Source organism: Kitasatospora sp. NPDC057965, from assembly GCF_042887135.1.
GTDB lineage: Bacteria > Actinomycetota > Actinomycetes > Streptomycetales > Streptomycetaceae > Kitasatospora.
In genome coordinates this window covers 57457-113436 of the sequence record NZ_JBHVPZ010000009.1, presented here as the reverse complement: position 1 = coordinate 113436, position 55980 = coordinate 57457, and the positions used below count along the sequence as shown (strand labels likewise).

Below are 55980 nucleotides of genomic sequence, written 5' to 3'. Positions count from 1 at the left end.
CGAGTCCGCCCTTCATGTCGACCACGCCGGGCCCGCTGAGGGTGCCGTCCTGTTCGGTGACCGGCCAGTCGGTGAGGGTGCCGGCGGGCCAGACGGTGTCGTGGTGGCCGACCACGAGCAGGTGCGGCAGGGTGTCGTCCCGGCCGTCCCACTGGAGGACCAGATGGTCGCCGGCCGGACCGGGTTCACGCTGGACGGTGGCCCCGGTGGCACGGAAGCCGGCGGCCAACTCCTCCGCGAGGGCGTCCAGTCGCGGCACGTCGCCGCTGGGTGACTCGATCCTGGCCAGGTCCGCGCAGCGTCTCCGGACGGCTCCGGCGAGGGTGCGGGCGCGAGTGGTGAGGGCCTGGGGCAGACCGGGAAGCGCGGCGGTCGGGCCGGGTTGGCCCTCGCTGTCGGGGACGGCCGAAACGTGGGGGGCCGCCGCGGTGGGTGGTGCGGCGGCGGGTGAGGAGGTGGCCGTGGCGAGGGCGGTTCGGGCGGTACCGGTTCCGGTCGTGCCGGGCTTGGCCGCGCCGGGTGCGGCGACGGTGGTCCTGGTCGGTTCGGCCGTGGTGACGGCGGAGGCGGTGACGACGGAGGCGGAGGCGGAGGCGGCGGGGGTGGCGCCTTGGGCAGTGGTGCTTTGCACGGCGGTGCTCTGGGCAGTGGCGCCTTGGACGGTGGTGCCTTGGGTGGCGACGGCAACAGCGGTGGGAGCGACGGCGGTCGTGGGGGCCGCCGACGCGGTGGACGGGCGGACTGCTTGAGGACTCAACGCTCGCCTCCGCGGCCGCCGCCGGTATACAGCGGCCGGGCGGGGCGGCCGGACCGGGTCACCGGGCGGACGGGCCCGGTCACAATGGCGGGACAGCGGCAGGGGCCCTCCGGTCCAAGTGCGCTGGAACGGCTGGGCGGCGTGTGTGGCATGTGCGTCCTCCTCGCTCGATCCGGTGGCCCCGATCGTCCCGGGGCCTCCGTGGACGGCGGCTTCCCTTGCGGCGGGGCGCAGAACGGCGCATCACCGCAGGGAAGCCGAGATGTGAGCCTAGAAGAACCGTTCGGTTTCCTGCGAGGTGGCCCTGCTCCCAGCGTGCCGGAACCGGGATCCGCCCCGGCGCGCGGCCGCGGGAGACGGTCGGCGCACGGCGTACGAATCCAGCCCGGCGCGCGGGCGCGGTCGCCGGATCGCGCCCACCTCCACCATGGACCCGGGGCGGGGGTTCGGCAGCGCGGGACGCCAAGGCGCGCCTTTTCCAAGCCAGATGGGTGATGGCGGATCGGTGGCGAGTACCGCGTGGCGCTGACCGGAGATGGTCGGGACGGGACGATTCGCCTTGAGCCGGGGCGAATGCGCAACAGTCGGGACGGAACGAATCGCGCGGTGTCGTTCGCGGGCGCCGGCAGGACGAGCCGTCGGTCGGACGGGCGGGGCGCGGACGCAAGGGCGGAAAAGCGGGCGGAACGCGGGCGAAAAGTGGGCGCAAAGCGGCGGCGGGTTCGGGACGGGCGACGGTCGGTCAGGCGGAGTCGTCGACCACGCCCGCGTCCCGGGCGAGCAACGCGGCCTGGACGCGGTTGCCGACGCCCAGTCCGGTGAGGATCCGGCTGACATGTGCCTTGACGGTGCTCTCGCGCATGCCGAGGACAAGCGCGATCTCGGCGTTGGAGCGGCCGACGGCGAGCTCGCGCAGCACGTCGCCCTCGCGCGGGGTGAGTGCGGCCAGCCGGCTCCGGGCGGCGACCGCGCGCGGCTCGCCGGTCCGGTGGTAGCGGTCGATGAGCCGGCGGGCGGCGGCCGGGTGGAGCATGCCCTGGCCGCCCGCGACGACATGGACGGCGCGGGCGATCTCGGCGGGCGGGGTGTCCTTGAGCAGGAAGCCGTCGGCACCGGCGGCGAGTGCCCGGTAGACGTACTCGTCGAGGTCGAAGGTGGTGAGCGCGATGACGCGCGGGCCGTCGGGCAGCTCGCGCAGCCGGCGGGTTGCGGCGATGCCGTCGAGCCGGGGCATCCGGATGTCCATGAGGGCGACGTCGATCCGCTGCCGTCCGGCGAGTTCGACGGCCTCAAGACCGTCGGCGGCCTCGGCGACGACGGTGAGCTCCGGGTCCTGGGCGAGCAGGTCGACGAGCCCGAGCCGGACCAGCGCGTCGTCGTCGACGACCATCGTGCGGATCACGTCGCCTCATTCGGTGGGTTCGGGGTCAGGGCCGGCCCCTGGGTCGGGCCCGGGGCCGGTGTCGGTGTCGGTGTCGGGAGCGGATGCGGGCGCGGTGGGAGCGACGTCAGGAGGGGGGTCGCATCCGCCGGGCCGGGGCGGGGTCCCGTCCCGACCGACGGCTGTGCGGGCGGTCGCGCGGGCGGGCGGACCGGCGGCCGCTGCGGAGCGGGCAGGCGGGCGGAGAGCCGGAAGCCCCCGCCGCCGTCGGGACCGGCGTCGAAGTGGCCACCGAGCGCGCCGATCCGCTCACCGAGCCCGACCAGACCGTAGCCGCCGCCCGTACAGGCACCGGACGGCGCCGGGTCGCCCGGGCCGTTGCGCACCTCGACGGTCGTCGTGGGCGCCCCGTACTGGACGCGGACGGTGACCGCCGCGGTGTGCGCGTACTTGCGCGCGTTGGTCAGCGCCTCCTGGACGACCCGGTGCACGGCCAGCCGGTGGGTGGTCGGGATGCTCTCCGGGTCACCGGCAAGGGCGAGTTCGACGTTCTGGCCCGCGCCGGTGGCCTCGCCGACGAGTTCGGCGAGGTCGCGCAGGGCGGGGGCGGCCACGGGCCTGGGATCCGGACCGCGCCGGGCTGGTGGCGTGCCGTCGCCGACGGCGATCCGCTCGGCGTCCGACGGGGCCGCCGCCGCACGGTCGGCGGTGCCGTCGGACGGCGGTGGGGACTGGGCGTCCTGGGCGGCGCGGTCCGGTGGGCCCGGTGGGGCCGGTGGGGCCGGTGGGGCCGGTGGCTCGGGCTGGTCCGGCGGGTCGGCGCGCAGGGCGCCGAGGACGTCCCGCAGGTCGTCGAGCGATCGTGCGGCCGTCGCCCGGAGCAGTTCGAGGCGGTGGGCGAGGCGGTCGAGGTCGTCGGCCACGGTGCCGGCGCGGGCCTGGTCGCGCAGCACTCCGGTGTGCAGCACGAGCAGGCTCAGCCGGTGGGCGAGGACGTCGTGCATCTCGCGGGCGATCCGGGCGCGTTCGGCAGCGCGGGCCTGCTCGGCACGGAGTTCGCGCTCGCGGCGCAGCGCTTCGACCTTGGCGTTCAGGGTGCGGATCAGCGCGCGGCGGCCGTGCAGCCACAGGCCGACGGCGACGGCGGCGGCCTCGACGAGGAGTTGCGACCCGGTGATGCCGACCCCGGCGACGACGGAGTCGGCTCGGATCGCGCTGAGCAGCGCGATCGCGGCCCCGAAGACGAAGGCCGGGCCGACACGGCCCGTCGAGGCCAGGTGGAAGACGCTGAACAGTCCGGGGAACGCGCGGTTGAGCAACCCGCTGAACAGGGCGGGCAGCACCGCGGCGGCGATCGGGTGGCGGCGGGTGAGGAGGAGGGAGAGCGTGGTGAGGGCGGCTCCGGCGATCCGCAGCGGGCGCAGCGGCAGGCCGTGGTCGAGCCACTGGGACGCGGTCTCCTCGGCGAGGAGTATCAGGACGGTGACGAGCAGGAGCGTCTCGGTCAGCCGGCTCCGGTCGGGGCCGTACCAGCCGAGCAGCGCGGTGGGGCCGGGGGGCGGGGTCTCCGGTCGGCGCGCCGGACGAGATGGACGGGACGGCCGGGGTGGACGGGACGGAAGGCCCGGAAGGCGTGGAAGGCGCGGGCGTGGTGTGCGTGTCAGGTGATCGGCGGCCATCCGTTCCTCCCTCCCTTCGCGGTTCAGGGCCCTGATGCTACGACGTGGGGGCGGGTCATGGCCCCTGACGATCGACCAGCAGCACCCTCGACTTTCGTCGGGGGTGCTGGCGGTCGGTCGGCCGATTCGGGGAGGCGGAGGCTTCTCTAGTTTCGGTGATATGACGACCGATCACCTCCGGCCCGATCCCGCTCCCGGTCCCGACCCCGTCTCCGGTCCTGTCTCCCGTCCAGTCCCCGATCCCGTTTCCGGTCCCGGTGCCGGCGTCGGCGCCGGCGCCGGCGCCGGCGCCGGCGCCGGCGCCGGCGCCGGCGTCGCTGCCGCCCTGCCGCAGGCCCTGCCCGTTCCCGCCGAGCCCCGTCCGGGTGGCGGCGAGGGCTGGTTCTTCCTCTCCGAGGCCCTGCGCACCTTCCGGCTGACCGGCGCGGTGGCGCCGAGCGGGGCGGATCTGGTGAACGCGCTGGTGGTCCCGGCGACCAGCCGTCCGGACCGGCCGATCTCGGTGCTGGAGGTGGGGGCCGGGACGGGGGCGGTGACACGTCGGCTGGTGCGGGTGCTGCGGGCGGGCGACCGGTTGCACGCGGTGGAGTCCAATCCGCGGTTCGTCCAACGGCTCTGGGCGGATCCGGAGTTGGCCCGGCGCGGTCAGGAGCTGGGGCTGCGGGTGTCGGAGTGCCGGGTGCAGGACCTCCCGGAGGCCCGCGCGGCGGAGGCGGGTGCGGGCCGCGACGACGGCGGGGGTCTCGGAGCCGGGCCGGTCGCCGAGCGGTACGACGTGATCGTCTCGGGCCTGCCGTTCACCAACTTCGAACCGGTGGAGGTCCAGCGCATCCTCGACCTCTATCTGCGGCTGCTGGTGCCCGGCGGCGAGCTGACGTACTTCTCGTATCTGGGGACGTCGGCGGCGCGACTGCTGACGTCCGGGCCGCGCCGCGGGGCGAAGCACCGGGCGGTGGTGCGGCTGCTGCGTCGGTTCGAGGCGGAGTACGGGCTGGGGAGCCGGACGGCGTGGCGGAACGTTCCGCCGGCACGGGCGCACCTGCTGCGCGCACCGGGCGGCCAGCGGGACTCGGCCGCGGGCCGCAGCGGGCCTGCGGGCGACGGCCCGGCGGGCGGGACGGCGGCTGCCGCTCGATGATGGACCGGGGCCGCCGGCCGCGGCTCCGTGGCGAGCAGCGAGGAGCCCACGATGACAGTCACGATCCGTGACGCCGAGGAGGCCGGCCGGTTCGAGGCGCGGGTGGGCGACACCCTGGCCGGGTTCGCGGAGTACCTGCGCGGCGACGGGCTGGTGGTGTACCCGCACACGGTCGTCGAGCCGGCGTACGAGGGCCAGGGCATCGGGGGGACGCTGGCGCGGGCGGCGCTGGACGATGCGCGGGCGCGGGGGCTGGCGGTGCTGGCGACGTGCCCGTTCATCAAGGCGTGGATGCTGCGGCACCCCGAGTACCTCGATCTCGCGTACGAGAACCGGAGCCGGGTGACCGACTGACGGACGGGGGCCCGCCGCAAGCTGACAAATGACAGCTGACAGATTTCAGATGACAGATAACAGATGACAGACTTTGAAATCTGTCAGCGCCAGGTGCACCCTGGCCCCATGTCCACCACATCCCCCCTCCCCCGCCTTCCCCGGCGCACGCTCGGCGCCACCGGCCCGAGCGTCTCGGCCCTCGGCCTCGGCTGCATGGGCATGTCCGACCTCTACGGCCCCGCCGACGAGGCCGAGAGCATCGCCACCATCCACGCCGCCCTCGACGCGGGCATCACCCTGCTCGACACCGGCGACTTCTACGGCATGGGCCACAACGAGCTGCTGATCCACGACGCCCTGCGCGGCCGCGACCGCGAGAACGTCCTCCTCAGTGTGAAGTTCGGCGCCCAGCGCGGCCCGGACGGCCAGTGGCTCGGATACGACGCCCGCCCGGCCGCCGTGAAGACCGCCCTCGCCTACACGCTGCGCCGCCTGCGCACCCACCACGTGGACGTCTACCGCCCGGCCCGGCTGGACCCGGCCGTGCCGGTCGAGGACACCATCGGCGCGATCGCCGAGCTGGTCCAGGCCGGCCACGTCCGCCACATCGGCCTGTCCGAGGTCGGCGCCGACACCCTGCGCCGAGCCGCCGCCGTCCACCCGATCAGCGACCTCCAGCTCGAGTACTCGCTGCTCTCGCGCTCCGCCGAGGCCGAGATCCTGCCCACCGCCCGCGAACTGGGCATCGGCGTCACCGCCTACGGCGTCCTCTCCCGCGGCCTGCTCAGCGGCCACTGGCAGGGCGACCGCGAGCTGGCCGGGACCGACTTCCGCAGCCACAGCCCCCGCTTCCAGGGCGACAACCTCGCCCACAACCTCCAGCTGGTCGAGGCCCTGCGCGCGGTCGCCGCCGAACGGGACGCCACCGTCGCGCAGGTCGCCGTCGCCTGGGTCGCCTCGCGCGGCGAGGACGTCGTCCCACTGGTCGGCGCCCGGCGCCGCGACCGGCTCGCCGAGGCGCTCGGCGCGCTCGACGTGACGCTCACCGCGGCCGACCTGGCGGCCGTCGAGGCGGCGGTCCCCGCCGGGTCGGCGGCCGGGGACCGGTACGCTGCCGCCCAGATGGCCCATCTCGACAGCGAGCGCTGAGCCGCGGCCCGGCCCGCGGCGGGCGCCCACCGTAGGAAGGGCCGTCCGCACCCGCACCACCCGCCGGCGGCCGCCACCCGGCCGGTCGCCCGTCCGCCGCACCCGGCGGGCGTCACGCCTCACCCGTTAGGACGAACCTCCCCGTGGCCACGGACAGCGCACTCACCACCGAACAGATCCTGAGCGCGACCGAGGACGTCCTCCGCCGGTTCGGCCCCGTCAAGGCCACCGTCGTCGACGTCGCCCGCACCCTCGGCGTCAGCCACGGCAGCGTCTACCGCTTCTTCCCGAGCAAGGCGGCGCTGCGCGAGGCCGTCACCCAGCGCTGGCTCTCCCAGGCCCGCCACGACCTGCAGCTCGTCGCCATCGAGCCCGGCCCGGCCGGCGAGCGCCTGCACCGGTGGCTGGCCACGCTGTTCGCCGCCAAGCGCGAGAAGGCCCTCGACGACCCCCAGCTCTTCGCGACGTACACGACGCTGGTCGGCGAGGCGAGCCGCATCGTCGACGCCCACCTGGCGACGCTGATCGACCAGATCGGCCAGATCCTCCAGGACGGCATCGACAAGGGGGAGTTCCGGCACACCCCCGTCGTCCCGACCGCCCGCGCGGTGTTCGAGGCGACCGCCCACTTCCACGACCCCGCCCACGCCTCCGGCTGGTCCGACCCGGCGATCGGGGACCGGTTCGAGGCCGTCTGGAAGCTCGTCCTGCGCGGCCTGGCCGCCCACGCCTGACGGCCGCCCCCGCCCCGCCCCGAACAGGCCGGACCCGGACACGCCCGGCCGGCCCCGCCGGGCGAAAACCGCTGGCACGCCGCGCCCCCCGACCAGCAGACTGACGCGCGACGAACCCGTCCGAAGTCCCCTCCCGGAGAAGCGCCGTGCGCACCGCCAGCCCGAATCCCGCCCCCCGCCCCGCCCTCGACAGCCTGCACGGCCTCGCCCTCGGCGACGCGTTCGGCGACCGCTGGTTCGCCGTCCCCGTCGACGAGGCCCCCGCCGCGCTCGCGGCCCGGCTGCCCCGGCCCGCACCCTGGCACTGGACCGACGACACCGCCATGGCGATCGTCCTGGTCCGCCACCTGCGCGCCCACGGCGAGGTCCACCAGGACGCGCTGGCCCGGGAGTTCGCGGCCGAGTACACCCGCGAGTACGGGCGCAAGTACGGGCCGTCGATGCACCGCGTGCTGCGCGAGATCCAGGCCGGCGCCGACTGGCGCGAGGTCACGTCGAGCCAGTTCGGCGGCCAGGGCTCGTACGGGAACGGCGCGGCGATGCGGGTGGCGCCGCTGGGCGCCTGGTTCGCCGACGACCTCGACACCGTTGCCCGCCAGGCCGAACTCCAGGCCCGCACCACGCACTTCCACCCGGAGGCGGTCGCCGGAGCGGTGGCCGTCGCGCTGGCGGCCGGGCTCGCCGCCCGCAGCCGGGGACAGGGCGCGCCCGCGCGCGCCGAGCTGCTCGACGAGGTCGCGGGCCGACTGCCGGACAGCGACGTGCGCTCCGGGCTGCGGATCGCCGCCCGGTTCCCCGAGGGCACCTCCGTCCGCCACGCGGCGCAGGTCCTCGGCTCCGGGCTGCTGATCTCCGCGCCGGACACCGTGCCGTTCGCCCTGTGGTCCGCCGCCGGTCACCCGGACTCCCTGCCCGACGCCCTCTGGCACACCCTGGAGGGCTGGGGCGACATGGACACCACCACCGCCATCGCGGGCGGCGTGGTCGCCGCCCGCACCGGGCCGGCCGCCGTGCCCGCCGGCTGGCTGGCCGCCCGCGAAGCCCTGCCGGCCGACCTACCGGCCGTCTGACCGGCGCGGCGCCCTCCTCAGCTCCGGGAGTTGCCGAAGACGATCCGGTAGATGATCAGCAGCACGAGGGCGCCGCCGATCGCGGACGCCCAGGTCGCCAGGTCGAAGAAGTGCGCCGTCACCTCACGGTGCAGGAACTTCGAGGAGATCCAGCCGCCGACGAACGAGCCGGCGACACCGATCAGCGTGGTCACCACCAGGCCGCCCGGGTCCCGGCCCGGCAGCAGCAGCTTGGCCAGGGCCCCGGCCACCAGGCCCAGCACGATCCATGCGACGAAGCTCATCCGTGTCCTCCCGCCCTCCGAACCGTACGACGGCCCCGTGCACGCCGTACTGCCCGCAAGGACGCCGCACCACCGCCCGCCGGTTCCCGCCCCTGGCGCGGCCGGCGACTCGGCCACGCCACAGCGACGAAAGAACCGGGCCGCTCCCACCGCCGTCGTCCGGCTCCCCGGACAGATCAAGTATCCCGACATCCGGACGTGTCCGTCACCGTTCTCCGGGAGGATATTTGTGGGGAATTGCCTCCTTAGGGTTGCGGATGACCAGCGAGAACTTCAATGCGCATTGGAGCAGGGATGGCACCCGACGTCGAGACAGTGACCGCCGAACTCACCGCCATGGCCGCGGCCGATCACCAGGGCGCGCGCCGGGCGAACAGCGACGACCCGGCGGAGCAGTTGGCTTGGCGCCACTTGACCGCACAGCACGCGGATCGCCTCAGCGAGATCATGGACGCGCACGGCTGGCCGACCGCGGACCTGTTCGGCGAGGACGCGGCTCGGGCCGCGTGGCTGATCGCGCAACACGCTGACCGGCAACTCGACGTCCAGCGGCGCGCGCTGCTTCTGATGGAGCAAGCGGTGGCCAACGGCACCGCCAGCCCGCGCGATCTCGCCTTCCTGCGTGATCGCACGCTCGTGAACGAAGGCCGGAAGCAGATCTACGGCACACAGATCGCCGGTGTGAAGGACGGCACGCCGATCCCGTGGCCCTGCGAGGACCCCGAGCGCATGGACGAGCGCCGCAAGGAGGTCGGCATCCCACCGTTCACCGAGTACGTCGCCCAGTTCTCCCCCGCCTGAGCACTCCGGGCACCGGAGGATCAGCTCTCGCCCGACCCGCCGGACAGGCGCCGGCCAGGGTCAAGCAGTGGCCCCGATGCAGGCCAGGATCGCAGCAACGGCCCCAAGAGGAGGAGACACCGATGGGATTGCGACCCGGTCGACGTCGATTCCTTGGCGGGGCTTTCGCAACTACGCTCGCCGCCGTACTCCCCTCTGAGGCACGGGCGTTCGCACGGGGCGCGGACGAACCTCTCCTCACCGGTCGACTTCGGGAGCTTGAGTGGGCGCATTCGGCGCGGTTGGGGGTCTTCGCGCATGACGCGTTCACCGGCAGGACGGTGGAGTACCGCGCGGACGAACTGTTCCCGATGTGTTCGACGTTCAAGACGATCGCAGTAGGAGCCGTTCTGAGCAACGGCACGCTGCTCACCAAGCGCATCCGCTTTACGGACAAGGACGTCACGGACGCCGGCTACGCACCCATCACGGGCCAATCTGCCAACCTCGAAAGTGGCATGACCGTCGAAGAGTTGTGCGCGGCTGCGATCGCACACAGCGACAACGCGGCCGCCAACCTCCTGCTGCGCGAGCTCGGCGGCCCCGCCGCAGTCACCCGCTTCTGCCGCTCCGTCGGCGACCACGTGACCCGTCTCGACCGCTGGGAGCCCGCACTCAACTCCGCAGAACCCGAGCGAGTCACCGACACTACGAGCCCTCGCGCCATCGGCCGCACCTACACCCGCATCACGGTCGGGAATGCCCTCGACCCCGATGACCGCCGACGACTGACCGGCTGGCTCCTCGGCAACACGACGGGCGCCAACCGCTTGCGCGCAGGGCTGCCGAAGGACTGGGCCGTTGCAGAAAAGACCGGCACCGGCAACTACGGCACCACCAACGACGTCGGCATCACCTGGCCACCCGGCCGAGGGCCGATCACGGTGGCAGTCCTGTCGACCAAGCAGGCGCCTGCCGCTCCCGCCGACGAACCGCTGCTCGCAGAGACGGCAGCACTGATCGCAGCGACACTGGCCTGATCAGGCCGCAAGAACAGGGCGCAAGTGTGGCCGCCGGCGCCTCACCCGACGGCCAACGGCTCTACGCACCGCAGGGCCCGAGATCAGCGACCGTCGGAGCCCCGTCTTGCTCCGGCCGCTGATTTCACACCAGCAACGTTCGAAGGCGGTCCAGTCCAGTTCCACCCCGCATAACCACCTGCCCCGGAGAGCCTGGCACCATCACACTGACCCGCCCAGATTGCGAAGAATGTCCGACTCACTCCCGGGGCCGGGCCGGCGGGGTCAGGCGCCGGCCGTGCGCAGGTGGGGGATGACGTCGGTGCCGTAGGCGTCGATGGTGGGTTCGACGGCGTCGTGCATGGCGTAGACGGCGAACTGGTCGACGCCGAGGTCGCGGAGCTGGTCGAGGCGGGCCAGGTGGGTGGCGGTGGGGCCGATGATGCAGAAGCGGTCGACGATCTCGTCGGGGACGAAGGCGGTGTCGGGGTTCCCGGCACGGCCGTGGTGGCTGTAGTCGTAACCCTGGCGGTCCTTGATGTAGGCGGTGAGGGCCTCGGGGACGAGGCCGGAGTGTTCGCCGTAGTGGCGCACGAGGTCGGCGACGTGGTTGCCGACCATGCCGCCGAACCAGCGGCACTGCTCGCGGGCGTGGGCGAGGGCGGCCGGGGAGTCGTCGGCGGTGACGTAGGCCGGGGCGGCGACGCAGACGGTGAGCGCGTCGGGGTCGCGGCCGGCTTCGGCGGCGGCCCGGCGGACGGCCTTGACCATGTACTCGGTGAGGAAGGGGTCGGCGAGCTGGAGGATGAAGCCGTCGGCCTGGCGGCCGGTCAGGGCGAGGGCCTTGGGGCCGTAGGCGCCCATCCAGATCGGCAGGGTGGCGCCCTCGCCGACCCAGGGCAGGTGCAGCTCGGTGCCGTCGACCTCGGCGGTGCGGCCCTCGGCCAGTTCCTTGATGGCGTGCATGGCCCGGGAGAGCCGCTCCAGGGTGGCGGGCGGGCGCCCGGCGACCCGCATGGCGGAGTCGCCGCGGCCGATGCCGCAGACGGTGCGGTTGCCGTACATGTCGTTGAGGGTGGCGAACAGGGAGGCGGTCACCTCCCAGGTGCGGGTGGAGGGGTTGGTGACCATGGGGCCGACGGTGAGGGTGCCGGTCTCGGCGAGGATGCGGCTGTGGATGACGAAGGGCTCCTGCCACAGCACGCAGGAGTCGAAGGTCCAGCCGTGGCTGAAGCCGGCCCGCTCGGCGCGGATCATGCGGTCGATGAGCAGGCGCGCGGGCGGGTCGGTCTGCAGGACGAGGCCGATGTCCATGGTGGGCTCCGGGGGAGGGAGGGACGGGAGAGGGAGGGACGGGAGGGGGAGGGGCGGGAGAGGGACGGGGCGCGGGGGACGGGGTCAGCCCAGGTACTGGCAGGTGCCGCGGCGCAGGAAGGTGCCGTGGCCGGCCCGGCCGAGCCAGGTGCCCTGGTCGAGGACGACGGTGCCGCGGGAGAGGACGGTGCGGGCGCGGCCGGTGAGGGTGCGCCCCTCGTACGCCGAGTAGTCGACGTTCATGTGGTGGGTGGCGGCGGAGACGGTCTGCACGGCGGTGGGGTCGTAGACGACGACGTCGGCGTCGGCGCCGGGGGCGAGGGTGCCCTTGCGGGGGTGCAGGCCGAACATCCGGGCCGGGGTGGTGCAGGCGATCTCGATCCAGCGGCGGCGGCTGAGGTGCCCGTCGACGACGGCCTGGTGCAGGAGGTCCATCCGGTTCTCCACGCCGGGCAGGCCGTTGGGGATCTTCGAGAAGTCGCCCCGGCCGAGTTCCTTCTGGCCGGTGTAGCAGAACGGGCAGTGGTCGGTGGAGACCACCTGGAGGTCGTTGGTGCGCAGGCCGCGCCAGAGGGCCGCCTGGTGCTCGCGGGGCCGCAGCGGGGTGCTGCACACGTACTTGGCGCCCTCGAAACCGTCGGCGCCCTCCTCGGCGAGGTTGTCGGTGGAGAGGAAGAGGTACTGCGGGCAGGTCTCGCCGAAGACGGGGTGGCCGTCGTCGCGGGCGCGGGCGAGTTCGGCGAGCGCCGAGGCGGCGGAGACGTGGACGACGTAGAGCGGGCTGCCTGCGACCTGGGCGAGTTTGACGGCGCGGTGGGTGGCCTCGGCCTCCAGCAGTTCGCGGCGGACCTCGCCGTGGTGGCGGGGCGCGGTGCGGCCGGCCGCGAGGGCCTGTTCGACGAGGACGTCGATGGCGATGCCGTTCTCGGCATGCATCATGATCAGCCCGCCGTTGGCGGCGCCGCGCTGCATGGCGCGCAGGATGCGGCCGTCGTCGCTGTAGAAGACGCCGGGGTAGGCCATGAACAGCTTGAAGGAGGTGGACTCGCCGGAGTCGACGAGGGTGTCCATCTCCTTGAGGACGGCGTCGGTGACGTCGGAGACGATGGTGTGGAAGGCGTAGTCGATCGCGCAGTTGCCCTCCGCCTTGGCGTGCCAGGCGTCCAGGCCCTGGCGCAGGCTGCCGCCGACGGGCTGGACGGCGAAGTCGACGATGGTGGTGGTACCGCCCCAGGCGGCGGCGCGGGTTCCGGTCTCGAAGGTGTCGGAGGCGTGGGTGCCGCCGAACGGGAGCTCCATGTGGGTGTGGACGTCGACGCCGCCCGGGATGACGTAGTGACCGGCCGCGTCGATGACGGTGTCGGCGGTCCAGGAGAGGGCGGCCTCGCTGCCGGTGGCGGCGAGGGCGGCGATCCGCTCGCCCTCGATGAGGACGTCGGCGCGCAGCTCCTCGGTGGCGGTGATCACGAGCCCGCCGCGGACGGCGGTGCGGCGGGGCGCGGCGGCGCTCGCGGGGGTGGTGGACGAGGGGGTCACGGGGTTGGTGGTCACCGGTTTCGCCTCCGTCAGGCCTCGGTCAGCGGGCCGTAGGCCTCGGGGCGGCGGTCGCGGTAGAACGCCCACTGTTGGCGGACCTGTTCGATCAGTCCGAGGTCGAGGTCGCGGACGACCAGTTCCTCCTCCTTGTCGGAGGCGACCTCGCCGACGAAGCGGCCGCGCGGGTCGACGAAGTAGGACGAGCCGTAGAAGTCGTTGTCGCCGTACTCCTCGGTGCCGACGCGGTTGATGGCGGCCACGTAGTAGGCGTTGGCGACGGCGGCGGCCGGTTGTTCGAGCTGCCAGAGGTAGGCGGAAAGGCTGCGGCTGGTCGCGGAGGGGTTGTAGACGATCTGCGCGCCGCCCAGGCCCAGCGCGCGCCAGCCCTCGGGGAAGTGCCGGTCGTAGCAGATGTAGACGCCGACCTTGCCGACGGCGGTGTCGAAGACCGGCCAGCCGAGGTTGCCGGGCTTGAAGTAGTACTTCTCCCAGAAGCCCTTGACCTGCGGGATGTGGTGCTTGCGGTACTTGCCGAGGTAGCTGCCGTCGGCGTCGATCACGGCGGCGGTGTTGTAGTAGACGCCGGGCTGCTCCTCCTCGTAGACGGGGACGACGAGGACCAGGCCGAGTTCGCGGGCGAGGTCGCGCATCCGGCGCACGGTGGGGCCGTCGGGGACGGGCTCGGCCCAGCGGTAGTGCTCGGGTTCCTGGACCTGGCAGAAGTACGGGGAGTTGAAGACCTCCTGGAAGCCGAGGATCTTCGCGCCCCGGGCGGCGGCCTCGCGGGCGTAGCCCTCGTGGAGGGCGATCATGCTCTCCTGGTCGCCGGTCCAGCGGGTCTGGACGAGGGCGGCACGGACGATCTGCGACATGGGTACCTCCGCAACTCCGCGGCCCGTCCCGGGGGCGGGCCCGCGGTTCGAGGGTCGGCGGGCGGTGCAGCCTGCGGTGGATGTCTACGTGCGTAGAGGGTGGGTGCCTCGACCGTAGGCCCGGCCCCGGTCGCCTGACAATACGTCGAACGCCAGGCGGCCGACGCGATCTTGATGTGCGGACACGCGGGGTCCCGTAGGTGGGATGAAACGCTCATCTACCCCGGGAGCGCACTCCTTACTCATTCGGGTGAATCCGGGAGGTGCACGGCCCAGTTCGGGGCAAGAAGCCGGTGACGCTCCTCCGGTCCGCCGCCGGAGGAGCCCGTCGACCGACGGTGGCGGCCGACCGATGGTGGCGGCGCGCAGCGGCTGGAGGGGGTGGTGGCGGGTGGCGACGAGCGAGGGAGCGCGGGGCGCGGGGCGGGTGCCCGCCTGGGGCGGGGTGCTGCTCGGGTTCGGGGTGCCGGTGCCGGCGGTGCTCGGGTGGCTGCTGTTCGTCCACCGCACGCCCGCCGGCCAGGGCGCGCTGGACGTCCGGCTCCAGCTGGCCGGATCGCGGGCCGCCGCCGAGGCCGTGCTCGCCGGGCGGGCCCCGGTCTTCCGCGCCTCGCTGGACGCCGACCTCTGGCTGGTCGGCGGGCTCGCGGTGACGCTGGCGGCGGCCGGGATGCTCGGGGCGTACGTGTTCACCCGGGCGCACTGGCGGCTGACCGCGCTCGTCGCGGGCCTGGCCGGGGTGCTGGCCGGCGGCTGCGACCTCGCCGAGGACGTCCTGCTGGCCGCCGGGCTCGGCTGCGCCGGCCCCGGACCGTCGGGCGGGGACGCCCCGTTCGCCGCGGCCGCCGCGTTCGCCACCCTCAAGTGGCTGCTGCTCCCGCCCGCGGGCGCGGTCGCGGTGGTCGTCTGCAGCGCCACCGTGCACCGGGCGGTGCGGGCGCTGCTGCCCCGGCCGCCGGAGGAGGAGCGCGCGGACGCCGGGGCGGGGCCTGCGCTGATCCCGCCGTGGCCGGTGGCGACCGCGCGCGGCGGGCGCTGGCCGCCCGGCCCCAGGGCCCACGCGCCGCTCGCCCGGCACGCCCGCTGGCGCAACGCCGCCCGGGTGCCGCCCGGGCGCGAGCACGCCCGGCTCGGCTTCTGCGTCTCCGGCGGCGGCATCCGCGCCGCTTGCGTCACCCTCGGCGCGCTGCAGGCGCTGCGCCCCTGGCTGAAACAGGCCCGCTACCTGGTCTCGGTCTCCGGCGGCGGGTACACCGTCGGCGCGATGCAGCTGGCGCTCAGCGACTCCGCGCCCGGCGGACCGGTCCGGGCCCGCTCCGGGCTGGACTCCGACACGGTGCTCGAACCGGGCTCGCCCGAGGAGGACCACCTGCGGCGCCACTCCAAGTACCTGGCCGACGGCGCGGGCGAGTGGCTGGTGGCGCTCGGCACCCTGCTGCGCGGCACGGTCGCGGCGCTCTCCCTGCTGCTCGCCACCGTCCTGGTGCTGGGCCTGGCGCTGAGCCGGTTCTACCACCTGGTCCCGCTCGCCGACCTGGACGGCCCGCCGTCGGTGGTCTCCCCCGCCGCGTTCGCCCTCGCCGGGCTGCTGGCGGCCGCCGCCACCGGGTGGCTGCTGTGGCTGCTCACCTTCTCCTGGCTCGGCTGGAACACCCCGCTGCCCCGCGTGCTGCGCCGCTTCTCGCACGGCGCGCTCGCGCTGGCCGCGCTGACCGCCGTCGGCGTGCTGGCCGTTCCCGGTCTGGCCTGGGGCGCGGTCGCGCTGCAGCGGGCGCTCGCGGTCGGTGCCCGGCAGACCGGGGCCGGCATCAGCCTCACCGTGCTGCTCAGCTACCTGGCGCTGCTGCTGGGCATCCTCTGGCGCGGCCGGCGCGCCATCGAGCAGGGCGCGGCGGTGCTCGGCGGCGTGCTGCGCGGGGTGCGGCGCGGCGGCGCGCGGCGGCGGACCGGCGGCCTCACCGGGCGGATCACCGAGTACCTGGTGCTCTGGTCGGCGCTGATCGCGCTCACCTTCGGCACGCTGCTGACCTTCGGCTGGGCGGTGGCCACCGGGCACGGCTGGCCGCGCGCGATCCAGGTCCTGCTGCCGCTGGTCCTGGTCACGGTGGGGCTCAACCTCGACCAGACCTGGATGGGCCTGCACCCCTTCTACCGGCGCCGGCTCGCCTCGGCCTTCGCCGTCCGGCGGGTGGTCGAGGACGAGGACGGGGACGGGGGCGAGGGCGGGAGCGGGGGCGCGGACGCCGGGGCGGACCGGGGCGGGGAGGTGCTGGCCCGGCCGTACCACTTCTTCCGCGAGCAGACCCGGCTCAGCCACTACGGCGCCCGGCGGCCGGACTTCCCCCAGGTGATCTTCGCGGCCGCGGCGAACCTCTCCGGCAGCGCGCGCACGCCACCGGGCCGGCGGGCGGTCTCGTTCACCTTCTCGCACGACTACGTGGGCGGGCCGGACGTCGGGTACGCGCGCACCGACCTGCTGGAGCGGCGCACCCGGCGGCACATCGCCCGGGACCTCACCGTGCAGTCCGCGATGGCGGTCTCCGGTGCGGCGTTCTCCTCCGCGATGGGCCGCCGCTCCCGCGCCTACCAGGGGCTGTTCGCGGTGACCAACGCGCGGCTGGGCACCTGGCTGCCCAATCCGGCGGCGCTGGCCCCGCTCTGGGCCGCCGACCGGGACTGGCGGTACGCGCCGCAGCCCGCCGTCCGGCGGCTCTCCTACCAGCTGCGGGAGGCCTGCGGCCGGTACCCGATGGACGCGCGGTTCCTGCTCACCACCGACGGCGGGCACTACGAGAACCTCGGCCTGGTCGAGCTGCTGCGGCACGGCGTGCGGACGGCGGTGTGCATCGACGCGAGCGGTGACTCCGCCTTCGCGGGCGCGCTCGCGGCGGCGATCACCCTGGCGCGTGAGGAGTTGGGCATCGCGATCACGCTGCGCGAGCCGGAGCTGCTGGTCCCGGGCAGTGCCGGGGGCGGCGGCGGGCGCGGGGGGAGCGGCCAGCCGCCGTTGCGCGGTCTGGCGGCGCGGCTGGCCGAGCGGCTCTCGGCCCGGGCGGTGGTGGTCGGCGACATCACCTACCCGTGGCCGCTGGAGCTCGGGGAGGCCGGCGCCCCGCCGGACGCGGCGGCCCGGCACGGCACGCTGATCGTCGCTCAGGCCGTGCTCACCCCGGGCATGCCGTACGAGCTGCACGCGTACGCGGTGGCCGATCCGGCGTTCCCGGACGACGGCGCCGGCGACCAGTGGTTCGACCACCGGCAGTTCGACGCGTACCAGACGCTCGGCCGGTACCTGGGCGAGCAGGCCGCGCCGGCGGTCGCGGCGGCACTGGCGGAGGCCGAGGCGGCGGGGTCGGGGGCGCGGGCGGGGTCGGCCTCCGGGTCGGGGGCGGCGGGCTCGGCGACCACGGGAGCCGCCGGTCCGGCGCCGGCACCAGCCTCGACAGCGGCGCCGATGCCGGCGCCGGACCGCAAGACCAACGGCCGGGGTCCGGACCGGACGGGGAGCGTGCCGGGGCCCGGCCGGGCGCCCGGCGCGGAGCGCGGCGCCACCGCGCCCGACCAGGGGCGCAACGGGCAGCTGTGACGGTGCTCGCTTGACTCCTGCCGCTTCCGTCGGGAAGGATCCGGCACATGGACTCCGGCACCACTCTGGTCTGCCGCCTGCACGTCGACCTCCGACGCCAGGCGAGTTCCATCTGTGCCTGTTGTTGATCTTTCCCTTCCCCCTCGGCTCCGCCCTGTGACGTCCCCCAGGGTTCGCGCCGCACAGCCACACCCGTCTTCCTGACGCGCCTTCGCCCGGCGTGAGCGTGCCGTCCACCGGTGTCCCACCCGTGCGGTCCGGTGCGTGCGCCACCACGTCTCCGTTTCCCTCCCGCCTTTCCCGAGGACGCCCGCATGAGCCTGAACCTCGCCCCCGAGACGCCCACGACCGCACCCGACACACCCGCCCCGGCCTCGGCGCCGGCTCCGGCCTGCGCACCCGCCGGGGACACCCGCGCGCCGCTCACCCCGAACACGCTGCGGACGATCGTCCGCGAGCTGGCCGAACAGCCCGAGCAGTGGATCCACCACGTGCGGCTCTCCACCGAGGAGCGCTGGTACCGCCGGCTCGCCGCCGACGAGGACCACGAGGTCTGGCTGATCAGCTGGCTGCCCGGCCAGTCCACCGGCTTCCACGACCACGGCGGCTCGCGCGGCGCGTTCACCGTCGCGCTGGGAGAGTTGGAGGAGCTGTCGCTGGGCGGCCCCGAGCAGGGCCTGCTGATCCGGCGCATCCAGTCCGGCACCGCCCGCGCGTTCGGCCCCGACTACGTGCACGACGTCCGCAACACCGCGTCCGGCCCCGCCGTGACGCTGCACGCCTACTCGCCGCCGCTCCACTCCATGGCGCACTACGAACTGCGGGCCGGCGGCCTGGTCCGCACCTCCGAGGAAGGACCCGACCAGTGGTGACCACGATCGACGACCTGCTCGCCCGCTCCCGCGAGGGCGTCCACCGGCCCGGCGCCGAGGAGGCCTACCGCGCGCACCGCGACGGCGCGCTGCTGGTGGACATCCGCCCGGCGGCGCAGCGCGCGGCCGAGGGCGAGATCCCCGACGCGCTGGTCATCGAGCGCAATGTCCTGGAGTGGCGGCTGGATCCGACGGGCGGTCACCGGATCCCGGAGGCCACCGGGTACGACCTGGAGGTGATCCTGGTCTGCTCGGAGGGGTACGCCTCCAGCCTGGCGGCGGCGTCGCTGCGCGAGCTGGGCCTGCACCGCGCGACCGACCTGGACGGCGGGTTCGTCGGCTGGGCGGCGGCCGGGCTGCCGACCCGTCAGGGAGGGTGAGCGAGCCGGGAGCGGAACCCCGGCCGGTGGTCGGATCCGCACGGGCCACGACACCCGGCGGATCCGACCACGGCTGGTAAATCAGGGACACCAGGGTCGTCAGGTCATAGGCTGATCAGAGTTTCCACCGCCGCCATGGCGGGCAGTCACGCGACCGACAGGCACACCGACCGAGACCGACAGACCGACAGACGACACCATCGGCGCCGCCGCCGGGGACCGCCGAGACGAGGAACACCCCCGTGATCAGATTCGACGGCGCGGGCAAGCGCCACCCCGACGGCACGGTCGCCGTCGAGGGCCTCGACCTCGACGTTCCCACCGGTCGCACGACCGTGCTGGTCGGACCGTCCGGCTGCGGGAAGACCACCCTGCTGCGGATGGTCAACCGCATGGTCGAGCCAACCTCGGGCCGGGTGCTGCTGGACGGCACCGATGTGGCGGCACTGGATCCGGCCAAGCTGCGGCGCGGGATCGGGTACGTCATCCAGCAGGCAGGGCTGTTCCCGCACCGCCGGGTGATCGACAACGTGGCGACCGTCCCGTACCTGCTCGGCTGGGACCGCAAGAAGGCCCGGGCACGGGCGGCCGAGCTCCTCGACCTGGTCGGACTCGCCCCGGAGACCGCCAAGCGCTACCCGTTCCAGCTCTCCGGCGGCCAGCAGCAGCGCGTCGGCGTGGCGAGGGCTCTGGCCGCCGACCCGCCGGTGCTGCTGATGGACGAGCCGTTCAGCGCCGTCGACCCGGTGGTGCGGGCCGGGCTCCAGGAGGAGCTGCTGCGCCTGCAGTCCGAGCTGCACAAGACAGTGCTGTTCGTGACGCACGACATCGAGGAGGCCGTCCGGCTCGGCGACCAGGTGGTGGTGCTGCGCGAGCACGGCCGGATCGCCCAGCTGGCGGACCCGCACACGCTGCTGACGGCGCCCGCCGACGCGGACGTCGCCGCCTTCCTCGGCCGTGACCGGGGCCTGCGCGGGCTCGGGCTGCGCCCCGCCACGGCCGTGGCGGTCCGGCCGATACCGGGCGGACCGGGTGGACCGGGTGGCCGCGCGAACGGCGGGGCAGGCGGGGCAGGCAGCGGGGCGCGCTTCGGCGGGTGGGAGCTCGTGCTGGACGACGGGCGCCGCCCGATCGGGTGGATCGACCGGGACACCGCGGGAGCCGCCCTCCATTCGGCGCCCGGGTTCCGGCCCGAGGCCGACACGATGCGCGCCGCGCTGGACGCCGCCGTGCTCTCCCCCGCCGGGATCGCCGTCGCCCTGGACGCCGACGGCCGGGTGACCGGCACGGCCGACCGCGAGGCGGTGCTGGCCGCGCTCGCGGCCCGCCCGGCCCCGTCCCCGGCCCTGATCCCGGCCACTGTCGCCGACGGCACGGACGCCGACACCGCTGCCACTGCCGCTGGCGACGCCGCCCTCACGGCGGACCGGGCCGCGGCGGCCGGGGCCGAGGCAGAAGCCGGGGCCGAAAAGGACGGAGCCACCGGTGGACGATGAACCGATCATCCGCTGGTACTGGATCGGGGACCACCTCGGCTACCTCGGCGACCTGCTCGCCGACCACGCCGCCATCGCGCTGCTCCCGGTACTGATCGGCCTGCTGCTGGCGATCCCGCTCGGACTGGCCTGCACCCGCTACCCACGGCTCTACCAGCCGCTCGCCGCCGTCTTCAACATCGTCTACGCGCTGCCCTCGCTGGCCGTCTTCGTGGTGCTCATCCCCTACACCGGGCTGGCCACCCAGGCGACCGTGATGATCCCGCTCACCTTCTACGCGCTCGCCGTGCTGCTGCCCACCACGGTGGACGGGCTGCGCGCCGTGCCCGACCCGGTGCGGCAGGCCGCGACCGCGATGGGGTACGGGCCGTGGCACCGGCTGGCCGCCGTCGAACTGCCCGCCGCCGTCCCCTACCTGGTGGCCGGTCTGCGGGTGGCGGCCGTCTCCAGCATCTCGCTGGCCTCGGTGGGCGCGCTGGTCGGACGCGGCGGGCTCGGCTACCTGTTCGTCGACGGCTTCCAGCGCACCTTCCCGACCCCGATCGTGGCCGGGATCGTCCTGATCGCCGCGCTCGCGCTGGCCGTGGACCTGCTGCTGGTCGGCGCCCGCCGGCTGCTGGCACCCTGGGCCGTGCGGGAGAAGGGAGCGGGCCGGTGAACTGGCTCACCTGGCTCGGGGACTTCTTCTCCGACCCGGACCGCCGCAGCGGTCCGAACTCGATCGCGCACCGGATCGCCGAGCACCTGCTGTTCTCCGGCGAGGCGCTGCTCTTCGCCGCGCTGCTGGCCGTCCCGCTCGGGCTGCTGATCGGCTACACCGGGCGCGGCGTCACCGTGGTGACCGCGCTGGCCGGCGCCGCCCGCGCCCTGCCCACGCTCGGGCTGGTGACACTGGCGGTGCTGCTCGCCGGGGTCGGCGACACCGCCGTGCTGGTGCCGCTGGTCGCGCTGGCCGCGCCGCCCCTGCTGGTCGCCGCCGTCGAGGGGGTGCGCGGCACCGACCCGGACGTGCGGGACGCGGCGCGCGGCGTCGGGCTGACGCACCCGCAGGTGCTCTGGCAGGTCTGCGTGCCGTCGTCGCTGCCGACCCTGCTGGCCGGCTTCCGGACCGCGACCGTACAGGTCATCGCGACGGCGACGGTGGCCGCGTACGTCGGGCTCGGCGGTCTCGGCCGGTACGTCGTCGACGGCCTGGCCACCCGGGACTACGCGATGACGATCGGCGGCGCGCTGCTGGTCGTGCTGCTCGCCGTCGGGGCCCAGGCGTTCTTCGCCCTGCTCGCCCGGTACGCGCTCCCGCCCGGACTGCGCGCCCAGCAGCTGGCCGCGGCCCGGCAGCCGACATGACCGTGCCGGCCGCCCGGCGTGTCGCCGCCACTCTGTCCCCTTCGCCGGCTTCCTCACCGTCCCCTTCGCCCTCTCCATGCCGTCTTCGTGCCGTCTCCATCGCCATTTCCTCCGCCCGACCGTGACGTCCACCTCGAAAGGACACCAATCACCATGTCGACATCCGCATCCGCGCCGCTGAGAGCGGTGACGGCCGGCCGTCGCACTGCCGCCCTGGCCGCCCTCGCCGCGCTCGCGCTGACCGCGACGGCCTGCTCCTCCTCCGGCGACGACCCGCTGGGCGGCAAGGGCTCGGCGGCACCGGCGCCCGCCGGCAGCACCTCCGCGGGTGCCGCGGCCGGCGGGACGGTCGTGGTCGGCTCGGCCAACTTCCCCGAGAACGTGCTGCTCGGCTCGATCTACTCGCAGGCGCTCAAGGCCAAGGGCGTGAAGGTCGAGGAGAAGTTCAACATCGGCAGCCGCGAGGTGCTCTACGACCAGGTGCAGAGCGGAAGCCTGTCCGTGCTGCCCGAGTACAACGGCTCGCTGCTCGCCTACCTGGGCAACAAGTCGTCCGACCCGAGCACCGCCGCCGTGAACGCCGCACTGACCAAGTCGCTGCCGGCCGCGCTCGCGATCCTGGACTCCTCCCCCGCCGAGGACAAGGACACCCTGAGCGTCAGCCAGGAGACGGCCGACAAGTACGGGCTGAAGTCGATCGCCGACCTGGCCGGCAAGGCGGGCGAGTTCACCATCGGAGGTCCGCCGGAGTTCAAGTCGCGCCAGGAGCAGCCGCTCAAGGACGTCTACGGCGTGACGTTCAAGGAGTGGAAGTCGACCGGCGACACCACGGCCAACGCGGTCAAGGACGGCTCGGTGCAGGTCGGCAACGTCTTCTCCACCGACCCGAAGATCACACAGCTGAAGCTCGTCCCGCTGACCGACCCGAAGAACCTGTTCGCCGCCCAGAACGTGACGCCGCTGGTCAACAAGGCCAAGGTGGACACGACGGCGACCGCCGCGCTCAACGCGGTGTCCGCCAAGCTGGACACGCCGGGGCTGCTGGCCCTGATGAAGAAGGTCGCGGTCGACAAGGAGGACCCGTCGGCGGTCGCCAAGGACTGGCTGAAGAGCAACGGGCTGTCCTGACCCAGCCGGATGCCGGGTCCGGGAGCCGATCCCGGGCCCGGCAGATCTTCCCTTGACCGGCGCGAACATGACAGTGTGACGACATGCGCACTCGTCTCCTCGCCGCCACCCTCACGGCCTGCGCCGCGGTGAGCCTCGCCGCGTGCTCCAGCTCCGGCTCGGACTCCGGCGCCACCGCGGCCGGTACCACCGCGACCGGCAACCCGACCGGCACAGCGACCGCGACCGCATCCGGCACAGCGACCGCCACGGCGACCGGTACCGCCGCGTCCGACGCCCCCTCGGCGGCCCCGGCTCCGCCCACAACGACCGCGCAGCCGTCCGCCGGTCCGCCCTCCCCGGGGACCACGGGCTCCGCACCGGCCCCCGGCTCCCCGACCGGATCCGCGACGGGTTCCCCCGCCGACCCCCCGGCCGCCCCGAAGCCGGCGCCGCCCTCCGACGCCGGACTACCGGCCGAGCCGGCCGCCGACGTCACCGCACAGCTGGTCGCCGCCCTGCGGGCGATCGACCCGGCGATCGTCGGCGGACAGCCCGAGCAGGCCGTCGAACGGGCCCGCGAGCAGTGCCAGTCGATATATCAGTTCCCTAAGGACCGGGCCAAGTTGATGGAGCTGGTCAACCAACGCTTCACGGATCCCACCCACCCCCAGGGTTTCGGACCGGAGAAGGCGGACAAGATCCTGGACGCGCTGCGCACCACCCTCTGCCCGCCGGCCTGAACCGCCCGGCGAGCCCCCGAACGGCCCGGTGTCCTGAGCTCCGGGCCACCGTGGCCGCGCGCGACGACCACCGCGCGGCCACGGCACAAACCCCGACTCAGACGAGGCTCCAGGCGGTGTCCTTGTCATCGGACGCGATGTACTGGTCCACGGGTTCCTCCTTTCCAGGGGTCGGCAAACATGAGACGCGTGAGCACGGGGCGCACGTCGCGCGGCGGCGGGTGTTCGGCCGCACGGGCGCGGCGGTACGCGGGCGGGCGCCCGGCGGCGGGCGCTTCGGAGTGAGGGGCGTTCCGCGTGGACGCGCGCCCGGGAGAGTCGCCGGGCCGGCGGGCGGAACGCGGGAGAGTGGCAGAACGGATGAACAGGCGCGGAAGCGAACGGACTTGGTCCGGCCGTCGCCCGCCGATGGCGGCGGGTCGCGACCCGGGGGCCGGGGGCTCACCCGTGCGGGCGGCAGGCGCCCTCTCTGTCGAACTTCCAGTCGAGGTCTCGCATACCCCGATGATGTCGGAGCGGGCGGCCGGGCCACAACCGGTTTGTTGGCGGTTGACCATCCGTCGGCCAACCTCCGCACCACGCTGCTTCGCTGACGAACTGTAAAGACTCTTGACAGACGACTGGTCTAGTCCAACCATAGGCATGTCGATCCGACCGGGATGCACTGTGGGGGTGTGACCACCGGCGGCTGAGGCACTGCCCTGCCCTGCTCCGCTCCGCCCCCAGGCCCCGCCACGGCGTACGCGCGTCCGCGCACGCCGCCCGTCCGTGCGCGTGCCTGCGGGATTTCGCACACCCCCGCGCCACCGTTCCGCCGCACGGCCCCCTCCCCTACGAGGGTTCCGCACGCCCCCGCATTCCCCCGCAGGTCCGCAGCGCAGTTCCGCACGCTTCACCAACGCCCTGCCCCACCACGTCTGTTGGAGAATCCATGCGTCTACACCGAACAGTTCAGGCCGCCCTGGCGGCCTGCGCCACGCTCGTCGCCTCGGCCGGCCTGGTCGCCGGCGCGACGACGGCCGGCGCGGCCCCCACGAGCCCGGCGACCGTCGCGGCCGGTACCTCGGTCACCGCCGCGGCCCCGCTGCCCACCCGGGTCTTCGCCCCGTACTTCGAGTCCTGGACCGGGGAGAGCCCCGCCGCGCTGTCCGCCCAGTCCGGTGCCAAGCACCTGACGATGGCGTTCCTGCAGACCGCCACCAAGGGCTCCTGCACCCCGTACTGGAACGGCAACACCGCGCTGCCGATCGCACAGTCGTCCTTCGGCGCCGACTTCGCCACCATCCGGGCCAACGGCGGCGACGTGATCCCGTCCTTCGGCGGCTACACCGCCGACACCACCGGCACCGAACTGGCCGACAGCTGCACCGACGTCAACCAGATCGCCGCCGCGTACCAGAAGCTCATCACCACGTACGACATCAGCCGGATCGACCTCGACATCGAGGCCGACTCGCTGGACAACTCCGCGGGCGTCGACCGCCGCAACAAGGCGATCAAGCTGACGCAGGACTGGGCCGCCGTCAACGGCCGGCAGATCCAGTTCGCCTACACGCTGCCCACGACGACCAGCGGCCCCGCCGCCAACGGCATCGCGCTGCTGAAGAACGCCGTCGCCAACAACGCGCGGATCGACGTCGTCAACCTGATGACCTTCGACTACTACGACAACGCCACGCACGACATGGCCGTCGACACCCAGACCGCGGTGACGGGCCTGTACAACCAGCTGGCCAAGCTGTACCCGACCCGGACGCCCTCGCAGCTCTGGAACTCCATCGGCATCATCGAGATGCCCGGCATCGACGACTTCGGTGCGGCGGAGACCTTCACGCTGGCCAACGCGACCTCGGTCTACAACTGGGCCCTCTCCAAGGGCATCAACACGCTGTCGTTCTGGGCGCTGCAGCGCGACACCGGCAAGTGCCCCGGTGTCGGCGGACGCGACGACTGCTCCGGGATCCAGCAGAACAACTGGGACTTCAGCAAGATCTTCGCGCCGTTCACCAGCAACTACCCGCCGAACAGCGACTTCTCGATCACCGTGAACCCCGGAGCGGGCACCGTGGCGGCCGGTTCGTCGACCACCGCCACCGTCGCCACCGCCGAGATCACCACGCCCGGTTCGCCCTCCGGCACCGCGCCGAGCCTGACCCTCAGCGTGAGCGGCGCGCCCGCCGGCGTCACCGCCACGGTCAACCCCGGCAGCGTCACCGCCGGCACGCCGGCGACGCTGACCGTCAACACTGCGGCCACCACCGCCCCCGGTACCTACCCGCTCACCGTCACCGGCAAGGCCACCGCCACCGGCAGCGTCCACACCGCCACCTACACGCTGACCGTGTCGGGCACCCAGCCGGGCAACGACTTCTCGGTCGGCGTGAACCCGGCCGCCGGTTCGGTCGCGGCGGGCTCGTCCGCCAGCGCCACCGTCAACACCGGGGTCGTCTCCGGCTCCGCGCAGAGCGTGGCCCTCAGCGTGAGCGGCGCGCCCGCCGGCGTCACCGCCGCGGTCAACCCCGGTAGCGTCACCGCCGGTTCGCCCGCGACGCTGACCGTCAACACCGCGGCCACCACCGTCCCCGGCACCTACCCGCTCACCGTCACCGGCACCGCCGCCTCGGGCAGCCACACCGCCACCTACACGCTGACCGTCACCGGGGTCACCCCGCCCGGCGGTCTGGCCAACGGCGGTCTGGAGACCGGCAGCCTGGGTCCGTGGACCTGCCAGGCCGGCGGCTCCGTGGTGAGCACCCCGGTCCACTCCGGCTCCTACGCGCTGCAGGCCGCGGCCACCGCGTCGCAGAGCGGCGAGTGCGCCCAGACCGTCACGCTGGCGCCCAACAAGGCGTACACGCTCACCGGTTGGGTCCAGGGCAACTACTCCTACATCGGCGTGAGCGGCGGCGCCACTGGTTCCGCCTGGACCAGCGGCTCCGGCTGGACCAAGCTCAGCGTCCCGTTCACCACCGGCGCCTCCGGCACGGTGACCGTGTACCTGCACGGCTGGTACGGCCAGGGCAACGTCTACGGCGACGACTTCTCGATCGCCTGAGGACCGCAGGACGACGAACGGACGACGGGCGACGGGCGGCTGACAGTTGACAGCTAACAGATGACAACTGACAGATAACAGCTGACAGATAGCGTCAACTGTCAATTGTCAGCCTCGCCCCCGCTCCACTCCCCCGCCGGGTCAGGCGGCGGCCGGCTCCGGGGCGGGCCGCCCCGGGCGCAGGAGCAGCAGGTAGGACGCCGCCGCGAGCACCGCGCAGCTGAGCACGACGACCGCGAGCAGTACCGCCGAGGGGTTGCCGCCCAGGCTGCTGAGCGGGGCGACGACCGCGCCGCACAGGAAGTTGGCGGTACCGAGGAGCGCGGAGGCGGAGCCGGCGGCCTGCGGTGGGACCAGACTGAGCGCCCGGGCGGCCGAGTTCGGCAGGACGACGCCGAGCCCGGCCATCATCACGAACAGCGAGCCGCAGACGGCGATCAGCCCGCCGTCCCAGACGGCGGTGACCAGGAACAGGACCACCCCGGCGGCGATCAGCGTCATCAGGCCCGCCCGCATCAGCGTGGCGGCGGCGAACCGGGGCGCCAGGATCCGCCCGTTCACCTGGGTGGACGCGACGATGGCCACCGAGTTGAGGCCGAACAGCAGGCTGTAGGTCTGCGGCGAGACGTGGTAGACGTGCTGCAGCACCACCGACGAGCCGCTGATGTAGCCGAACAGCGCACCGAACGCGAAGGTGCTGGTGAGCAGCAGCCCGAGGAACGGCACGTCGCGCAGCAGCCCACCCATCGTGCGCAGGGTGGCGGCCAGGCCGCCGCCGCGTCGGGCGGACGCCGGGAGGGTTTCGCGCAGTGCGCCGAACGCCACCAGGGCGAGCAGCAGGCCGAGGGCGACCAGGGCCCCGAAGGTGCCGCGCCAGGAGGTGACGCGCAGCAGTTGCGCGCCGAACAGCGGGGCGAGGATCGGGGCGAGGCCGGATATCAGGGTGATGGAGGCGAGGAAGCGGATCATCGCGACGCCCTCGAAGCGGTCGCGGGCGACGGCGCGGCCGATGACCAGTCCGGCGGCGCCCGCGGCGCCCTGGACGAAGCGGGCGGCGATCAGCACCGGCAGGTTGGGCGCGACGACGCAGACGAGGCTGGCGAGGGTGTAGAGGACGAGCCCGACGAGCAGGGGCGGGCGGCGGCCGAAGCGGTCGCTGAGCGGGCCGAAGATCAGCTGGCCGGCCGCGACACCGAACATCGAGAAGGTGAGGGTGAGCTGGACGGCGGCCGGTTCGGCGCCGAAGTCGTCGGCGATCGCGGGCAGGCCCGGCAGATAGAGGTCGGTGGTGAGGGGGCCGAGGGCGACCAGGCCGCCGAGGACGCCGATGGTGGCGCGGCCGCTCGCGCCGCCGGCCGTCCGGGCCTTGGCGGTCACGGCGTCGGTGGGTGCGGTGCCGGCCTCGGCGACGACGGCTGCCGCGGCGTCGGTGGGGGTGGAGGTGGAGGCCGAGGTGGCGGCGGCGGTCGAGGCGGCGGAGGCGGAGGCGGAGGCGGTCGACGTGTCACCGGCGGAACCGGCGGTCGGACCAGGCATGGGGCTCCTCTCGGAACGGGCACGGCATTCGTGCTCGCTCCGTCCTACCGCAGCCCCCCGGACCGCCGACAGTCGGGGGTCGGCCGCCCTGCCGCCGCCCGGCGGAGCGGCCCGACCCCGGTGACGGCGTCTCAGCGTGCGAGCCGTTCGGCCCGCAGGGCGGCCTGGACGGCGGCGCCGTCCTGCCAGGCGAAGATCTGGTTGCCGGTCAGGGCGACGGTGTAGTGGCCGCAGGAGCCGGTGGCCCTGGCCGTGATCCCCTCCGGGAACCAGCCCGCCCTGAGCGAGGCCGGCGCCGGGTGGCCGCCCTTGCCGGGTTCGCCCGTGCGGCAGCCGACGGGCAGGCGCCCCTCCGGGAGGGTGGCGGTCAGCAGGCGGTCGTCGCCGGTGGTGGACATCAGGTAGCGGACGGACGAGGCGTTGTCGGGCAGCCAGCCCGGTACGGCGCGCCGGTCGGCCTTGGCCGCGCTGCCGCTGCTGTAGCTGGACTGCTCCTGGTGCCGGCCGTCGTACCACTCGGCCACCCTCGGCCCGACCGCCACGGCCGCGACGGCGACGGCCATGCCGGTGCCCGCCACTCCGAGTGCGATCTTGCCCGCGATGCCGTTCATGCCCGCCCGTCCTTTTTCCTCGTGGTGCTGCTGTGGTGCTGTGGTGCCGTTCCGCCGCGTTGTGCGGCGTTCGCCTCACCGGCTCCGGGACCCGCCCCCCGGTCGTCTTCCATCCTGGTGCCCGCCGGGGTGCCGGAGCGTCACCGGAAGGTCGCGACCTTCCGCCGCCCTTGGGGGGTAGCTCCTCCACCTTGAGGCGTACGCGCGCCCGGCCGGTCTCGGGGTTTCCCCCGGTCGAGCCTGGCCCGTCGCGGCCGGCGGCGCAGCCCGGCCGCACCCGCCCGGGTGTCGGCGGGTGCGTCGGCCACCCGGTTGCCGGATACTGCCGGACCCGGCCGCGACGGACGGCGGCGGGCGTCGCCGGCGATCAGGACGCCGCCACGGGGACGGCGAGCGGGAAGGGCCGCCCGTCCAGGGTCCAGTGCGGGTCGATCGGGCGGCCGAGCGCGGCGTACACCTGGGCGGCGACGTCGGGGTGTCGGATCTCGCCGACGGGCGGGGCGGCCGGAATGCCGGGGCCGGCGCAGGCGACCCAGGCGGTGCGCTCCTCGGGCGTGCGCCCGCCGTGGCCGCCGGCGTCGACGTGGCCGTGGTCGGTGACGACGATGACCGTCCAGGCCTCCTCGGCGTACCCGGGCCGGGCGCGCAGCGCGTCCAGCAGCCGGCCGAGGCGCTCGTCGGCGGCCCGCATCCCGGCGCGGTACTCCTCGCCGCAGCCGAGGAAGTGGGCGGTCTCGTCGACGGCGCCGAGGTAGACGAAGGAGGCCTCGGGGTCGGCGTCGCGCAGCACGTCGACGGCCTCCCGGGTGACCTCCTCGTCCACGGCCTCCCACGCCTCGGGGGTGTCGTCGGCGGGGGCCACGTAGCAGAGCCGGCCGGGGGCGCGGAACAGCGGACCGCCGGACACGCCGATGACCAGCGGGTCCCAGCCGGCGGCGACGAAGGTGCTGCGGTGGTCGCCGCGGGCCAGCCGGGTGGTGAAGTCGGGGAAGACGTCGAGCCGGTTGCCGCCCAGGTGGTTGCCCCACACGCCGTGCTTGGCGGGCTCGACGCCGGTGACGATGGTGGCCCAGCACGGGCCGGACATGGTGGGCGTGGTGTCCGCCACCGTCACGGGCACGAGGAACCCGGCGTCGGCGACCTCCGCGAGCCTCGGCATCGGCACCTGCTCCAGCAGGTCGTACCGGACGCCGTCGATCCCGACGACGAGGACCCGGGGGCGCGGCAGCGGCGGTGTGGACATGAGGGGCGGTTCCTTTCACGGTGCGGGTGCCGACCGCACCCGCGGCGGGGCGGGTGCCGGCGACCGCGCCATGCTTCACTCCCCGCCGGACCGCCGGGTGTCCTGCAAGGGACGGCCGGGTGGACGGGCGGCGTCCGGAATCCCCCGGTCCGCAATGCCCCCGTCCGCGGACGGCCCGCGGCGGAGCTCACGCGTGCCGGTCGGCGCGGCGTACGAAGCGCCGGTCGGCGGCCCGCACCGCTCCGGCCGGGCCCGCCGCGCGGAGCACGACGTCCAGGACGCTCGCCGGGTCGGCGGCGTAGCAGTGGGCGAACCACGGCAGGTTGGCCTCGACCACGGCCCACCGCTCGGCCGGGTCGTAGGGGTCGAGCAGCGTCCCGACGTCGAGGGCGACGGCGCTGGGCAGGCTCGGCCCGACGGCGGCGAGCAGCCGCCGGGCGAACGCGACGGCCGGCCCGGTGAGCGGGCCGGGGTCGAGCCGGCCGAAGCGGGCGTAGCGGCTGCCGGTGCGCACGGCGCCGTCGAGGACGAAGAGCCGGTACTCCGCGCCGAACGTCACCGGGTCGCTGACCAGGACGGGCGTGTCGGGGCCGATCCGCTCGCCGGTGCGCGGCAGGCGGCCGCCGTCGGCGTAGACGGCGGGCGGCAGCGACTTGTCGGCGGGCGGTTTGACGAAGGCCGGGCGGCGCAGCGTCCAGGCCTCGGCGAGCGTGGTCAGTTCGATCCGGCGGCCGGTGAACTCCTCGGGCAGGGCGGCGAGCCAGTCGTCGGCCGGTTCGAGCGGGGCGAGATCGAGACGGTCGGCGATCCGGTCGGCGGCGAACGGTCCGCCGTACCAGTGGACCGGCCGGCCGGCCAGTCGGTCGACGGTGCCGTCGCCGGTCAGAACGGCGGTGGCCAGCCCGCGGGCGGCGGCGGCCTCGGTGAGCAGCGCCGTCGTGCTGGTGGCCTGGGCCGAGGTCAGGAGGACCGGAGCCGTCGTGCCCGGCGCCGTCATGAGCGGGGCCGTCACGACCGGGGCCGGAACTCGTGGACCACCTCGATGCGTCCGACCAGGTGGCGGTTGAACTCGGGCAGCTCCTCGGCGGGGACCCAGAGTTCGAGGATGGTGCGGCCGCCGGCCTGGCGGACGGGGTAGCGGGCGAGGAAGGCGGTGTCGACCTCGAAGCGGGTGACGTAGCCGACGCCGGAGGCGGGCACGTTCCAGTCACGGGCGATGCGGATCGCGTAGTCCTCGTTCAGCACCGGGTAGAAGATCGGCTGATCGGGCAGGCGCGGCGGCCAGGCGCGCCAGTCCGCCGCTTCGACCAGGGCCAGCTCCTGAGGGCCGGTCGGGCGCCAGAGCGTGGTCGTCGCGGTGGTGGTGCTGGTGCTGGTGCTGGTGGGCGGGGTCGTCGGGCCGTTCATGGGCAGGACGTTAGCCATGAACGGCCCCGGACCGGTACCGGTTTTCGTGCCGGGAGAGGTCCGCGATCAGGGATCAGCGGTCAGCTGTCAGCGGTAGGCGGACTCGCCGGTGATGGCCTCGCCGAGGACGAGGGTGTGGATCTCGCTGGTGCCCTCGTAGGTGAGCACCGACTCCAGGTTGTTGGCGTGCCGCAGGACCGGGTAGGCGGTGGTGATGCCGTTGGCGCCGAGCACGGTGCGGGCGCTGCGGGCGATCTCCAGGGCGGCGCGCACGTTGTTGAGCTTGCCGAAGCTGATGTGCGCCGCCCGGGCCGCTCCCTCGTCCTTGAGGCGGCCGATCCGCAGCGCGACCAGGTAGGCCTTCTCGACCTCCAGCATCATCTCGACGAGCTTCTGCTGGGTGAGCTGGAACCCGGCGATCGGGCGGTCGAACTGGACGCGGCTCTTGGCGTAGTCGAGGGCGGAGGTGTAGCAGTCGCGGGCCGCGCCGACGGTGCCCCAGAGGATCCCGTAGCGGGCCTCGTTGAGGGAGGAGAGCGGTCCGCGCAGGCCGGTGACGCCGGGCAGCGCGGCGTCGGCGGGCAGGACGACGTCGTCGAAGGCGAGGGCGCTGGTCACCGAGGCGCGCAGGGACAGCTTGCCGGACACGTCGGTGGTGGTGAAGCCGGGCGTGCCGGGTTCGACCAGGAAGCCGCGCACGCCGTCCTCGGTCTGCGCCCAGACGACCGCGACGTCGGAGATGCCGCCGTTGGTGATCCACATCTTGGAGCCGGAGAGCACCCAGTCCGCGCCCTCGCCGGCGCCCTTGCGACGGGCCCGGGTGCGCATGTTGGCGGGGTCGGAGCCGAAGTCCGGTTCGGTGAGGGCGAAGCAGCCGATCAGCTCACCGGCGGCGAGGCCGGGCAGCCAGCGCTGCTTCTGCTCCTCGGAGCCGAAGGCGTGGATGGAGCGCATGGCCAGCGAGCCCTGGACGGACACGAAGCTGCGCAGACCGGAGTCGGCGGCCTCCAGTTCCATGCAGGCCACGCCGTACGCGACGGCGCTGGAGCCGGTGCAGCCGTAGCCGTCGAGGTGCATGCCGAGCACGCCGAGGGCGCCGAGTTCGGGGGCGAGTTCACGGGCGGGGAAGACGCCGCGCTCGAACCAGTCGCCGATGTGGGGGCGGATCCGGTCGTCGGCGAACCTGCGCACGGTGTCGCGGACGAGGCGCTCCTCGTCGGTGAGCAGGTCACCGACGGCGAGCAGGTCGGCGGGGTCGATCCTGGGCGGCTTCGCCACGGGGGCTCCTTGTACTCTCGGCGGGGTGCACGACCGGGCGCGGACGACCGGGCGCGGACGGTCATGCGCGGACGACCATGCGCGGACTCCAGGCGGACGGCGGGGTGCGGATGCCGGGCCCGGAGACCCGGCGCGGCGCCGGGTACCGGCGAGTATGGCGCACCGGGCCGCTCGCGGACCGGCCGCGGACGAAGGAGTGAGCATGTACACAATCCGGCTGCTGACGGCGGAGGAGTTGCACGGCTCGGCGGAGCAGTTGGGCGGGTTGCTGGCGGACACCGTCGACGGCGGCGCCTCGGTCGGCTTCCTCGCCCCGCTCGACCGGGCCGCGGCGGCCGACTGGTGGCGGGCACTGGCTCCGGACGTGGCCGAAGAGCGGCTGCTGCTCTGGGTCGCCGAGGCGGACGGGGCCGCGGGCACCGGCGGGACGGACGAGCCGGGGAAGGCGGACGGCGCGGGGCGCGGCCGGATCGCCGGGACGGTGCAGCTGCGTCCGGCGGCCACGGCCAACGGCCGGCACCGGGCGGACGTCGCCAAGCTGATGGTGCACCGGGCGGACCGGGGGCAAGGGCTGGCCGGCCGGCTGCTCGCGGCACTGGAGGCGGCGGCCGTCGAGCGTGGGCTGCGGACGCTGGTGCTGGACACCGAGACCGGCAGCCCCGCCGAGCGGATGTACGCGGCGGCGGGCTGGAGCAGGGTCGGCACGGTGCCGGACTTCGCAACCGATCCGGCGGGGGTGCCGTGCGCGACGACCATCTTCTACAAGCCTGTGCAGGGTGCCGACGGCCGGCCGGCAGGCAGGGCCCGGACGGCCGCGTCGCTAGGATGACGCCTCCGCGTACGGGCGGACGACGAGGCGTGAGGGGTGGACCGTGGGGCGTTGGGCCGTGGTCGTGCAGGAGACCGAGGGCATCGGGGAGAACCGGATCTGGGGCCCCAAAGTGCTCGCCGAGGTCGAGGGCGACCGGGAGGACGCGCTCGCCGAGCTGCGGCGGATCGTTCCGACGTACACCCCGCAGCACCCGTTCAACGCCCGTAGGCGCCGGCTGTTGCGGGACGGCGACGACTACCTGTTGATCACCCAGGGGACGATGCGGGACTACCACTGCGTCTTCAAGGTGTGGGAGCTGCTGTGGGACAGCGAGCGGCCCGAGGTGCAGCGGGAGCGGCTCGCGGCGGCGGCCGAGGACGACGCGGGCTGACCGGCGGTACCGGTCGTCCGGCCGGTCGGCCAACCGGCCGGACGACCCGGCGGGCGCCTCCGCGGACTCCCCCGCCGATGCCCCGACGGACGGGCGCCCCGGCGGGCCGTCAGGAGACGCCGCAGAGGCGGAGCACCGCCGTGGTCGCGGCAGCCGCGACCACCACCAGCGGGAACGGCGCGCGCCGCAGGGCGAGGACGCCGGCGACCAGCACGCCGGCCGGCCGGGCCCACCCGGCGAAGCCGTGGTCCTGGGTGAACGCGCCGGTGGCCACCAGGGCGACCAGCAGCACGGCGGCGGCGACGGCGAGCAGGTGGCGCAGGCGCTCGGAGACGGTGAGCCGGTCGCCGAGCAGGGGCCCGGCGAGCCGGAAGGCGTAGGTGCCGGCGGCCAGCAGCAGGATGGCGGTCAGGGGCATCAGCGGACCTCCTTGGTGAGCGGCACGGCCTGCGGCGCGGTGCCGGCTGCCGCCTCCGGTTCCGCCGGTTCCGCCGGTGCGGCCGGGCGCCCGGCGAACAGCAGTCCGGCCAGCGCCAGCAGGACCGGCAGGCCCGCCGGGACGTACGGCGTGGCGGCCACGGCGACGACCGCGCCGACCAGGGCGGCGGTGCGGGTGCGGCGGTCGCCGAGCGCGGGCAGGACGAGGGCGAGCAGCACGGCGGGGAAGGCGGCGTCCAGGCCCAGGGCGTCGGTGTCGCCGATCAGCCCGCCGGCCACCCCGCCGATCACCACGGAGACGTTCCATATGACGAACAGCGCGAGGCCGCAGACCCAGTACGCCGCCCGGCGCCGTCGCGGGTCGGACTCCAGCAGGGTGAACGCGGCGGACTCGTCGGTCAGCAGCTGGGCGCCGAGCAGCCTGCGCCACCGGGGGCCGCCCAGCGCGTCGGCGACGGTGAACCCGAAGGGCAGCAGGCGGGCGTTGAGGACGAGGCCGGTGACGACGGCGGCCGGCGCGCCACCGCCGGCGAGCACGATGCCGACGGCGGCGAACTGCGCGCCGCCGGCGAAGACCAGCACGGACATCGCGACGGGCACCCAGAGCGGGAGGCCTCCGGAGACGGAGATCGCCCCGAAGGAGGCACCGACCAGGGCGTCCGCGACGCAGACCAGGGCGATGTCCCGGAGGGTGGCACGTTCGAGGGTTCGGAGGAGCGAACGCATGTCCAGTAGAGTGAACGCAACCGGGGTCGTTCGTCAAGGCGAACGCCTGAACGTGTGGAGCGAACGCGGATGAGTGGAAACAGTGGCGGCGGCCCCACCGGGAGCGAGCTGATCGAGCTGATCGCGGCCTCGATCCGGCGCGAGCGCGAGCGTGCCGGGCTGTCGATGGCCGAGCTGGCCCGCCGGGCGGGGATCGCCAAGTCGACGCTCTCGCAACTGGAATCGGGCGCCGGCAACCCGAGCGTCGAGACGCTCTGGGCGCTCGGCGTCGCCCTGGACGTGCCGTTCAGCCGGTTGGTCGACCCGCCGCGACCGGTGGTCCGGGTGGTGCGGGCCGGCGAGGGCCCGGTCACCCATTCGGAGCGGGCCGACTACGCCGCGACCCTGCTCGCCTCCTGCCCGCCGGGGGCCCGGCGCGACGTCTACCGGATCGACGCCGAGCCGGGCGAGACCCGGGCCTCCGACCCGCACATGCCGGGCACCGTCGAGCACGTGCTGCTGGGCGCCGGTCGGGCGCTGGCCGGGCCGACGCAGGCACCCGTCGAACTGGGCCCGGGCGACTACGTCAGTTACCCCGGTGACGCCCCGCACGTGTTCCGGGCCCTGGCGCCGGGCACCCTCGCGGTGATCGTGATGGAGCACGTCTGACCTGCCCGACGCACCGTCGGCGACCGCAGCGGTGGCGGTAGCGGAGGCGGTGTCGGTAGCGATGTCGGTAGCGGTGTCGGTGTCGGTGGTGCCGGCGACCTCGGCGGCGACCTCGGTCGGAGCTTCGGGAGTCGGCCGGCAAGGGCGTTGCCGAGAATGTTCACTCGAAGGAATGAACCTTGCCGGATTTCTCGGTGCGCTCATAGGTTGATCGTGATCGCCGTCCCCGATCAGTCTCCGGAGGCCCCACCGTGCCCGCGCCCGCTCCCCTGACCGTTGCCGTCGCCCAGCCCGCCTGCCACTCGTCGGGGCTACCCGACACCGTCGCGGCCAACGTCGAGCGGCACGCCGCCGCCGTGCGCGCGGCCGGCAGGGCGCGCCTGGTGGCGTTCCCGGAGCTCTCGCTCACCGGCTACGACCTGGCCGCACCCGCCCTCGACCCGTCCGACGAGCGCCTGGCGCCGCTGGTCGCGGCCTGCGCCGAAACCGGCGCCACGGCCCTGGTCGGCGCGCCGGTCGCCGGGGAGGACGGCCGCGAGTACATCGCCACGATCGCCGTCACCGGCGCGGGCGCTTCGGTGGTCTGCCGCAAGACGAACCTCTACGGGAGCGAGGGCGAGCGCTTCGCCTCCGCCGACCGGCCCTCCGTCCTGGAGCTGGACGGCTGGCGGCTGGGCCTGGCGATCTGCGCGGACGCCGCCGACCCCGGCCACGCGAAGCAGCTGGTCGAGCTCGGCGCCGACGCCTACGTCGCCTCGACGCTGTACGGGGCGGGCGCCGAGGCGCTGGCCACCAAGGAGGCCCGGTACCCGGCGCGCGCGGCGGACAATGGCGTCTGGGTGGTGCTGGCCACCGCCGCCGGGCCGAGCGGCGAGTTCGCGGCGAGTTCGGGCGGCTCGGGCGTCTGGGCGCCGGACGGCACCGAGGTCGTCAAGGCGGGCACGGCACCGGGCGAGGTCGTAACGGCCGTGCTGGGGTAGTCCCGGGCGCCCGCAGTCTCCTGTGGGCGCACGTGCCTGCGTGACCGCCGGGGAGCACGTGCCCGCCTGAGCGCGGGGGGCGCGGAAATACCCGGGGCCCGCGCGCGGCTGTGGTGTGCGGAAACCGAACCCGGCGGACCGGGGCCCCCGACCCGAAGGGGGCCCGGTCCCGCCGGGACCGTTCAGGAGGTGCAGCGCACGATGGGTGACGAGCAGATGCCCGGCGGCTACCGGATCGAGCACGACTCGATGGGCGAGGTCAAGGTGCCCGCCGGGGCGAAGTGGCAGGCGCAGACGCAGCGGGCGGTGGAGAACTTCCCGGTGTCCGGCCAGCGCCTGGAGCGGGCGCACATCGCCGCGCTGGCCCGGATCAAGGCCGCTGCCGCGCGGGTCAACGCCCGGCTCGGCGTGCTGGACGAGGAGACCGCCGCCGCGATCGTCTCCGCGGCCGAGGAGGTGGCGGCGGGCCGCTGGGACGCCGAGTTCCCGGTGGACGTCTTCCAGACCGGCTCGGGCACCTCGTCGAACATGAACACCAACGAGGTGATCGCCACCCTGGCCGGCGAGCGCCTCGGCCGTCCGGTCCATCCGAACGACCATGTCAACGCCAGCCAGTCGTCCAACGACGTCTTCCCGTCCTCGATCCACATCGCCGCCACCGCCGCCGCCAGCCACGAGCTGGTCCCGGCGCTGGAGCACCTGGCGGAGGCCCTGGAGCGCAAGGCGGCGGAGTTCGCGGACGTCGTCAAGGCGGGCCGCACCCACCTGATGGACGCCACGCCGGTCACCCTGGGCCAGGAGTTCGGCGGCTACGCGGCGCAGGTCCGGCACGGGCGGGAGCGGCTGCTCGCCACCCTCCCCCGGGTCGCCGAACTGCCGCTCGGCGGCACCGCGGTGGGCACCGGCATCAACACCCCGCCCGGGTTCGCGGCCGCGGTGATCGAGGAGGTCGCGCGTGCCACCGGGCTGCCGCTGACCGAGGCCCGCAACCACTTCGAGGCGCAGGGCGCGCGGGACGGCCTGGTCGAGCTGAGCGGCCAACTGCGCACCGTCGCCGTCGGGTTCACCAAGATCGCGAACGACCTGCGGTGGATGGGCTCGGGCCCGCGCACCGGCCTCGGCGAGCTGAACCTGCCGGACCTCCAGCCCGGCTCCTCGATCATGCCGGGCAAGGTGAACCCGGTGCTGCCCGAGGTGGTGCTGATGGTCGCGGCGCAGGTGATCGGCAACGACGCCACGGTCACGGTGGCCGGGGCGAGCGGCAACTTCGAGCTCAATGTGATGCTGCCGGTGATCGCCCGCAACGTCCTGGAGTCGGTCCGGCTGCTCGCCAACAGCGCCCGGCTGCTGGCCGACCGGGCGGTGGACGGCGTCACGGCCAACGCCGAACGGGCCCGGGAGTACGCGGAGTCCTCGCCGTCGGTGGTGACGCCGCTGAACCGGTACATCGGCTACGAGGAGGCGGCCAAGGTCGCGAAGCAGGCGCTGGCCGAACGCAAGACGATCCGCCAGGTGGTGCTGGAGCGCGGGTACGTCGAGCAGGGGCGGCTGAGCGTCGAGCAGCTGGACGAGGCGCTGGACGTGCTGCGGATGACCCGGCCGTAGCCGTCACTGGCGCCGCTGTTCGTCGGCGCCGGCCCTTGTCGGTCTCTGTCGGCCCACGCCGGGTCGGCCCACGCCGGCGGCCCACGCCGACACTCCGGACGCGCGCCCGGGGCGCGGAACGGGCGTTGCCGCCCTCCGCGCCCCGGGTGTCGGGCTTCCGGTGACCGTCAGCCCCTGGCCCGGCCGGCCCGGCCGCGCCGCATCGCTGCTCCGTTCGACGTCATGGTGGCCATCGAGATGGCGGCGAGTCCCAGCAGGAACATGACGGCACCCACGATCAGGCAGGTGACGATGTTCTTGCCCCGGTCCGCCCCGCCCGAGACGGCCCACGGGGAGATGATCGTCCACACGCCGAGCAGGGTGGCCGCCCAGGCCCGTGCGTGCGTGCGCTCGTACGCCGAGCCGTAGCCGGCCATCAGCACGCTGTAGGCGATGCCGACGATCAGGCAGGTGACGGTCAGCGTGTTGAACGCGGTGAAGCCGACGATCCACGGCGAGGCCGCCAGGAACAGACCGGCCAGAACGGCCAGGGCCTCGACGGCCTGGGCCCGCGGGGTCAGGGTGACCCGCTCGTACTGCTCCCGGAGTTCGACGATGTCCGGATGGTGCTCCATGCCCATCGGCGCTTGGGTCGACACCGATACCACCTCCTAGGTTTCGAACATGGAGGGCTCTAGCCCAGCTACCATTCTGGCGCCGTTAGACCGTTTTGCACCATTTCGCCCCGACGGCTACCCTGCCTCGCCCCCCAGGGGCGGCCGGCGGAGCTGGTGACCTCCGTCTCACCGCGGACGGCCGCCCTTGCCTATGCAACTCGTTGCATAGCAGGATGCCGGTCATGGCACTGGAGCACGCGATCCTCGTCTCGCTGCTGGAACGGCCCGGCTCCGGCTACGAACTGGCCCGGCGCTTCGACCGGTCCATCGGCCGCTTCTGGACCGCCACCCACCAGCAGATCTACCGGGTGCTGCGGCGCATGGAGGCGGACGGCTGGGTCCGCGCCGAGGAGGTCGCCCAGGACGGCCGACCGGACAAGAAGGTCTACTCGGCGGCCCCTCCCGGCCGCGACGCGCTCGCCGCCTGGCTGCGCGAGCCCGTCGAACCGGAGACCGTCCGCCACGAGTTGGCCGTCCGGATCCGGGCGGCGGCCTTCGACGACCCGGCCGCACTGATCCCCGAGGTCGAGCGCCACCGGGAGGGCCACGCCGCCCTGCTCGCCCGCTATCTGCACGGTGAGCAGCGCGACTTCCCGGCCGCCGCGACCCCGGGGGCGCTCGACGCCGCGGAGCGGCTCCAGCACGTGGTGCTGCGCGGCGGCATCGAGTACGAGCGGATGACGCTCGCCTGGCTCGACGACGTGCTCGCCACCCTGCGCGAACTGGCCGACGGCCGCGACGCGCCCGGCGCCGGCCACTGACCTCCCCGCTCTCACTCCCCCTCCGTTCTTCACCCCACCCCCGCCCTCACCCCCATCCTCGACCCCCGGGAGCCCGCGATGCTCTTCAACCCGCGCAGCTACGACCCCGCGCAGTTCGACGAGCCGACCCGCCGGCTGCTGCGCGCGACCGTGGACTGGTTCGAATCACGTGGCAAGAAGGCGCTGATCGACACCTACATCGACCGCGCCTGGTACGCCGACTTCCTCGAATTCGCCGCGAAGGAAGGCCTGTTCGCCGAGTTCCTGACGCCTTCCGCCGCCGACCCGGCCAAGCGCTGGGACACCGCCCGGATCGCCGAGCTGAACGAGATCCTCGGCTTCTACGGCCTCGGCTACTGGTACACCTGGCAGGTCACCATCCTGGGCCTGGGCCCGGTGTGGCAGAGCGAGAACGAGGCCGTCCGGGCGCGCGCCGCCCGCCTCCTGGCGGAGGGTCACGTCATGGCGTTCGGCCTCTCCGAGCGCGGCCATGGCGCCGACATCTACTCCACCGACATGATCCTCACCCCGGACGGCGAGGGCGGCTTCACCGCCACCGGCTCCAAGTACTACATCGGCAACGGCAATGTCGCCGGCCTGGTCTCGGTGTTCGGCCGCCGCTCGGACGTCGAGGGGCCGGAGGGCTACGTCTTCTTCGCCGCCGACAGCCGCCACGAGGCGTACCACCTGGTGAAGAACGTGGTGAACGCCCAGATGTACGTGAGCGAGTTCCGGCTGGAGGACTACCCGGTCCGCGCCGAGGACGTGCTGCACACCGGCAAGGCCGCCTTCGACGCCGCTCTGAACACCGTCAACGTCGGCAAGTTCAACCTGTGCACCGCGTCCGTCGGCATCTGCGAGCACGCGATGTACGAGGCCGTGACGCACGCCCACAACCGGGTGCTGTACGGCAAGCGGGTCACCGACTTCCCGCACGTGCGCCGCGAGTTGACCGACGCCTACGCGCGCCTGGTGGCGATGAAGCTGTTCGCCGCCCGCTCGGTGGACTACTTCCGCACCGCCTCCCCCGAGGACCGTCGCTACCTGCTCTTCAACCCGATGACCAAGATGAAGGTCACCACCGAGGGCGAGAAGGTCATCGACCTGATGTGGGACGTCATCGCGGCCAAGGGCTTCGAGGCGGACACCTACTTCGACAAGGCCGCCAAGGACATCCGCGGCCTTCCGAAGCTGGAGGGCACCGTCCACGTCAACCTGGCGCTGATCCTCAAGTTCATGGCCAACTACCTGTTCGACCCGGCCGAGTACGCCCCGGTGCCGACCCGGCAGGACGCCGCCGACGACGCGTTCCTGTTCCGGCAGGGACCGGCCCGCGGCCTCGGCACGATCCGCTTCCACGACTGGCGCGCCGCCTACGACGCGCACGGACACCTGCCGAACGTCGCCCGCTTCCGCGAACAGGCCGACGGATTCTGCGAGTTGCTGCTCAGCCACGCTCCGAGCGCGGAACAGCAGGCGGACCTCGACTTCCTGCTGGAGATCGGCCAGCTGTTCGCGCTGATCGTCTACGGGCAGCTGGTGCTGGAGCAGGCGGCGCTCACCGGGCTGGACGCGGACCTGCTGGACCAGGTCTTCGACGCGCTGGTGCGGGACTTCTCCGCGCACGCCACCGAGTTGCACGGCAAGGCGTCCGCCACCGAGGCCCAGGCGGCGTGGGCGCTGGCGCACGTGCGCCGCCCGGTCGCGGACGGCGCGCGGGCGGCGAAGGTGTGGGGCATGGTCGAGGCACTCTCGGGCGCGTACGAGATGGCTCCGTAGCCGAGCCGGGCCTGCGCGGTGCCGGTCCGCGGACCGGCACCGCGCGGGACTTCACTGATGAAGCGTCAGAAGGTGAGCTTCCAGCTGTCGATGTATCCGGTGTCCTGGGGTCCGGTGTCCTGGACCTTGAGCTTCCAGGTGCCGTTGGCCGGCACGGCGGAGGCGTTCACGGTGTAGGTGGTCTGCACGTTCGCCCCGGAGTCACTGCCGCTGGCGGCCTTGAGGCGGAAGCTGGTGCCGTTCGGGGCGACCAGGTCGATGACGAGGTCACCGCGCCAGGTGTGCTTGATGTCCACGCCGACCTGGAGTGCGGCCGGGGCGTTGCCGGTGCGGCCGGTGACGGCGATGTCGGAGGTCACGGCCGCGCCGTAGTCGGGGATCTGGACGTCGGCGGTGTTCTCGAAGACGGTACCGGTGGGCGGGGTGGTGCCGCCGGCGGCGAGGGTCCAGACGGCGTAGGCGATGGCGTCGCTCATCCGATCCAGCGCGGTGTCGTTGATGTTGGCGCTGGTGTCGCAGGAGGCGTGGTAGCAGCGGTCGAACGGCTGGCCCGCCGTCCCACCCCACTTGGCGGCCTGGGCGCTGGTCTTGGTGTAGTCGGCGCCGCTGAACAGGCCGCCGACGCGGATGCCGGCGTTCTGGAACGGGGCGTGGTCGGAGCGGCCGTCGCCCTCGAAGTCCTGCTCGGTGCTGATGCCGAGGCCGGCGAAGTAGTCGCGGAACAGGGCGTCGAGGGCGCTGTCGTAGCGGTAGGTGAAGTAGCCGGGGTTGGGCGAGCCGATCATGTCGAAGTTGAGGTAGGTCTCGATCTTCGAACGCTCGGTGGCGGCAAGGCTGTTGACGTAGTTCTTGGAGCCGACCATGCCGTACTCCTCGGCGCCCCACCAGCCGAACCGCACGTGCTTGGTCGGCTGGAGGCCGGCCCGCGAGACGGCGAGCGCGGTCTCCAGGATGCCGGCCGAGCCCGAGCCGTTGTCGTTGATGCCCGGTCCGCCGGTGACGGAGTCGAGGTGGGCGCCGGCCATGACGACGTGCGAGGTGTCGCCGCCGGGCCAGTCGGCGATGAGGTTGTAGCCGGTCGAGCCGTTGTAGCTGAAGGTCTGCAGGGTGGTGGTGTAGCCGGCCGCGTCCAGCTTGCCCTTCACGTAGTCGATCGAGGCCTTGTAGCCGGTGCGGCCATGCGCCCGGTTGCCGCCGTTGGCGGTGGCTATCGACTGGAGCTGGGCCAGGTGCGCCTTGACGTTGGCGACCGGGATGTCGGGGGCGGCGGCGACCGCCGGCGCGGCGGCCGGGGCGGTCGGGGCCGCGGAGGCGGCGGGGGCGAGGAAGGCGGCCGCGAGGGTGACGGCGGCAGCGGCGGACAGGGCGGATCGGCGCAGGCGGGATCGCCGCGGGGCGCGCTCGGTCAATGGGGGCTCCGGAATCCGGTGGGGCAGGACGGAAGCGCGCCACTTCGCCTGCGGCGGAGGGTATTGAGGGGGCGTGGGGCCGCCGGCCGCAGCAAAAGTTGACGCGACCATGATGATTAGGCGAACCCGGGAGTCCGTCAAGGGGCGGCGGAATGGGTGACAGCTGACAGAATCTGAAATCTGAAATCTGAAATCTGTCAGCTGTTATCTGTCAGCTGATTTCTGTCAGTCGTCAGCCACCGGCCGTCAGCGGTGAGCCGTGAGCGGTCAGCGGTCAGCGGTCAGCGGTCGACCGGTGCCTGCTCGGGCGTACGGGGCAGCACGGCCCGGACGATGGCGCCGCCGTCGTGGTTGCCCGAGACGAACCGGCCTCCCAGTTCCTCGGCGCGCTCGGCCATCGAGCGCAGCCCCACACCCACAGCGGTCCGTCGGGCGGCCTCGCCGTCGCCCCCGCTCTCCGCCGGGAAGCCGCGGCCGTCGTCCCAGACCTCCAGCACCACCGCCTCCGGCCGCACCCGCAGCGTCAGCCGGGCCCGGCCGGCCCCCGAGTGGCGCAGCACGTTGTGCAGCGCCTCGCCGCTGATCCGCAGCGCCGCCACCTCGACGGCCGCCGGCAGCGCGGGCGGCGGGTCCGGGTCCAGCACCAGCGAGATCCGCACCCGAGACCCGTCCAGCTCCGCGACCAGCCGCCGCAGCGCCACCGCGAGCCCCTCGCCCGCGAGCGCGGCGGGCGCCAGCCCCTCGGTGATCCGGCGCAGTTCGTCGATCGCCTGCCCGATCCCGGCCGACACGGTGACCAGCGAGCGGGCCGCCGGGGAGTCCTCGGGCACGGCGGCCCGCGCGGTGTCGACGCCGAGCCGCAGGCCCGAGAGGGTCGGCCCGAGGCCGTCGTGCAGGTCGTGCCGCAACCGCCGCCGCTCCTCCTCGCGGGCGAGCACGATCTGCCGCCGGCCGCGCTGCAGTTCTTCGTACATCCGCAGCGAGGCGATGGCGGGCGCGGCCTGGTCGGCGAGGAAGCGCAGCACCTCGTGGTCCTGGGCGTCCAGTTCGGGCTGCCCGGTGCGCGGAGGCGCGTACAGGTCGCCGATCACCGCGCCCTCGTAGCTGAGCGGGAACACCTGGCTGGCGGGTCCGAGGGTGCCGACGGCGGCGAGTTCGTGCGGCCCGGTGCGGGTGTGCAGGACGACCCTCGCCCCGGGCAGGCCGAGGGCGTTCACCACGGTGTCGCAGAGCAGGGGCGGCGCGTCGGCGGGGCTTACGGCGCGGCTCAGCCGCTCGGCGAGCGCGCGCACCACCTGGTAGGGGCGGGCCCGGTCGCCGTAGTAGAAGCGGTCGACGGCCCGCACCACCCACCGGGTGGTGGGTCCGAGCAGTCCGCCGATCGCCAGCGCGGCGGCGGCGAGCAGTTGCGCCGGGGCGCTGCTGGCCTCGGGCAGGGCACGGCGCAGCAGCAGCGCGATGCCGAGGTAGCCGGCGATCAGCAGGGCGGTGAGGGCGAGGACGCTGAGCATCCGCCGGGTCGCCCGGTCGAGGTAGCGGGAACGGTCGCGGGTGAAGGCGTAGCCGACCGCGCCGAGCATCCACAGCGCGGAGCCGGCGAAGTAGGCGACCGCCGCGACGCTCTCCGAACTGCCGAGCCGCAGGGCGATGTTGGTGGTGATCAGCCAGACCAGGTAGGGCACCAGGACGGCGGTGACGCCGCGGTGCGGGCGGGCGGAGCGCCGCCAGCGGACGGCGGCGACGGCGAGGCTGGTGACGACCAGGCCCCAGGCGACCAGGGTGGCGTGCCACTCGTCCAGCGGCAGCCCGTTCCCGGGCGGTACCAGGATGTCGCCGTGGTAGGGCAGCGGGCTGCGCAGGCGGACGGTGCACGCGTGCGCGGCGCTCCACAGGGCGACGGCCGCGATGTAGACGCGGCCCGCTCCGCCGGGCAGCCGTCCCTCGGGCAGCCAGAGCGGGAGGGCGATGGAGACGAAGATGAACAGGGCGACGGAGATGATCAGCAGGGCCGCGCCGAGGGCCTCCACCGCAGGTCCGGCGCCGGCGGCCGCGCCGGCGAGCAGGGTGAACCGGGACAGGCAGCCGCCGAGTCCGGCGGCGAGCAGGCAGCGGCCGAGGCTGCGGCCGGCCGGCGGTCCGGCGGCCGGGCCCTGGGTGGTCCCGTCGGGGGCGGGTGCGGCGCGGTGGACGAGGATGAGCAGCCCGGAGAGCGCGAAGGCGAAGCCGAGCAGCACGGTCTCGCCGTCGTGGAGGTAGTACGGGGCGGCCCAGGCGGCGTCCGGGTGGGTGACGGCGAGCAGGACCCAGCCGAGGCCGCTGAGCAGGGTCGCGACGCAGGCCCAGGCCGCCGGGCCGAGGGCGGTGCGCCGGTGCGCGCCCGGGGGCGGTGGCGAGGACGCCGGCGTGGCCGGCGGGCGGGTCTCGCCGGGCGGGCGGGTCTCGCCGGGCGGCCAGGCGGGCCTGGCGGCCGGCTCGGCGGGGTGCCGGGCCGGGGTGGTGGTGGCCGGGGTCGCGGCCGGTTCGCTCATGAGGGCCTCCTCCCCCGCATCCTGCGTCTCCTGCCGTCCCGTCGGCGTGGGACGGCAGTCCGGTCCCGGCCCCGACCCCGGTGGCGGGACGGACGACGGGGCGGCGGCGGGACGCGCCCGGGGTTCGCGGGAACCCCACGGGCTCCCGGGGCTCCCGGAGTGCGGGTCAGCCGTCGCCGAGCCCCATGTCACGGGCCCGGGCGACGGCCTCCGCACGGGTCGCGACGTGCAGCTTCTCGAAGATGTGGGTGACGTGGTTGCGGACCGTCTTCTCCGCGACCACCAGTTCCCGGGCGATCCGGCGGTTGTCCAGCCCGCGCGCCACCAGGTCGAGGACCTCCGCCTCGCGGGCGGTGAGCGCCGGGAAGAGCTGGCCGGCCTCCCGCACCCGGGCGCCGGCGAGCAGGGTGGTGATCCGCTCGGCCACGTCCGCGCCGAACACCGCCCCGCCGGCCGCGACCGTCCGCACCGCGTGCAGCACCTCCTCGCGGCCCGCGCCCTTGACCAGGTAGCCGCGGGCCCCGGCCTGGAGGGCGGCGAGCAGGCTGCCGTCGTCGTCCGCCATGGTGAGCATCAGCACCGGCGGGGCCGGCTGGTCGGCGGAGAGCCGGCGGGTGGCCTCCAGCCCGGAGCCGTCCGGCAGCGAGAGGTCCATCACGACCATGTCCGGGCGGTGGCGGGCGACGGCGTCGGGCACATCGCCGGCGCGCTCGGCCTCGGCGACGACGACGATGCCGTCGGCGCTCTCCAGGGCGGCCTTCAGGCCCTCCCGGAACAGCGGGTGGTCGTCGACGATCAGGACCCGCACGGGCACGGCCGCCGGTTCCTCCTCCGGCCGGCCCTCCGGCCGCTGCGGGTCTTCGGCGGGCTGGTCCTCGGCGGGCTGGTCTTCATCCACCCGGCCGACACTACCAGCGATGCGTGGGTGACTTTCCGTGACAGGTCTGCCGGCGGGGCGTGCGGCCCGGTGCGGCCCGGGCGGACGTGACCGCTGCCCCATGCGCCCGGGACGGCGGGCGGCAGAAACTGGAGACAGCGCGCCCGGCCCGGCGACCGGTCGTCGGTGGGCCCTCCCCACCCGTCCCTAGGCGGTGCCATGACCACGGTGATCCCCTTCCGCCCCCGGCCGCACACGCCTGCCGGGGCCCTTCCGCGCCGCACCGCCGCGCAACGCCAACTCACCTGGGCCGCGGCGGTCACCGTGTTCTGCCTGGCGGTCGCCACCCTCTGGGTCTGCTACGTCCTGGTCCACCTCGGGGCACCGGGCATCGAGGGGCCGCGGGACCAGTTGGCCATCCTGCTCTACGCGCTGCCGACCGCGGGGGCGGGGATGCTGCTGCACGCCCACCGGCCGGGAAGTCCGCTCGGTTGGGTGATGCTCCTCTACGCGCTGACGTCGATGCTGCCCAGCGCCGTCGCCGCACCCGTGTGGGTGGAGCTGTCGGACCCCCGGATCGTGGGCGCGGCGGCGGTGGTCCGGGGAGTGTGCGACACCGTCAGCGAGGTCCTGTTCTACGTCCTGCCGCTCTGGCTGCCGTCCGGCCGGCTCACCACCCGCCGGTGGTGGTGGTACATCGGCGCCGTCACGCTGTGGGCGATCCCGGACTCGATGTCCTTCCTGGACCGCACGACCGTCTTCGGACACCCCAACCCGCTCGCCGACAGCGTGCCCGCGAACTTCTTCGGCTCCGTCACCGACCACCTGGACAGCCTCTACGACCCGGTCAACTACCTGCTGATCGGCATCGCCTCCGCCGTGCTGCTGGTTCGGCTGCTGCGGCACACGGCGCCCCGGCGGCGCGCGCACATCGCCGGGATGCTGGGCGCCTACCTGCTCTGGGCGGGCATGCAGGACTACTACACCCGGCGGTTCCAGTACGAGTACTGGCTGAGCTACTCGCTGTTCACGGCGGCCGGTGCGGTGTGGGCCGTGGCCGTCGGGTTCCTGGTGGTGCGCGACGGCGGGTGGCGGCTGGACCGCGCCGCCCGGTCGGTGCTGACCGGGTTGCTGCTCGCCACCGGGCTCACCCTGGTGTTCGTGGTGAGCGCGGCGGTGCTGTCCGGGTGGCTGGTGCCCGGCCGGGGCGCCGCGGCGCTGGTGCTGATCGCGCTGGTCTTCGCGCTGGGCACGGGTCTGCCGCGGGCCGCCCGGTGGGCCGTGGGCGCGGTGGACCGGCTCTACTACGGCGACCGCGCCCAGCCCTACCAGGTGCTGCGGACCCTGGCCGGGCAGGTCCGGCAGGTGGTCGAGCCGGAACGGCTGCCGTCCGCGCTGTGCACCGCCGTCGCGGACGAACTGCGGCTGCCAGGCGTGGCGCTGTCCGTCACCACCCGGGCCGGGCGGCGGTCGCTGGCGGCGGTGGGGCGGCTGGACGGTCCGGTCCAGGACTTCGAGCTGGTCCACAACGGTGCGGTGATCGGGGAGTTGACGGTCGGACTGCGGGCGGGCGAGGAGCGGCTGGATCCCAGCGACGTCGACATCCTGCGCTCACTCGCCGACCAGGCCTCGCCGGCCGTCGCCTCGCTGCGCCTCCAGGAGGACCTGCAGGCCAGCCGGGAGCAGATCGTCGCGGCGCGCGAGGAGGAGCGGCGGTGGCTGCGCCGGGACATCCACGACGGGCTCGGTCCGGCACTGGCCGGGCTGCGGCTGCGGGTCGACAACGCGGCCTCGGCGGCCGGGTCGGAGGAGACGGCGGCGACGGCGACGGCGGCGACGGCGGGCGGGGAGTCGAGGCCCGAGGCGATCGCGCAGACGCTGCGGGGCATCTCGGGCGACCTGGCGATGGCGATCAAGGAGGTGCGGCGGATCACCGACCGCCTCGGACCGGCGCCGCTCGGCGAGTTCGGCCTCACCCGCGCCGTCCAGCACCTGGCGGCCTCGTTCAGCGGCGACGGGCTCGCCGTCAGCGCCGCGCTGCACCCGGACCCGCTCCCGGAGCTGCCCGCCGCCGTCGAGGTGGCCGCGTACCGGATCACCGCCGAGGCGCTGAACAACGTGCTGCGACACGCCCGCGCCCGGCACGCCGAGGTGGCGGTCCGGGTGGACGAGGCGAACCTGACGCTGACCGTCCAGGACGACGGGATCGGGCTCGGCATCATCCAGAGCACCCCTCTGTTCGCCCCGGACCCGGGTGCCGGGAGGCCGGGCGACGCGAACGGGGCGGGCACGGACTCGCCGGCCGGGGTCGGCCTGCGGTCGATGGCGGACCGGGCGGCCGAGATCGGCGGGCACTGCACCATCGACCGGCTCCCGCAGGAGAGCGGGACCCGGGTGCTGGCGGTCCTCCCCCGGCACCCCTCGCAGGGGCCGCCGCGACCTGGAGGGCCGACGGCCGGGGGCTGACGGCCTGGGCCGACGACTGACAACTGACAACTGACAGATTTCAGATGACAGATAACAGCTGACAGATTTCAGATCCTGTCAGCTGTCACTCGTCCGGTCAGGGCCGGTCCGCCGCCCGCCCCCGGTGCCGGTGGCTCCGGCTCCGGGGGCGGGCGGGGTGAGGGGGGAGGGAGGAGGAGGGGCGGGAACGGGCGGAAGGATCGGGGTGATCGCAGTCGATGCGGGTGATCAGCCCCGGCAGTCCTTCTCGCCCGGCTTGCAGCGGTGCTCAAGGTCCGCGGCCTCGGCCGCGGCGGCCACCTTGGCCCCCGCGCCGACGACGGCGCTCCTGACGACCACGGTGGCCGCGGCGACGCCGACGACGACAGACGCGACGCAGAACCTCTTCGATGCCGTGTTCGTTGCCATGGGTGGTGCTCCAGATTCTTCAGCTCCGAGCGGTCGAGCCGATCAACCGCTCTGCACTCCACTCTGGTCGGCACCCCGCCCCGGGCGCATGGGCCCGCCGTCCCGTTCCAGTCCCAAGAACGGGACGGCGGAGGGGACGGCGGCGGGGCGGGGCGGCGGACGCGTCGGCGGGCCCGCCGACGCGGCTCAGGGCAGCATCAGCACCGGCTTCACCACCTCCCCCGACTCCGCCGCCGCGGCCGCGTCCTCGACCGCCCCGAACGGGAACGTCCGCACCAGCCGGTCCACCGGCAGCCGTCCCGCGCGGAACAGGTCCACCAGCGCCGGCAGGAACCGCTCCGGCACGCTCGCCCCCTGGTTCACCCCGACGATCCGGGGCGCCCGGGCGAGCAGCCCCGGCACGTCCAGCCCCACCTCGCTGCCGGCCGGCGGCGCACCCACCACCCCGCAGGTCCCGCCGACGGCCAGTGCCTCCACCGCCTGGCGCAGCGCACGCACGCTGCCGCTGGTCTCCAGCGTGTGCTGCGCTCCGCGCCCGCCGGTGAGCTCGCGGACCGCCGCCACCGGGTCCGTCGCGCCCGCGTCCACGACGTCGGTGGCCCCGAGTTCCCGGGCCAGCGCGAGCCGCTCCGGGCGCAGGTCGACGGCGACGGTCCGCACCACCGGCGTCGACCGGGCCGCCAGGACGGCCGCCAGCCCCACCGCGCCCGCGCCGAACACCGCCAGCGTGTCGCCGGGCTCGGGCCGCAGCACGTTGAACACCGCGCCCGCGCCGGTCTGCACGCCGCAGCCGAGCGGCGCCAGCACCTCGAAGGGCACCGCCGGACCGGTGACGGGCACGGCGTTGCGCTCGTCGGCGAGCGCGTACCCCGCGAAGGAGGACTGGCCGAAGAAGTGCCCGTGCAGCGCGGTGCCGCGGTGGCGGCCGGTGCCGTGCACGGTGGCGCTGCCGTCCAGCCGGAAGCCGCCGAACAGGTTGAGCGCGGCCCAGTGGTCGCAGCGCACCGGCAGGCCGGCCCGGCAGGGCGGACAGGCGCCGCAGGAGTCGAAGGTCAGCACGACGCGGTCGCCGGGCCGTACCCGGGTGACGGCGTCGCCGACCGCCTCGACGGTGCCCGCGCCCTCGTGGCCGAGGACGGCGGGCAGCGGCGCGGGCGTGCGGCCGGCCCGCACGCTCAGGTCGGTGTGGCAGATCCCGACGGCGCGGATCCGTACCAGGACCTCGTCCGCGCGCGGCTCGTCCAGCAGTACGGTCTCCGGGCGGAACGGTCCGCCCCTCCCGCGCACCACGGCCGCGATGGTCTCGATCACGACGGACCGGTCCCGTTCGACGGACCAATCCCGTCCGGTGCGCCGCCGACCGGGTCCCACGGGCCGTCGGGGGTGAACAGCCGCTCGGGAGTGGACCGTTCGTAGGGCATGCCGGGCGGCATCGCGAGCACCTCCAGCTGAAGGCCCCACGGCGTGCGGAAGTACACCCAGCGGTCGCCGTCGATCGGTCCGCCGTCGGCGATGGTCTGCGGTTCGCCCAGCACCTCGACGCCGGGCTGCCCGCGCAGGTAGGCGACGGCGCGGTCGACGTCCTCGACGGCGATGGCGAGGTGGTGCCCGCCCCAGTCGCTGTTGGCGGGCTGCTCGCGGCGCTGGCCCGGGGCGGTGTACTGGAAGAGTTCCAGGTTGCCGACGGGGCCGAGGCGCAGCATCGCGATGTGCGCCACCGCCGAGCGGTGGACGCCGAGTTGGCGGTTCATCCAGTCGTCGTCGCCGGGAGGCGCGGCGACCGGCCCGAGGCGGTAGAGCAGGCGCGCGCCGAGCACGTCGATGAAGAACGCCACCGCCTGGTCGAGGTCGGGGACGGTGTAGGCGACGTGGTGCACTGCGCGCGCACCGGGGATGCCGGTCATGGGGCGTTCCTTCCGGGGGCGTCGGGGAGGAGGGACCGTTCGTGGGCGGCGTCGCGCTGGTTGGCGACGGCGCTCGTCAGACTCAGGCCGCCGTCGACGGTGAGCGACACACCGGTGGTGTAGGCGGCGTCGGGGCCGGTCAGGTGGACGATGGCCGCCGCGACCTCGGCCGCCCGGCCCGGCCGGCCCACCGGGATGGCGGGCCGGGCGAGAGTGCCGAGGCCGCGGCCGTCGAGGCGGTGGCCGTCGAGGACGTGGTCGTCGAGGACGCCGTTCATCCGGGTCGCGGTCTCGCCGGGGCTGACCGCGTTCACGGTGATCCCGTACGGCGCCAGCTCCAGGGCCATCACCCGGGTGAGCCCGCCCAGCGCGCCCTTGGCCGCGCAGTAGGCGGCGCCGCCCGGGATCGGGGTGAACTCGTGGACGGACGTGACGTTGACGATCCGCCCGCCGCGTCCCTGCCGGACCATCCGGCGGGCGGCCGCCTGGGCGCAGGCGAAGGGGCCGGTGAGGTCCACCGCGAGGATCCGCCGCCAGTCGTCGAGGGTCTCGTCCAGGACGGGTGAACGGCGGTTGATCCCGGCTGAGTTGACCAGGATGTCGATCCCGCCGAGCCGGTCGGCGGCCCCGTGCACGGCCCGTGCGGCGGCCGCCGGTTCGGCGAGGTCGAGCGGCAGCAACAGGGTTCGTCCGCCGGCGAGTTCGGCCGTGCGGCGGGCGGCGGCGAGGTCGGTGCGGTAGCCGATCGCGACCGCGTGCCCGGCCCTGGCGAGGGCGACCGCGACGGCGCGGCCGATGCCGGAGCTGGCCCCGGTGACGACCGCCACCGAGGGCGGCCGCCCTCCGCCGTCGCCGCCGTCGGGGTGGTGGTGATGCGGTCCGGGGATGCTCATCGGATCACCTCCGCCGCGGGGGCGGGGCGGACCTGGTAGCCGGCCCGGGCGAGGCTCGGCGCGCCCAGGTAGCCGTAGAGGGCGGCGGTCGGGCCGGCCCGGCCGGTCCGGAAGCCGTGCCACTCGCCCGCCGGGACGAACACCAGGTCTCCGGCGTGGACCGGGACCCGGGCGCCTCCCATGAGGTGGGTTCCGCCGCCGGACAGGACGAGGAAGAACTCGTCGGCGTGCGGGTGCCGGTGCAGGTCGTGGCTGCCGTCGGCACCGAACGACGAGGCGGCGACGGTGAGTCGGCGGGCGCCGACGGTCTCGTCGGTGGCGAGCCAGTGCACCGCCATGCCGGTCGAGCCGACGATCGGGGCGCGGTCGCCGTGGTCGGCGCCGTCGGCGTCGGCGTCGGCGTCGCGCTCGCCGCCGCGCTCGCCGCCGCGCTCGCCGCCGCGCGCGGCGGGCACAGCCGGGACCGGCGGGTCCGACGGCTCCGGGGCGTCGCCGTGGACCCGGACGACGGCCCTCGGCGGCGCGAGCGGGACCGGGCAGGGGCGCGGCACGGGCAGGTCCCCGACCACCGCGAGGGGCCGGACGGTCAGCACCGCGGCGGGCGCGCCGGGCAGGGCGGTGAGTCCGCAGGAGCTGCCGGGCGGGTGGTAGAGGCCCTCGCCGGGGCCGAGCACGCGCCCGGCCGAGCGGATCCCGCCGGAGAGCACCAGCGTCACGGACTCGCCCACCCGGGAGGGACGGTGTTCGACGCGGACGCCCGGCGGCAGGGTCTCGACGGTCAGCCCGCCGTGCGCGGACGGCAGGTGCCGCGGGTCGATCAGTCGCCGGAACGCGGGGGCCGTCCGGGGGACGGCGGCGGGTACGAGGATCACGCGGGATCTCCTTCGGTGACGGGGGCGGCGAGCCCCCGGAGGTTGGCAGTCCCCCCGCGGCCGACGGCCGGGGAGCCGGCGCGGCCGAAGTCGAGCAGCACCTTGGGCGGGCCGCTGCGGCCGCCCGCCAGCATCCGGAACGCCTCCGGCCCGGCGGACGGCGGCAGCACGGCGGCGATCAGCGGCTCGGCCGTCAGCACGCCGTCGCTCAGCAGCCGCAGCGTGCGGTCGTAGTGGTCCAGGCCGTGCCGGACGCCGATCACCGCCAGTCCGCGCAGGGCGAGTCGGCCCGGGGCGAAGTCCGGGCACGGGCGGCCCGCCACGCCGATCACGGCGAGCCGGCCACCCGGTTCGAGCAGGTCGAGGCCGAGCGCGAACGCCTCCGCCGCACCCGACGCCTCGATCGCGAGCGAGTAGCGGGCGACGCCGGCGGTCCTCGCCTGCTCGGGGCTCAGGGCGCGGCGCGCGCCGCAGCGCAGCGCCAGTCCCCGCCCGGCCGGGTCGATGCCCACCGCGTCCACCGACTCGCCCAGGCGGGCGGCGAGTTGGACGGCGAGCAGGCCGATCGTGCCGGTGCCGAGCACGACCACCCGGTCGCCGAGCCGGCACCGGGCCAGTTCGAGGCCGGCCACCACGGTCACCGCCGGTTCGGTCAACACCGCCGACCGGTCCGGCACTTGGTCGGGTATCCGGGACAGCGAGCGTTCCGGCAGCACCACGTACTCGGCGGCGGCGCCCGGACGCCCGTACAGCCCGACCTCGGTGAGGCGTTCGCAGAGCGGGCGGCGACCGCACCGGCACATCCGGCAGAGGCCGCAGTGCACCATGGTGTGGCCGACCACCCGGTCGCCAGGCGTGAACTCGGTGACGTCGCGGCCGACTTCGGTGACCGTTCCGCACCATTCGTGCCCCGGGACGAGCGGGTAGCGGGCCCGCCCGTCGCGCAGGTAGGCGGCGGTGCCGTGGAGGAGTTCGAGGTCGGTGCCGCAGAGGCCGACCAGGGAGGTCCGCACGGTGACCGCGTCCGGCCCGGGCGGCGCCGGTCGGGGCACCCGGGCCAGCGTGACCCGGTGCGGCGCCTCGAACCGCAGCGCCGCCATGGTGGGGCGGGCGCCGACCGTCGTGCGGCCGGCGCCCGCCGTGCTGGCGGGAGCCTCGGCGCGGGATCCGTCGGCGGCCTCGTCGGCGGCGTCGTCCGCGGCCCCGGTCCGGCCGGCCGTGACCGGGCCGGTCACGGCCGGCTCCGTCGTTCGGCGCGCCGCCGGGCCAGGGAACGCCTGGTCGCGGTGGTGCGGCGGGGCGCGGACAGAGCCAGGCAGAGCAGCTCGGCGCCGAGCGGACCGGCCTCCAGGAGCAGCGCACGGCCCCGGGTCGCGAGCAGCAGGTCGCCGTCGACGGCCAGGTGGTCCGGCTCGTCGGAGCTCCGGCCGACGAGCAGTGAGCCGCGCGCCACGAACAGGACGGTCTCGCCGTCCGGCCGCCCCGGCAGCGCGTAGTGGGCGCCGGGGCTGAGCCGCAGGTGGTCGAAGCTCTCGCAGGCACTGGCGAGCATGGAGCGGCGCGCCAGGCAGCGCACGCGCACGCGCTCGCCGTGCGGGCCGAGGATGACGGCGGCCGAGGCCGTCGCGGTGGTGACGATCACCTTGGCTCGCCTCCCTTCGGGCTCGGAGGGGTGTCGGGACGGTCGTGGCGGTGGTGATCGGGGCGGTGGTGGTCGGTGGCGCGGCCGTCCTGTTCGGTGGCCGGCCGCTCGACGGCCGGAGGCTCGACGGCCGGAGGCTCGACGGCCGGGGGCTCGACGGTCGGCCGCTCCGCCGCCGGGTGGGCGGTGGCCCGGCCCGGGTGGCCGGCGACGGCGAGCACCGCGTGGAAAAACTCCAGACCGGCGGTGCCGGCCGTCAGTACGGTGCGCGCGCCGAGCGGTAGCGTCACGGCGGTGCCCTCGACCAGCGGGATCCCGGAGTCGCCCGCCGTCGACGTCTCGTCCCCGGTCTCGGCCTCCGGCACCGTCGCGGTGCCGGATCCGGCCGTGACGTACAGGGCGCGTTCGACGCCCTCGGCCGTGACCTCGACGCTGCGGCCCGGGTCGAGCCACTGAAGTCCGACGGCGCGCAGCGGTCCGGTCAGCACCCGGCTGGGGTCGACGGCGCCGCGCCGGCGGAGGTCGGTGATGACGGTGCCGGTCATGACGGAGACTCCTTCTGGTGTCCTGCGGTCCCTGCTGGGCCGTATCTGTTCTCCACGGTGCGGCGCCTGCCGTCCCGGTCGCACGGGAACCCGGTCCCGTCCTGTTCCCGGCCTGCGCCCGCCCTGTTCCCGAGCGCCGCCCGGGCCCTTCCCGACCCGTTCCCGACCCGTTCCCGAGCCGTTCCCGGCCCGCTCCCGACCCGTTCCCGAGCACCGCCCGGGCCCGCGTCGCCGCGGTCTCACGCCGCGGTCTCACGCTGTGCCCGGTCCCGCCCCGGCGGGCGCGGGCACCCGGGCCGGGACGGGTTCGGGACCGGCGCTCCGGCTGCGCGGCACGCCCGCCCCCGCTGGGTCGCCCAGGCCCTCCACGGCGGCCCTCAGCACCGCGCCGTCCACCGGGGTCAGCAGCCTGCCGTCGGCGCAGTACGGGCGGCCGAGGTCGGCCAGGAGCAGCAGCCCGGGCCGGGCCGCGGCGACGAGCGCGGCGGTCAGCCGGTCGGCGTCGACGCCGTCGGGCAGGGCGGTCGCCGAGCCGTTGCGGGCCAGCAGTTCCCGGTGGGCCCAGCCGGTGGCGCCGGCCGCCAGGCCGAGCCGCGCCGCCACCCGCGCGGCGAGCAGCAGGCCCAGCGACTCGGCGTCGCCGGGCGCGAGGGCGGGACCCGCGACGGACCGCACCGCGTCGGCGAGGCTCCGGCCGTAGCCGAGGGCCAGGCCGGGGCCGGTCTCGTCGGGGTCGAAGCAGACCACAGCGGCCCGCGCGTCGGCGCACAGGGCGAGCAGGGCGGTGAGCGTGGCCTCGTCGTACCGGGCGCCGGGGTGGAGGAGGGCGGCGAGCGTCGGGTACTGGGCCGGGCAGACGGCGAGGACGTGGCGCACCACCGCGACCATCCCGGCCCGCGTCCACTCGGCGGGCCGGTCGGCCAGCTGGTCG

General features: G+C 74.6%; 53 protein-coding genes (2 of these 53 cut by a window edge). 25 read left to right on the top strand and 28 right to left on the bottom strand.

All coding sequences use genetic code 11. The features are described 5' to 3' along the window. From ACFVVU_RS13985 to ACFVVU_RS13975, 3 genes are all read right to left on the bottom strand, one after another. A protein-coding gene (locus ACFVVU_RS13985) for a M20 family metallopeptidase (protein WP_387789937.1) crosses the window boundary here: on the bottom strand, window positions 1-631 show its 5' portion. It extends 806 nt beyond the left edge of the window; only the first 631 of its 1437 coding nucleotides appear in the window; its start codon is at window positions 629-631; its stop codon lies off the left edge, out of view. Between the two features lie 868 nt (window positions 632-1499). Beyond that, window positions 1500-2159, bottom strand: a complete 660-nt coding sequence (locus tag ACFVVU_RS13980) for a response regulator transcription factor (RefSeq protein ID WP_355362943.1) — start codon at window positions 2157-2159, stop codon at window positions 1500-1502. Continuing rightward, window positions 2156-3817 (bottom strand): sensor histidine kinase, encoded by a 1662-nt coding sequence (locus tag ACFVVU_RS13975; protein ID WP_387789935.1) that lies wholly within the window; start codon window positions 3815-3817, stop codon window positions 2156-2158. Before ACFVVU_RS13975 ends, ACFVVU_RS13980 begins: the two co-directional genes overlap by 4 nt. Before the next feature lie 160 nt (window positions 3818-3977). On the opposite strand from ACFVVU_RS13975, the gene ACFVVU_RS13970 reads away from it, so the two are divergent. The 5 genes from ACFVVU_RS13970 (at window position 3978) to ACFVVU_RS13950 (ending at window position 8244) form a co-directional block, all read left to right on the top strand. Next, the gene (locus ACFVVU_RS13970) at window positions 3978-4955 is read left to right on the top strand and encodes a class I SAM-dependent methyltransferase (RefSeq protein WP_387789934.1); all 978 of its coding nucleotides are present in this window, start codon (window positions 3978-3980) and stop codon (window positions 4953-4955) included. Between the two features lie 51 nt (window positions 4956-5006). Next, window positions 5007-5309: a GNAT family N-acetyltransferase gene (locus ACFVVU_RS13965; protein ID WP_380687272.1), complete on the top strand. Its 303-nt coding sequence runs from the start codon at window positions 5007-5009 to the stop codon at window positions 5307-5309. Window positions 5310-5417: 108 nt separating this feature from the next. After that, on the top strand, window positions 5418-6440 hold the full coding sequence (locus tag ACFVVU_RS13960) for an aldo/keto reductase (RefSeq protein WP_387789932.1): 1023 nt from the start codon (window positions 5418-5420) through the stop codon (window positions 6438-6440). 143 nt (window positions 6441-6583) lie between these two features. Continuing rightward, window positions 6584-7174 (top strand): TetR family transcriptional regulator, encoded by a 591-nt coding sequence (locus tag ACFVVU_RS13955; RefSeq protein WP_387789930.1) that lies wholly within the window; start codon window positions 6584-6586, stop codon window positions 7172-7174. 146 nt (window positions 7175-7320) lie between these two features. Further along, window positions 7321-8244: an ADP-ribosylglycohydrolase family protein gene (locus ACFVVU_RS13950; RefSeq protein ID WP_387789929.1), complete on the top strand. Its 924-nt coding sequence runs from the start codon at window positions 7321-7323 to the stop codon at window positions 8242-8244. Between the two features lie 17 nt (window positions 8245-8261). On the opposite strand, the gene ACFVVU_RS13945 is transcribed toward ACFVVU_RS13950, so the two are convergent. Beyond that, a complete protein-coding gene (locus ACFVVU_RS13945) occupies window positions 8262-8528 on the bottom strand; it encodes a GlsB/YeaQ/YmgE family stress response membrane protein (RefSeq protein ID WP_355362929.1) in 267 nt (88 codons plus the stop codon). Between the two features lie 294 nt (window positions 8529-8822). Here ACFVVU_RS13945 and ACFVVU_RS13940 point away from each other — a divergent pair, with 294 nt between their 5' ends. Together ACFVVU_RS13940 and bla are read left to right on the top strand one after the other, a co-directional pair. After that, entirely contained in the window at window positions 8823-9329 is a 507-nt protein-coding gene (locus ACFVVU_RS13940; protein WP_387789927.1) for a DUF6624 domain-containing protein, read from the top strand. A 122-nt stretch (window positions 9330-9451) separates the two neighbouring features. Beyond that, on the top strand, window positions 9452-10348 hold the full coding sequence (gene bla / locus ACFVVU_RS13935; RefSeq protein WP_387789926.1) for a class A beta-lactamase: 897 nt from the start codon (window positions 9452-9454) through the stop codon (window positions 10346-10348). Window positions 10349-10612: 264 nt separating this feature from the next. Here the strand turns inward: bla and ACFVVU_RS13930 are convergent, their stop codons facing one another. The 3 genes from ACFVVU_RS13930 to ACFVVU_RS13920 form a co-directional block, all read right to left on the bottom strand. Then, window positions 10613-11641: a TIGR03842 family LLM class F420-dependent oxidoreductase gene (locus ACFVVU_RS13930; RefSeq protein WP_387789925.1), complete on the bottom strand. Its 1029-nt coding sequence runs from the start codon at window positions 11639-11641 to the stop codon at window positions 10613-10615. An 84-nt stretch (window positions 11642-11725) separates the two neighbouring features. Further along, the gene (gene hydA, locus ACFVVU_RS13925) at window positions 11726-13192 is read right to left on the bottom strand and encodes a dihydropyrimidinase (protein WP_387789924.1); all 1467 of its coding nucleotides are present in this window, start codon (window positions 13190-13192) and stop codon (window positions 11726-11728) included. A gap of 14 nt (window positions 13193-13206) precedes the next feature. Continuing rightward, window positions 13207-14049, bottom strand: coding sequence for a nitrilase-related carbon-nitrogen hydrolase (locus tag ACFVVU_RS13920; RefSeq protein ID WP_387789922.1), 843 nt, complete (start codon window positions 14047-14049; stop codon window positions 13207-13209). Window positions 14050-14440: 391 nt separating this feature from the next. Here ACFVVU_RS13920 and ACFVVU_RS13915 point away from each other — a divergent pair, with 391 nt between their 5' ends. The 10 genes from ACFVVU_RS13915 (at window position 14441) to ACFVVU_RS13870 (ending at window position 26635) form a co-directional block, all read left to right on the top strand. Continuing rightward, window positions 14441-17635 (top strand): hypothetical protein, encoded by a 3195-nt coding sequence (locus ACFVVU_RS13915; RefSeq protein ID WP_387789921.1) that lies wholly within the window; start codon window positions 14441-14443, stop codon window positions 17633-17635. A 47-nt stretch (window positions 17636-17682) separates the two neighbouring features. Then, window positions 17683-17763, top strand: coding sequence for a putative leader peptide (locus ACFVVU_RS13910; protein WP_344330530.1), 81 nt, complete (start codon window positions 17683-17685; stop codon window positions 17761-17763). A 186-nt stretch (window positions 17764-17949) separates the two neighbouring features. Further along, a complete protein-coding gene (locus ACFVVU_RS13905; RefSeq protein WP_387789920.1) occupies window positions 17950-18507 on the top strand; it encodes a cysteine dioxygenase in 558 nt (185 codons plus the stop codon). Further along, a complete protein-coding gene (locus tag ACFVVU_RS13900; protein WP_380685879.1) occupies window positions 18501-18887 on the top strand; it encodes a rhodanese-like domain-containing protein in 387 nt (128 codons plus the stop codon). Before ACFVVU_RS13905 ends, ACFVVU_RS13900 begins: the two co-directional genes overlap by 7 nt. A gap of 242 nt (window positions 18888-19129) precedes the next feature. Further along, on the top strand, window positions 19130-20383 hold the full coding sequence (locus ACFVVU_RS13895; RefSeq protein ID WP_387789919.1) for an ABC transporter ATP-binding protein: 1254 nt from the start codon (window positions 19130-19132) through the stop codon (window positions 20381-20383). Then, window positions 20373-21041, top strand: a complete 669-nt coding sequence (locus ACFVVU_RS13890; protein ID WP_355362911.1) for an ABC transporter permease — start codon at window positions 20373-20375, stop codon at window positions 21039-21041. Before ACFVVU_RS13895 ends, ACFVVU_RS13890 begins: the two co-directional genes overlap by 11 nt. Then, the gene (locus tag ACFVVU_RS13885; RefSeq protein ID WP_387789918.1) at window positions 21038-21730 is read left to right on the top strand and encodes an ABC transporter permease; all 693 of its coding nucleotides are present in this window, start codon (window positions 21038-21040) and stop codon (window positions 21728-21730) included. Before ACFVVU_RS13890 ends, ACFVVU_RS13885 begins: the two co-directional genes overlap by 4 nt. A gap of 153 nt (window positions 21731-21883) precedes the next feature. Continuing rightward, window positions 21884-22858 (top strand): ABC transporter substrate-binding protein, encoded by a 975-nt coding sequence (locus ACFVVU_RS13880; protein ID WP_387789917.1) that lies wholly within the window; start codon window positions 21884-21886, stop codon window positions 22856-22858. Window positions 22859-22941: 83 nt separating this feature from the next. Then, entirely contained in the window at window positions 22942-23580 is a 639-nt protein-coding gene (locus tag ACFVVU_RS13875; RefSeq protein ID WP_387789916.1) for a hypothetical protein, read from the top strand. Window positions 23581-24511: 931 nt separating this feature from the next. Next, window positions 24512-26635 carry a glycosyl hydrolase family 18 protein gene (locus ACFVVU_RS13870; RefSeq protein ID WP_387789915.1) on the top strand — a complete coding sequence of 708 codons (2124 nt, stop codon included), beginning with the start codon at window positions 24512-24514 and terminating at the stop codon, window positions 26633-26635. A 141-nt stretch (window positions 26636-26776) separates the two neighbouring features. Here the strand turns inward: ACFVVU_RS13870 and ACFVVU_RS13865 are convergent, their stop codons facing one another. The 6 genes from ACFVVU_RS13865 to ACFVVU_RS13840 form a co-directional block, all read right to left on the bottom strand. After that, on the bottom strand, window positions 26777-28171 hold the full coding sequence (locus ACFVVU_RS13865) for a multidrug effflux MFS transporter (RefSeq protein WP_387789914.1): 1395 nt from the start codon (window positions 28169-28171) through the stop codon (window positions 26777-26779). 131 nt (window positions 28172-28302) lie between these two features. Beyond that, window positions 28303-28782: a hypothetical protein gene (locus ACFVVU_RS13860; protein ID WP_380687214.1), complete on the bottom strand. Its 480-nt coding sequence runs from the start codon at window positions 28780-28782 to the stop codon at window positions 28303-28305. Between the two features lie 367 nt (window positions 28783-29149). Next, complete coding sequence (locus ACFVVU_RS13855) at window positions 29150-30025, bottom strand: alkaline phosphatase family protein (RefSeq protein WP_387789913.1); 876 nt, start codon at window positions 30023-30025, stop codon at window positions 29150-29152. Window positions 30026-30212: 187 nt separating this feature from the next. Beyond that, complete coding sequence (locus tag ACFVVU_RS13850; RefSeq protein ID WP_380687218.1) at window positions 30213-31022, bottom strand: ATP-grasp domain-containing protein; 810 nt, start codon at window positions 31020-31022, stop codon at window positions 30213-30215. An 11-nt stretch (window positions 31023-31033) separates the two neighbouring features. Next, a complete protein-coding gene (locus tag ACFVVU_RS13845; RefSeq protein WP_387789912.1) occupies window positions 31034-31432 on the bottom strand; it encodes an ADP-ribosylation/crystallin J1 in 399 nt (132 codons plus the stop codon). Window positions 31433-31519: 87 nt separating this feature from the next. After that, window positions 31520-32710 carry an acyl-CoA dehydrogenase family protein gene (locus tag ACFVVU_RS13840; RefSeq protein ID WP_387789910.1) on the bottom strand — a complete coding sequence of 397 codons (1191 nt, stop codon included), beginning with the start codon at window positions 32708-32710 and terminating at the stop codon, window positions 31520-31522. A 202-nt stretch (window positions 32711-32912) separates the two neighbouring features. Between ACFVVU_RS13840 and ACFVVU_RS13835 the strand changes: the two genes are divergently transcribed. Further along, window positions 32913-33539, top strand: coding sequence for a GNAT family N-acetyltransferase (locus ACFVVU_RS13835; protein ID WP_380687206.1), 627 nt, complete (start codon window positions 32913-32915; stop codon window positions 33537-33539). A 43-nt stretch (window positions 33540-33582) separates the two neighbouring features. Continuing rightward, a complete protein-coding gene (locus ACFVVU_RS13830; RefSeq protein ID WP_380687204.1) occupies window positions 33583-33912 on the top strand; it encodes a hypothetical protein in 330 nt (109 codons plus the stop codon). Between the two features lie 109 nt (window positions 33913-34021). Here ACFVVU_RS13830 and ACFVVU_RS13825 read toward each other — a convergent pair whose 3' ends face one another. Together ACFVVU_RS13825 and ACFVVU_RS13820 are read right to left on the bottom strand one after the other, a co-directional pair. Beyond that, the gene (locus tag ACFVVU_RS13825) at window positions 34022-34330 is read right to left on the bottom strand and encodes an AzlD domain-containing protein (protein WP_355362885.1); all 309 of its coding nucleotides are present in this window, start codon (window positions 34328-34330) and stop codon (window positions 34022-34024) included. Continuing rightward, window positions 34330-35076: an AzlC family ABC transporter permease gene (locus ACFVVU_RS13820; RefSeq protein ID WP_380688979.1), complete on the bottom strand. Its 747-nt coding sequence runs from the start codon at window positions 35074-35076 to the stop codon at window positions 34330-34332. Before ACFVVU_RS13820 ends, ACFVVU_RS13825 begins: the two co-directional genes overlap by 1 nt. A 69-nt stretch (window positions 35077-35145) precedes the next feature. Here ACFVVU_RS13820 and ACFVVU_RS13815 point away from each other — a divergent pair, with 69 nt between their 5' ends. From ACFVVU_RS13815 to ACFVVU_RS13805, 3 genes are all read left to right on the top strand, one after another. Beyond that, window positions 35146-35724, top strand: coding sequence for a helix-turn-helix domain-containing protein (locus ACFVVU_RS13815; protein ID WP_380688977.1), 579 nt, complete (start codon window positions 35146-35148; stop codon window positions 35722-35724). 251 nt (window positions 35725-35975) lie between these two features. Then, a complete protein-coding gene (locus ACFVVU_RS13810; RefSeq protein ID WP_387789907.1) occupies window positions 35976-36704 on the top strand; it encodes a carbon-nitrogen hydrolase family protein in 729 nt (242 codons plus the stop codon). 201 nt (window positions 36705-36905) lie between these two features. Then, on the top strand, window positions 36906-38309 hold the full coding sequence (locus ACFVVU_RS13805) for a class II fumarate hydratase (protein ID WP_387790100.1): 1404 nt from the start codon (window positions 36906-36908) through the stop codon (window positions 38307-38309). Between the two features lie 167 nt (window positions 38310-38476). Here the strand turns inward: ACFVVU_RS13805 and ACFVVU_RS13800 are convergent, their stop codons facing one another. Next, on the bottom strand, window positions 38477-38947 hold the full coding sequence (locus ACFVVU_RS13800; protein WP_380689695.1) for an SPW repeat protein: 471 nt from the start codon (window positions 38945-38947) through the stop codon (window positions 38477-38479). A gap of 200 nt (window positions 38948-39147) precedes the next feature. Between ACFVVU_RS13800 and ACFVVU_RS13795 the strand changes: the two genes are divergently transcribed. Continuing rightward, a complete protein-coding gene (locus ACFVVU_RS13795; RefSeq protein WP_387789905.1) occupies window positions 39148-39726 on the top strand; it encodes a PadR family transcriptional regulator in 579 nt (192 codons plus the stop codon). 78 nt (window positions 39727-39804) lie between these two features. Then, a complete protein-coding gene (locus tag ACFVVU_RS13790; RefSeq protein ID WP_387789903.1) occupies window positions 39805-41505 on the top strand; it encodes an acyl-CoA dehydrogenase family protein in 1701 nt (566 codons plus the stop codon). 65 nt (window positions 41506-41570) lie between these two features. Here ACFVVU_RS13790 and ACFVVU_RS13785 read toward each other — a convergent pair whose 3' ends face one another. The 3 genes from ACFVVU_RS13785 to ACFVVU_RS13775 all read right to left on the bottom strand — a co-directional run bounded on the left by ACFVVU_RS13785 (window position 41571) and on the right by ACFVVU_RS13775 (window position 46250). Next, window positions 41571-42914: a M28 family metallopeptidase gene (locus ACFVVU_RS13785; protein WP_387789901.1), complete on the bottom strand. Its 1344-nt coding sequence runs from the start codon at window positions 42912-42914 to the stop codon at window positions 41571-41573. Window positions 42915-43195: 281 nt separating this feature from the next. Next, window positions 43196-45442, bottom strand: a complete 2247-nt coding sequence (locus ACFVVU_RS13780) for a histidine kinase (RefSeq protein WP_387789899.1) — start codon at window positions 45440-45442, stop codon at window positions 43196-43198. A 166-nt stretch (window positions 45443-45608) separates the two neighbouring features. Further along, a complete protein-coding gene (locus ACFVVU_RS13775) occupies window positions 45609-46250 on the bottom strand; it encodes a response regulator (protein WP_380687173.1) in 642 nt (213 codons plus the stop codon). A 288-nt stretch (window positions 46251-46538) separates the two neighbouring features. On the opposite strand from ACFVVU_RS13775, the gene ACFVVU_RS13770 reads away from it, so the two are divergent. After that, window positions 46539-48785 carry a sensor histidine kinase gene (locus ACFVVU_RS13770; protein ID WP_387789897.1) on the top strand — a complete coding sequence of 749 codons (2247 nt, stop codon included), beginning with the start codon at window positions 46539-46541 and terminating at the stop codon, window positions 48783-48785. Between the two features lie 228 nt (window positions 48786-49013). On the opposite strand, the gene ACFVVU_RS13765 is transcribed toward ACFVVU_RS13770, so the two are convergent. From ACFVVU_RS13765 to ACFVVU_RS13725, 9 genes are all read right to left on the bottom strand, one after another. Next, on the bottom strand, window positions 49014-49193 hold the full coding sequence (locus ACFVVU_RS13765; protein ID WP_380715035.1) for a hypothetical protein: 180 nt from the start codon (window positions 49191-49193) through the stop codon (window positions 49014-49016). A 186-nt stretch (window positions 49194-49379) separates the two neighbouring features. Beyond that, window positions 49380-50504 (bottom strand): NAD(P)-dependent alcohol dehydrogenase, encoded by a 1125-nt coding sequence (locus ACFVVU_RS13760; protein WP_387789895.1) that lies wholly within the window; start codon window positions 50502-50504, stop codon window positions 49380-49382. Next, complete coding sequence (locus ACFVVU_RS13755; RefSeq protein WP_387789894.1) at window positions 50501-51097, bottom strand: VOC family protein; 597 nt, start codon at window positions 51095-51097, stop codon at window positions 50501-50503. Before ACFVVU_RS13755 ends, ACFVVU_RS13760 begins: the two co-directional genes overlap by 4 nt. After that, window positions 51094-51990, bottom strand: a complete 897-nt coding sequence (locus ACFVVU_RS13750; RefSeq protein ID WP_387789892.1) for an SDR family oxidoreductase — start codon at window positions 51988-51990, stop codon at window positions 51094-51096. The genes ACFVVU_RS13755 and ACFVVU_RS13750 overlap by 4 nt, the downstream gene beginning before the upstream one ends. After that, window positions 51987-52862, bottom strand: coding sequence for a cupin domain-containing protein (locus ACFVVU_RS13745; protein ID WP_387789891.1), 876 nt, complete (start codon window positions 52860-52862; stop codon window positions 51987-51989). The genes ACFVVU_RS13750 and ACFVVU_RS13745 overlap by 4 nt, the downstream gene beginning before the upstream one ends. Further along, the gene (locus ACFVVU_RS13740) at window positions 52859-54097 is read right to left on the bottom strand and encodes a zinc-binding dehydrogenase (protein ID WP_387789889.1); all 1239 of its coding nucleotides are present in this window, start codon (window positions 54095-54097) and stop codon (window positions 52859-52861) included. Before ACFVVU_RS13740 ends, ACFVVU_RS13745 begins: the two co-directional genes overlap by 4 nt. Next, window positions 54094-54504 (bottom strand): hypothetical protein, encoded by a 411-nt coding sequence (locus tag ACFVVU_RS13735; protein WP_380679509.1) that lies wholly within the window; start codon window positions 54502-54504, stop codon window positions 54094-54096. The genes ACFVVU_RS13740 and ACFVVU_RS13735 overlap by 4 nt, the downstream gene beginning before the upstream one ends. Further along, on the bottom strand, window positions 54501-55049 hold the full coding sequence (locus ACFVVU_RS13730; RefSeq protein WP_387789887.1) for a hypothetical protein: 549 nt from the start codon (window positions 55047-55049) through the stop codon (window positions 54501-54503). The genes ACFVVU_RS13735 and ACFVVU_RS13730 overlap by 4 nt, the downstream gene beginning before the upstream one ends. Window positions 55050-55301: 252 nt before the next feature. Further along, window positions 55302-55980, bottom strand: the 3' portion of a protein-coding gene (locus ACFVVU_RS13725) for a hypothetical protein (RefSeq protein WP_380679504.1). 443 nt of this gene lie beyond the right edge of the window; the window shows 679 of its 1122 coding nt (coding positions 444-1122); its start codon lies beyond the right edge, outside the window; its stop codon occupies window positions 55302-55304.

Excerpts from the sequence above, each read along its gene's own strand:
- ACFVVU_RS13825 (WP_355362885.1), bottom strand. The coding sequence starts at position 34,330 with ATGCCCCTGACCGCCATCCTGCTGCTGGCCGCCGGCACCTACGCCTTC.
- ACFVVU_RS13730 (WP_387789887.1), bottom strand. The coding sequence starts at position 55,049 with ATGACCGGCACCGTCATCACCGACCTCCGCCGGCGCGGCGCCGTCGAC.
- ACFVVU_RS13945 (WP_355362929.1), bottom strand. The coding sequence starts at position 8,528 with ATGAGCTTCGTCGCATGGATCGTGCTGGGCCTGGTGGCCGGGGCCCTG.
- ACFVVU_RS13920 (WP_387789922.1), bottom strand. The coding sequence starts at position 14,049 with ATGTCGCAGATCGTCCGTGCCGCCCTCGTCCAGACCCGCTGGACCGGC.
- ACFVVU_RS13910 (WP_344330530.1), top strand. The coding sequence starts at position 17,683 with ATGGACTCCGGCACCACTCTGGTCTGCCGCCTGCACGTCGACCTCCGA.
- ACFVVU_RS13770 (WP_387789897.1), top strand. The coding sequence starts at position 46,539 with ATGACCACGGTGATCCCCTTCCGCCCCCGGCCGCACACGCCTGCCGGG.
- ACFVVU_RS13865 (WP_387789914.1), bottom strand. The coding sequence starts at position 28,171 with ATGCCTGGTCCGACCGCCGGTTCCGCCGGTGACACGTCGACCGCCTCC.
- ACFVVU_RS13850 (WP_380687218.1), bottom strand. The coding sequence starts at position 31,022 with ATGACGGCGCCGGGCACGACGGCTCCGGTCCTCCTGACCTCGGCCCAG.
- ACFVVU_RS13780 (WP_387789899.1), bottom strand. The coding sequence starts at position 45,442 with ATGAGCGAACCGGCCGCGACCCCGGCCACCACCACCCCGGCCCGGCAC.
- ACFVVU_RS13860 (WP_380687214.1), bottom strand. The coding sequence starts at position 28,782 with ATGAACGGCATCGCGGGCAAGATCGCACTCGGAGTGGCGGGCACCGGC.
- ACFVVU_RS13835 (WP_380687206.1), top strand. The coding sequence starts at position 32,913 with ATGTACACAATCCGGCTGCTGACGGCGGAGGAGTTGCACGGCTCGGCG.
- ACFVVU_RS13870 (WP_387789915.1), top strand. The coding sequence starts at position 24,512 with ATGCGTCTACACCGAACAGTTCAGGCCGCCCTGGCGGCCTGCGCCACG.
- bla (WP_387789926.1), top strand. The coding sequence starts at position 9,452 with ATGGGATTGCGACCCGGTCGACGTCGATTCCTTGGCGGGGCTTTCGCA.
- ACFVVU_RS13905 (WP_387789920.1), top strand. The coding sequence starts at position 17,950 with ATGAGCCTGAACCTCGCCCCCGAGACGCCCACGACCGCACCCGACACA.
- ACFVVU_RS13750 (WP_387789892.1), bottom strand. The coding sequence starts at position 51,990 with ATGAGCATCCCCGGACCGCATCACCACCACCCCGACGGCGGCGACGGC.
- ACFVVU_RS13855 (WP_387789913.1), bottom strand. The coding sequence starts at position 30,025 with ATGTCCACACCGCCGCTGCCGCGCCCCCGGGTCCTCGTCGTCGGGATC.
- ACFVVU_RS13820 (WP_380688979.1), bottom strand. The coding sequence starts at position 35,076 with ATGCGTTCGCTCCTCCGAACCCTCGAACGTGCCACCCTCCGGGACATC.
- ACFVVU_RS13765 (WP_380715035.1), bottom strand. The coding sequence starts at position 49,193 with ATGGCAACGAACACGGCATCGAAGAGGTTCTGCGTCGCGTCTGTCGTC.
- ACFVVU_RS13975 (WP_387789935.1), bottom strand. The coding sequence starts at position 3,817 with ATGGCCGCCGATCACCTGACACGCACACCACGCCCGCGCCTTCCACGC.
- ACFVVU_RS13815 (WP_380688977.1), top strand. The coding sequence starts at position 35,146 with ATGAGTGGAAACAGTGGCGGCGGCCCCACCGGGAGCGAGCTGATCGAG.
- ACFVVU_RS13875 (WP_387789916.1), top strand. The coding sequence starts at position 22,942 with ATGCGCACTCGTCTCCTCGCCGCCACCCTCACGGCCTGCGCCGCGGTG.
- ACFVVU_RS13795 (WP_387789905.1), top strand. The coding sequence starts at position 39,148 with ATGGCACTGGAGCACGCGATCCTCGTCTCGCTGCTGGAACGGCCCGGC.
- ACFVVU_RS13970 (WP_387789934.1), top strand. The coding sequence starts at position 3,978 with ATGACGACCGATCACCTCCGGCCCGATCCCGCTCCCGGTCCCGACCCC.
- ACFVVU_RS13755 (WP_387789894.1), bottom strand. The coding sequence starts at position 51,097 with ATGACCGGCATCCCCGGTGCGCGCGCAGTGCACCACGTCGCCTACACC.
- ACFVVU_RS13960 (WP_387789932.1), top strand. The coding sequence starts at position 5,418 with ATGTCCACCACATCCCCCCTCCCCCGCCTTCCCCGGCGCACGCTCGGC.
- ACFVVU_RS13790 (WP_387789903.1), top strand. The coding sequence starts at position 39,805 with ATGCTCTTCAACCCGCGCAGCTACGACCCCGCGCAGTTCGACGAGCCG.
- ACFVVU_RS13845 (WP_387789912.1), bottom strand. The coding sequence starts at position 31,432 with ATGAACGGCCCGACGACCCCGCCCACCAGCACCAGCACCAGCACCACC.
- ACFVVU_RS13930 (WP_387789925.1), bottom strand. The coding sequence starts at position 11,641 with ATGGACATCGGCCTCGTCCTGCAGACCGACCCGCCCGCGCGCCTGCTC.
- ACFVVU_RS13805 (WP_387790100.1), top strand. The coding sequence starts at position 36,906 with ATGGGTGACGAGCAGATGCCCGGCGGCTACCGGATCGAGCACGACTCG.
- ACFVVU_RS13965 (WP_380687272.1), top strand. The coding sequence starts at position 5,007 with ATGACAGTCACGATCCGTGACGCCGAGGAGGCCGGCCGGTTCGAGGCG.
- ACFVVU_RS13880 (WP_387789917.1), top strand. The coding sequence starts at position 21,884 with ATGTCGACATCCGCATCCGCGCCGCTGAGAGCGGTGACGGCCGGCCGT.
- ACFVVU_RS13940 (WP_387789927.1), top strand. The coding sequence starts at position 8,823 with ATGGCACCCGACGTCGAGACAGTGACCGCCGAACTCACCGCCATGGCC.